This window comes from uncultured Oscillibacter sp., from assembly GCF_900546705.1.
In the GTDB taxonomy this organism is placed as follows: domain Bacteria; phylum Bacillota; class Clostridia; order Oscillospirales; family Oscillospiraceae; genus Oscillibacter.
On sequence record NZ_URDP01000002.1, the window covers coordinates 1 to 53,898 of the forward strand.

63 protein-coding genes, 2 tRNA genes, 1 other RNA gene and 1 pseudogene (1 of these 67 only partly in view) are annotated in these 53,898 nt (G+C 64.7%); 24 read left to right on the forward strand and 43 right to left on the reverse strand.

Annotated features, from left to right (window positions below; all coding sequences use genetic code 11):
• Positions 1-421 (reverse strand): annotated as a pseudogene (locus QZS13_RS00555) (pyridoxal kinase); the annotation flags it as partial.
• A 116-nt stretch (positions 422-537) separates the two neighbouring features.
• Between QZS13_RS00555 and QZS13_RS00560 the strand changes: the two are divergent.
• The 8 genes from QZS13_RS00560 (at position 538) to QZS13_RS00595 (ending at position 6,928) form a co-directional block, all read left to right on the forward strand.
• A tRNA-Leu gene (locus QZS13_RS00560) sits at positions 538-620 on the forward strand.
• Between the two features lie 356 nt (positions 621-976).
• Complete coding sequence (locus QZS13_RS00565; RefSeq protein ID WP_295584192.1) at positions 977-1,267, forward strand: hypothetical protein; 291 nt, start codon at positions 977-979, stop codon at positions 1,265-1,267.
• Between the two features lie 165 nt (positions 1,268-1,432).
• Positions 1,433-2,698 carry a choice-of-anchor A family protein gene (locus QZS13_RS00570; RefSeq protein ID WP_295584194.1) on the forward strand — a complete coding sequence of 422 codons (1,266 nt, stop codon included), beginning with the start codon at positions 1,433-1,435 and terminating at the stop codon, positions 2,696-2,698.
• A gap of 66 nt (positions 2,699-2,764) precedes the next feature.
• Positions 2,765-4,054, forward strand: a complete 1,290-nt coding sequence (locus QZS13_RS00575; protein WP_295584195.1) for a glycosyltransferase — start codon at positions 2,765-2,767, stop codon at positions 4,052-4,054.
• Positions 4,055-4,192: 138 nt separating this feature from the next.
• Positions 4,193-4,882: a DUF6198 family protein gene (locus tag QZS13_RS00580; RefSeq protein ID WP_366557928.1), complete on the forward strand. Its 690-nt coding sequence runs from the start codon at positions 4,193-4,195 to the stop codon at positions 4,880-4,882.
• Positions 4,883-4,988: 106 nt separating this feature from the next.
• Positions 4,989-5,606, forward strand: a complete 618-nt coding sequence (locus QZS13_RS00585; RefSeq protein WP_295584199.1) for a hypothetical protein — start codon at positions 4,989-4,991, stop codon at positions 5,604-5,606.
• 18 nt (positions 5,607-5,624) lie between these two features.
• The gene (locus QZS13_RS00590; protein ID WP_295584201.1) at positions 5,625-6,488 is read left to right on the forward strand and encodes a collagen binding domain-containing protein; all 864 of its coding nucleotides are present in this window, start codon (positions 5,625-5,627) and stop codon (positions 6,486-6,488) included.
• A 68-nt stretch (positions 6,489-6,556) separates the two neighbouring features.
• A complete protein-coding gene (locus tag QZS13_RS00595) occupies positions 6,557-6,928 on the forward strand; it encodes a hypothetical protein (protein WP_295584203.1) in 372 nt (123 codons plus the stop codon).
• Here QZS13_RS00595 and QZS13_RS00600 read toward each other — a convergent pair.
• The 20 genes from QZS13_RS00600 to QZS13_RS00695 form a co-directional block, all read right to left on the reverse strand.
• Positions 6,855-8,228, reverse strand: coding sequence for an MATE family efflux transporter (locus tag QZS13_RS00600; RefSeq protein WP_295584205.1), 1,374 nt, complete (start codon positions 8,226-8,228; stop codon positions 6,855-6,857). The two genes, QZS13_RS00595 and QZS13_RS00600, sit on opposite strands and share 74 nt — an antisense overlap.
• A gap of 187 nt (positions 8,229-8,415) precedes the next feature.
• Entirely contained in the window at positions 8,416-8,994 is a 579-nt protein-coding gene (locus QZS13_RS00605; RefSeq protein WP_295584206.1) for a hypothetical protein, read from the reverse strand.
• A complete protein-coding gene (locus tag QZS13_RS00610; RefSeq protein ID WP_295584207.1) occupies positions 8,995-10,056 on the reverse strand; it encodes a baseplate J/gp47 family protein in 1,062 nt (353 codons plus the stop codon).
• Between the two features lie 13 nt (positions 10,057-10,069).
• Positions 10,070-10,417, reverse strand: a complete 348-nt coding sequence (locus QZS13_RS00615; RefSeq protein WP_295584209.1) for a hypothetical protein — start codon at positions 10,415-10,417, stop codon at positions 10,070-10,072.
• Positions 10,414-10,824: a hypothetical protein gene (locus tag QZS13_RS00620; RefSeq protein ID WP_295584211.1), complete on the reverse strand. Its 411-nt coding sequence runs from the start codon at positions 10,822-10,824 to the stop codon at positions 10,414-10,416. The genes QZS13_RS00615 and QZS13_RS00620 overlap by 4 nt, the downstream gene beginning before the upstream one ends.
• 1 nt (position 10,825) lies before the next feature.
• Positions 10,826-11,770, reverse strand: a complete 945-nt coding sequence (locus tag QZS13_RS00625) for a hypothetical protein (protein ID WP_295584213.1) — start codon at positions 11,768-11,770, stop codon at positions 10,826-10,828.
• Positions 11,767-12,348, reverse strand: coding sequence for a LysM peptidoglycan-binding domain-containing protein (locus QZS13_RS00630; RefSeq protein ID WP_295584214.1), 582 nt, complete (start codon positions 12,346-12,348; stop codon positions 11,767-11,769). The genes QZS13_RS00625 and QZS13_RS00630 overlap by 4 nt, the downstream gene beginning before the upstream one ends.
• A 12-nt stretch (positions 12,349-12,360) precedes the next feature.
• Entirely contained in the window at positions 12,361-12,915 is a 555-nt protein-coding gene (locus tag QZS13_RS00635) for a hypothetical protein (RefSeq protein WP_295584216.1), read from the reverse strand.
• A 2-nt stretch (positions 12,916-12,917) separates the two neighbouring features.
• Entirely contained in the window at positions 12,918-13,217 is a 300-nt protein-coding gene (locus tag QZS13_RS00640; RefSeq protein WP_295584218.1) for a hypothetical protein, read from the reverse strand.
• Positions 13,214-13,603: a hypothetical protein gene (locus QZS13_RS00645; RefSeq protein WP_295584220.1), complete on the reverse strand. Its 390-nt coding sequence runs from the start codon at positions 13,601-13,603 to the stop codon at positions 13,214-13,216. The genes QZS13_RS00640 and QZS13_RS00645 overlap by 4 nt, the downstream gene beginning before the upstream one ends.
• 25 nt (positions 13,604-13,628) lie before the next feature.
• Positions 13,629-14,690, reverse strand: a complete 1,062-nt coding sequence (locus QZS13_RS00650; RefSeq protein ID WP_295584223.1) for a phage tail sheath C-terminal domain-containing protein — start codon at positions 14,688-14,690, stop codon at positions 13,629-13,631.
• Positions 14,687-15,181 carry a hypothetical protein gene (locus QZS13_RS00655; protein WP_295584225.1) on the reverse strand — a complete coding sequence of 165 codons (495 nt, stop codon included), beginning with the start codon at positions 15,179-15,181 and terminating at the stop codon, positions 14,687-14,689. The genes QZS13_RS00650 and QZS13_RS00655 overlap by 4 nt, the downstream gene beginning before the upstream one ends.
• The gene (locus QZS13_RS00660; RefSeq protein ID WP_295584227.1) at positions 15,178-15,498 is read right to left on the reverse strand and encodes a hypothetical protein; all 321 of its coding nucleotides are present in this window, start codon (positions 15,496-15,498) and stop codon (positions 15,178-15,180) included. The genes QZS13_RS00655 and QZS13_RS00660 overlap by 4 nt, the downstream gene beginning before the upstream one ends.
• Positions 15,495-15,860 carry a hypothetical protein gene (locus QZS13_RS00665; RefSeq protein WP_295584229.1) on the reverse strand — a complete coding sequence of 122 codons (366 nt, stop codon included), beginning with the start codon at positions 15,858-15,860 and terminating at the stop codon, positions 15,495-15,497. Before QZS13_RS00665 ends, QZS13_RS00660 begins: the two co-directional genes overlap by 4 nt.
• A 30-nt stretch (positions 15,861-15,890) precedes the next feature.
• Positions 15,891-16,922 carry a phage major capsid protein gene (locus QZS13_RS00670; protein ID WP_295584231.1) on the reverse strand — a complete coding sequence of 344 codons (1,032 nt, stop codon included), beginning with the start codon at positions 16,920-16,922 and terminating at the stop codon, positions 15,891-15,893.
• Positions 16,923-16,935: 13 nt separating this feature from the next.
• Positions 16,936-17,271: a hypothetical protein gene (locus QZS13_RS00675; protein WP_295584233.1), complete on the reverse strand. Its 336-nt coding sequence runs from the start codon at positions 17,269-17,271 to the stop codon at positions 16,936-16,938.
• 27 nt (positions 17,272-17,298) lie between these two features.
• Positions 17,299-18,177 carry a hypothetical protein gene (locus QZS13_RS00680; protein WP_295584235.1) on the reverse strand — a complete coding sequence of 293 codons (879 nt, stop codon included), beginning with the start codon at positions 18,175-18,177 and terminating at the stop codon, positions 17,299-17,301.
• A 10-nt stretch (positions 18,178-18,187) separates the two neighbouring features.
• Entirely contained in the window at positions 18,188-19,351 is a 1,164-nt protein-coding gene (locus QZS13_RS00685) for a serine/threonine protein phosphatase (protein ID WP_295584237.1), read from the reverse strand.
• 17 nt (positions 19,352-19,368) lie between these two features.
• Entirely contained in the window at positions 19,369-20,580 is a 1,212-nt protein-coding gene (locus QZS13_RS00690; protein WP_295584239.1) for a PBSX family phage terminase large subunit, read from the reverse strand.
• 31 nt (positions 20,581-20,611) lie between these two features.
• Positions 20,612-21,088, reverse strand: a complete 477-nt coding sequence (locus tag QZS13_RS00695) for a terminase small subunit (RefSeq protein WP_295584242.1) — start codon at positions 21,086-21,088, stop codon at positions 20,612-20,614.
• Between the two features lie 168 nt (positions 21,089-21,256).
• Between QZS13_RS00695 and QZS13_RS00700 the strand changes: the two genes are divergently transcribed.
• The 3 genes from QZS13_RS00700 (at position 21,257) to QZS13_RS00710 (ending at position 24,750) form a co-directional block, all read left to right on the forward strand.
• Positions 21,257-22,315, forward strand: a complete 1,059-nt coding sequence (locus QZS13_RS00700) for a DUF4118 domain-containing protein (RefSeq protein WP_295584244.1) — start codon at positions 21,257-21,259, stop codon at positions 22,313-22,315.
• 17 nt (positions 22,316-22,332) lie between these two features.
• The gene (locus tag QZS13_RS00705) at positions 22,333-23,040 is read left to right on the forward strand and encodes a response regulator (protein ID WP_295584246.1); all 708 of its coding nucleotides are present in this window, start codon (positions 22,333-22,335) and stop codon (positions 23,038-23,040) included.
• A gap of 201 nt (positions 23,041-23,241) precedes the next feature.
• Complete coding sequence (locus tag QZS13_RS00710; RefSeq protein WP_295584248.1) at positions 23,242-24,750, forward strand: carbon starvation protein A; 1,509 nt, start codon at positions 23,242-23,244, stop codon at positions 24,748-24,750.
• Positions 24,751-24,856: 106 nt separating this feature from the next.
• Here QZS13_RS00710 and QZS13_RS00715 read toward each other — a convergent pair whose 3' ends face one another.
• The 5 genes from QZS13_RS00715 to QZS13_RS00735 all read right to left on the reverse strand — a co-directional run bounded on the left by QZS13_RS00715 (position 24,857) and on the right by QZS13_RS00735 (position 29,159).
• Positions 24,857-25,753 (reverse strand): LysR family transcriptional regulator, encoded by an 897-nt coding sequence (locus tag QZS13_RS00715; protein ID WP_295584250.1) that lies wholly within the window; start codon positions 25,751-25,753, stop codon positions 24,857-24,859.
• A 271-nt stretch (positions 25,754-26,024) separates the two neighbouring features.
• Positions 26,025-27,161 (reverse strand): AAA family ATPase, encoded by a 1,137-nt coding sequence (locus tag QZS13_RS00720; RefSeq protein ID WP_295584253.1) that lies wholly within the window; start codon positions 27,159-27,161, stop codon positions 26,025-26,027.
• The gene (locus QZS13_RS00725; protein ID WP_295584255.1) at positions 27,142-27,681 is read right to left on the reverse strand and encodes a Gx transporter family protein; all 540 of its coding nucleotides are present in this window, start codon (positions 27,679-27,681) and stop codon (positions 27,142-27,144) included. The genes QZS13_RS00720 and QZS13_RS00725 overlap by 20 nt, the downstream gene beginning before the upstream one ends.
• Before the next feature lie 10 nt (positions 27,682-27,691).
• Positions 27,692-28,096, reverse strand: coding sequence for a NusG domain II-containing protein (locus QZS13_RS00730; protein ID WP_295584257.1), 405 nt, complete (start codon positions 28,094-28,096; stop codon positions 27,692-27,694).
• On the reverse strand, positions 28,080-29,159 hold the full coding sequence (locus QZS13_RS00735; protein ID WP_295584259.1) for an FAD:protein FMN transferase: 1,080 nt from the start codon (positions 29,157-29,159) through the stop codon (positions 28,080-28,082). The genes QZS13_RS00730 and QZS13_RS00735 overlap by 17 nt, the downstream gene beginning before the upstream one ends.
• Positions 29,160-29,371: 212 nt before the next feature.
• On the opposite strand from QZS13_RS00735, the gene QZS13_RS00740 reads away from it, so the two are divergent.
• Positions 29,372-30,136: a hypothetical protein gene (locus tag QZS13_RS00740; RefSeq protein ID WP_295584261.1), complete on the forward strand. Its 765-nt coding sequence runs from the start codon at positions 29,372-29,374 to the stop codon at positions 30,134-30,136.
• Between the two features lie 48 nt (positions 30,137-30,184).
• Here QZS13_RS00740 and QZS13_RS00745 read toward each other — a convergent pair whose 3' ends face one another.
• From QZS13_RS00745 to ffs, 4 genes are all read right to left on the reverse strand, one after another.
• Positions 30,185-31,960 (reverse strand): DUF4127 family protein, encoded by a 1,776-nt coding sequence (locus QZS13_RS00745; protein ID WP_295584263.1) that lies wholly within the window; start codon positions 31,958-31,960, stop codon positions 30,185-30,187.
• Positions 31,961-32,028: 68 nt separating this feature from the next.
• Positions 32,029-32,397: a YbaB/EbfC family nucleoid-associated protein gene (locus QZS13_RS00750; RefSeq protein ID WP_295584265.1), complete on the reverse strand. Its 369-nt coding sequence runs from the start codon at positions 32,395-32,397 to the stop codon at positions 32,029-32,031.
• An 18-nt stretch (positions 32,398-32,415) separates the two neighbouring features.
• Entirely contained in the window at positions 32,416-34,242 is a 1,827-nt protein-coding gene (gene dnaX, locus QZS13_RS00755) for a DNA polymerase III subunit gamma/tau (protein WP_295584267.1), read from the reverse strand.
• A 24-nt stretch (positions 34,243-34,266) separates the two neighbouring features.
• Positions 34,267-34,366: signal recognition particle sRNA small type (ffs, locus tag QZS13_RS00760), an RNA gene on the reverse strand.
• A gap of 163 nt (positions 34,367-34,529) precedes the next feature.
• On the opposite strand from ffs, the gene QZS13_RS00765 reads away from it, so the two are divergent.
• Positions 34,530-34,605 (forward strand) — tRNA-Ala (locus QZS13_RS00765).
• A 128-nt stretch (positions 34,606-34,733) separates the two neighbouring features.
• On the opposite strand, the gene QZS13_RS00770 is transcribed toward QZS13_RS00765, so the two are convergent.
• Together QZS13_RS00770 and QZS13_RS00775 are read right to left on the reverse strand one after the other, a co-directional pair.
• Complete coding sequence (locus QZS13_RS00770; RefSeq protein ID WP_295584269.1) at positions 34,734-35,075, reverse strand: cupin domain-containing protein; 342 nt, start codon at positions 35,073-35,075, stop codon at positions 34,734-34,736.
• A gap of 19 nt (positions 35,076-35,094) precedes the next feature.
• A complete protein-coding gene (locus QZS13_RS00775; RefSeq protein WP_295584271.1) occupies positions 35,095-35,424 on the reverse strand; it encodes a cupin domain-containing protein in 330 nt (109 codons plus the stop codon).
• A 378-nt stretch (positions 35,425-35,802) separates the two neighbouring features.
• On the opposite strand from QZS13_RS00775, the gene QZS13_RS00780 reads away from it, so the two are divergent.
• Genes QZS13_RS00780 through QZS13_RS00795 form a run of 4 tightly spaced genes read left to right on the forward strand, consistent with a single transcriptional unit; the run spans position 35,803 to position 39,589 of the window.
• On the forward strand, positions 35,803-36,807 hold the full coding sequence (locus tag QZS13_RS00780; RefSeq protein WP_366557929.1) for an iron chelate uptake ABC transporter family permease subunit: 1,005 nt from the start codon (positions 35,803-35,805) through the stop codon (positions 36,805-36,807).
• A complete protein-coding gene (locus QZS13_RS00785) occupies positions 36,804-37,781 on the forward strand; it encodes an iron chelate uptake ABC transporter family permease subunit (RefSeq protein WP_295584273.1) in 978 nt (325 codons plus the stop codon). The genes QZS13_RS00780 and QZS13_RS00785 overlap by 4 nt, the downstream gene beginning before the upstream one ends.
• A gap of 2 nt (positions 37,782-37,783) precedes the next feature.
• Positions 37,784-38,536, forward strand: coding sequence for an ABC transporter ATP-binding protein (locus QZS13_RS00790; protein ID WP_295584275.1), 753 nt, complete (start codon positions 37,784-37,786; stop codon positions 38,534-38,536).
• Between the two features lie 42 nt (positions 38,537-38,578).
• On the forward strand, positions 38,579-39,589 hold the full coding sequence (locus tag QZS13_RS00795) for a siderophore ABC transporter substrate-binding protein (RefSeq protein ID WP_295584277.1): 1,011 nt from the start codon (positions 38,579-38,581) through the stop codon (positions 39,587-39,589).
• Between the two features lie 187 nt (positions 39,590-39,776).
• On the opposite strand, the gene QZS13_RS00800 is transcribed toward QZS13_RS00795, so the two are convergent.
• The 7 genes from QZS13_RS00800 to QZS13_RS00830 form a co-directional block, all read right to left on the reverse strand.
• Positions 39,777-40,373: a hypothetical protein gene (locus QZS13_RS00800; protein ID WP_295584278.1), complete on the reverse strand. Its 597-nt coding sequence runs from the start codon at positions 40,371-40,373 to the stop codon at positions 39,777-39,779.
• A gap of 38 nt (positions 40,374-40,411) precedes the next feature.
• Positions 40,412-40,807 (reverse strand): hypothetical protein, encoded by a 396-nt coding sequence (locus QZS13_RS00805; protein WP_295584280.1) that lies wholly within the window; start codon positions 40,805-40,807, stop codon positions 40,412-40,414.
• A 20-nt stretch (positions 40,808-40,827) separates the two neighbouring features.
• Positions 40,828-41,202 carry a hypothetical protein gene (locus QZS13_RS00810; protein WP_295584403.1) on the reverse strand — a complete coding sequence of 125 codons (375 nt, stop codon included), beginning with the start codon at positions 41,200-41,202 and terminating at the stop codon, positions 40,828-40,830.
• Entirely contained in the window at positions 41,202-41,471 is a 270-nt protein-coding gene (locus QZS13_RS00815) for a hypothetical protein (protein WP_295584282.1), read from the reverse strand. Before QZS13_RS00815 ends, QZS13_RS00810 begins: the two co-directional genes overlap by 1 nt.
• A 12-nt stretch (positions 41,472-41,483) precedes the next feature.
• A complete protein-coding gene (locus QZS13_RS00820; protein ID WP_295584284.1) occupies positions 41,484-42,122 on the reverse strand; it encodes a hypothetical protein in 639 nt (212 codons plus the stop codon).
• A gap of 162 nt (positions 42,123-42,284) precedes the next feature.
• Positions 42,285-43,172, reverse strand: coding sequence for a DMT family transporter (locus tag QZS13_RS00825; protein ID WP_295584286.1), 888 nt, complete (start codon positions 43,170-43,172; stop codon positions 42,285-42,287).
• A 178-nt stretch (positions 43,173-43,350) separates the two neighbouring features.
• A complete protein-coding gene (locus QZS13_RS00830; protein WP_295584289.1) occupies positions 43,351-43,794 on the reverse strand; it encodes a cupin domain-containing protein in 444 nt (147 codons plus the stop codon).
• Positions 43,795-43,916: 122 nt separating this feature from the next.
• Between QZS13_RS00830 and QZS13_RS00835 the strand changes: the two genes are divergently transcribed.
• Entirely contained in the window at positions 43,917-44,618 is a 702-nt protein-coding gene (locus QZS13_RS00835) for a DUF421 domain-containing protein (RefSeq protein WP_295584291.1), read from the forward strand.
• 78 nt (positions 44,619-44,696) lie between these two features.
• Here the strand turns inward: QZS13_RS00835 and QZS13_RS00840 are convergent, their stop codons facing one another.
• A complete protein-coding gene (locus QZS13_RS00840; RefSeq protein ID WP_295584293.1) occupies positions 44,697-45,635 on the reverse strand; it encodes a diguanylate cyclase domain-containing protein in 939 nt (312 codons plus the stop codon).
• Between the two features lie 197 nt (positions 45,636-45,832).
• Here QZS13_RS00840 and QZS13_RS00845 point away from each other — a divergent pair, with 197 nt between their 5' ends.
• Positions 45,833-46,288: a MarR family winged helix-turn-helix transcriptional regulator gene (locus QZS13_RS00845; protein ID WP_295584295.1), complete on the forward strand. Its 456-nt coding sequence runs from the start codon at positions 45,833-45,835 to the stop codon at positions 46,286-46,288.
• Positions 46,289-46,337: 49 nt separating this feature from the next.
• On the opposite strand, the gene QZS13_RS00850 is transcribed toward QZS13_RS00845, so the two are convergent.
• Positions 46,338-47,063 carry a YcxB family protein gene (locus QZS13_RS00850; protein ID WP_295584297.1) on the reverse strand — a complete coding sequence of 242 codons (726 nt, stop codon included), beginning with the start codon at positions 47,061-47,063 and terminating at the stop codon, positions 46,338-46,340.
• Between the two features lie 171 nt (positions 47,064-47,234).
• On the opposite strand from QZS13_RS00850, the gene QZS13_RS00855 reads away from it, so the two are divergent.
• Positions 47,235-47,909, forward strand: coding sequence for a response regulator transcription factor (locus tag QZS13_RS00855; RefSeq protein ID WP_295584299.1), 675 nt, complete (start codon positions 47,235-47,237; stop codon positions 47,907-47,909).
• A complete protein-coding gene (locus QZS13_RS00860) occupies positions 47,899-49,497 on the forward strand; it encodes a HAMP domain-containing sensor histidine kinase (RefSeq protein WP_295584301.1) in 1,599 nt (532 codons plus the stop codon). The genes QZS13_RS00855 and QZS13_RS00860 overlap by 11 nt, the downstream gene beginning before the upstream one ends.
• Positions 49,498-49,556: 59 nt before the next feature.
• On the opposite strand, the gene QZS13_RS00865 is transcribed toward QZS13_RS00860, so the two are convergent.
• Together QZS13_RS00865 and QZS13_RS00870 are read right to left on the reverse strand one after the other, a co-directional pair.
• Positions 49,557-50,171: a zf-HC2 domain-containing protein gene (locus tag QZS13_RS00865; protein ID WP_295584303.1), complete on the reverse strand. Its 615-nt coding sequence runs from the start codon at positions 50,169-50,171 to the stop codon at positions 49,557-49,559.
• Positions 50,155-50,646 (reverse strand): RNA polymerase sigma factor, encoded by a 492-nt coding sequence (locus QZS13_RS00870; RefSeq protein WP_295584305.1) that lies wholly within the window; start codon positions 50,644-50,646, stop codon positions 50,155-50,157. Before QZS13_RS00870 ends, QZS13_RS00865 begins: the two co-directional genes overlap by 17 nt.
• Positions 50,647-50,864: 218 nt before the next feature.
• Between QZS13_RS00870 and QZS13_RS00875 the strand changes: the two genes are divergently transcribed.
• The 3 genes in view from QZS13_RS00875 to QZS13_RS00885 are tightly spaced (at most 3 nt apart) and all read left to right on the forward strand, a layout consistent with a single transcriptional unit that may run on beyond the window.
• Positions 50,865-51,593, forward strand: a complete 729-nt coding sequence (locus QZS13_RS00875) for an ABC transporter ATP-binding protein (protein ID WP_295584307.1) — start codon at positions 50,865-50,867, stop codon at positions 51,591-51,593.
• Positions 51,590-53,719: a hypothetical protein gene (locus QZS13_RS00880; RefSeq protein ID WP_295584309.1), complete on the forward strand. Its 2,130-nt coding sequence runs from the start codon at positions 51,590-51,592 to the stop codon at positions 53,717-53,719. Before QZS13_RS00875 ends, QZS13_RS00880 begins: the two co-directional genes overlap by 4 nt.
• A gap of 3 nt (positions 53,720-53,722) precedes the next feature.
• Positions 53,723-53,898, forward strand: partial view of an ABC transporter permease gene (locus QZS13_RS00885; RefSeq protein ID WP_295584311.1) — the 5' end (the start) only. 1,159 nt of this gene lie beyond the right edge of the window; the window shows 176 of its 1,335 coding nt (coding positions 1-176); its start codon is at positions 53,723-53,725; the stop codon falls past the right edge of the window.

Sequence of the window (53,898 nt, forward strand, 5' to 3'; positions counted from 1 at the left end):
TGATGACGTCCGCCAGCTCCGCCAGCCGGGCCATGCCGCTGCACATGGCGGCGGTGTAGGTCTGGTAGACCCGGCCGTAGTCCCCCATCACCGGGTCCACCACTACCACGGTGTCCGGTCCCCGGAACCGGTGGATAAAGTCCTCCACCACGCCGATCTGCCGCTCGCTGCCCAGGAAGCCGCTGTATATGGCCTGGAATGTCAGGCCCAAGCTGGCCCAGTGGTCCGCCACCTTGGGCATCTCGTCGGTCATGTCCAGAAAGGTGAACCCCTCGAACCCGCCGGTGTGGGTGGAGAGAAACGCCGTGGGCAGGGGGCAGCACTGGACCCCCATGGCGGAGAGAATGGGAATGGCCACAGTGAGAGAGCACCGGCCGAAGCCGGACATGTCGTGAATGGCAGCAACGCGTGGGGTCATCATGGTACGCTTCCTCTTTTCAATGGTTTTGAACAGACTGTATTTCATTGTATCGTAGATTTTCCTATTGTTCAAGGGGGAGAGATGTGATATACTGCAACTATCCCGGCGCCGTCTCTGCGGGTATGGTGGAATTGGCAGACACGATGGATTTAGGTTCCATTGGGCAACCGTGCAGGTTCGAGTCCTGTTACCCGCACCAGCTCGTCGCAAGCGACATATCGCTTGCGACGAGCTTTTTCATTTCATTGCAAAGCTCATCGTGCGCTCATTCTGCTGCTCCTCGCTTCCAAATCGAACCCGCTGCGCTGGGCTTCGATTTGGTTTCGGGTGCAAACCTGGAACCCCTGGCATCCATACCGCTGCAATATTCCAGCTCGTCGCAGGCGACAGATCGCTTGCGGCGAGCTTTTTCATTTTATCGCAAAGCGCACCGGGCCTCCGCTTTCCCGCCCCGGACGGGCTGTAAAAAGCGCCCGCAGGTGGAACGCCGGCCGCGGGGGGTGCATAGGATGGCGGGAGCAAACGCTCAATCCAACCAAAGGAGTATCTCTTATTATGGGTATGCCTGTTATTACCGCCAGCACCACCACCAGAAGCCAGGCCATCACGGATCTCATTCAGTCGGTGGCGCTGGAGGAGACCGCCCTGTCCCACATCCTCAACGCAGAGGGGGAGAAAATCCAGAAAATGGTGGCGCTGCCCGATGTGACCCCGGAGGTGCTGCTGGCCACCAACAAGTCTGTGGAGTCCATGGTCAACGCGGTATCCCGGCTGGAAATGATTCTCCAGTCCAAGTTGTCCGGCTTCAGCGACTGCCTGTGTCCGTCTGAGATCACTCAGGGATAACGATCAGAAAGAGATAACGATCAGAAAGGGTGGGGCTTCCGGCAGGAGGCCCCACCTGTTTTGCACAGCCGCCCCACCGGCCTCATATCATAAGGATGGAGCGGTTCCGCTCCGACTTGAAAGACGCCGATTGCGGCCAGTATCATTCCTGTGGGAGGATCAACCATGGCATTTAATTTTGGCCTTGCCAATGACTATAACGTATTCGTTTTTGGCGACATGACCCTGAGCAACACCGACGCCGAAGGGCGCGTGGCCGTAGGCGGCAACGCCACCCTCAGCAACTACGGCATCGGCGCCGGCATTACCGCGCTGCCCCCCGCCAACACGGACCCATCCTTTGTGGTGGGCGGGGACGTGAACGTCACCGGAGGCTCCAATGCCAGCGGCAACACGGTGGTCAACCCCGGCAGTACCATCATCAGCTATACCATGGGCAACCCCAACGGTCTTTTGATCTCGGGGACGCCCATTGACTTTGCGGAGGCGGAACGGTACCTCAAGTGCGCCTCCAATTTCTGGGGCGCCCTGTCGCCCAACGGCACCGGCGAGGTAGTCTTCAACCAGCTGAACCTGATCGGAACCGATGAGATTTTGAACATCTTCTCCCTGGACAGCGGCAATCTCTACGGTACCGGCATCTCCCTGGCTCAGCTCAACGGCATCAATATCATCGCTCCCCTGGGCGCTACCATTCTCATCAACGTGGACGGCACCGCCATCCAGTACGGCAGTTACCAGATCTTCCGCAACGGCACGGCGGCCACCCGGGAACATGCACGGCGAATCCTGTGGAACTTTCCCCAGGCGCTGACCTGGTCCAACAGCACCACCGCCATTTACGGCTCGGTGCTGGCCCCCTTCGCCGCTGCCAACACCACTTACAGCCAGATCAACGGCAACATCATCTTCGATCGCTTTTCCGGCAATTCCGAAAGCCACAACGAATTGTTCATCGGTGTGCTGCCGGAGGCCGACGTCTGCCGGCTGACCACCACCAGCACCACCACATCCACCAGCACCACTACGTCCACCAGCACCACTACGTCTACCAGCACCACCACGTCCACCAGCACCACCACGTCCACCAGCACCACTACGTCCACCAGCACCACTACGTCCACCAGCACCACTACGTCTACCACGACCGCGTCCACCACGACCACCCAGGTCCCGGTTCCCCGCAGTCAGGCAATTACGGATCTGCTGGTGTCCGTGGCCCTGCAGCAGGCGGCCCTCTCCCACATTCTCAATGCGGAAGGAGAGAAGGTGCAGAAAATCCTTTCCCTGGATCAGCTGACGCCGGAGACGATTTTGCAGACCAACCGCTCTGTGGAGGCCATGGTCAACAGCATCTCCAACCTGGAGGCCATTCTCGCCGACAAAATCGCGCTTTTTAAAGGGTGCGGCTGCAGTCATACGGGAGAATAAACTGAGGATGGCGCAGCAGAAATCTGCTGCGCCATCCAGTCTATGAAGAAAGTGAGCAGATCGGGTATGAAAGTTGCGGTTTTGACGATGTTCGCAGGTCTGTCCACCACCTACTCCCTGGTCAACGTGGTGGCGGATCAGATCAAGATGTTGCTGGAGGCCCAGGTGGAGCTGAAGATCCTGGTCAGCGAGACGTGCCCCGATGCCGAACGCTGGGGCGTATTTCTGGACCCCCGGCTGGAGTGGGTGAAGATTACCAACACCCGGGACGGCGCGCCCATTGTGTGGCACGACTACTCCGCCCCCACAGGTACGGTCCACGAGACCTTTTTCGAGGAGGCGGCGCGGATTGCCGAAGACTACGTCCGGCATCTTCAGGACGTGGATGTGTGCATCATGCACGACATCCTCTACCAGGGCTGGCATCTGGTGCACAATGTGGCGATCCGCCAGGCGCAAAAGTCCCTGCCGAACGTGAGATTTTTGGCCTTTACCCACTCCCTGCCGGTCAACCGCCCCCAGAAGACGGAGTGGCCCTTTTCCGCGCGGTTTACCCCCATGCCCAACACCCGCTTCGTCTACCCCACCCACTCGGGAATCGACGCCCTGGCCCGCCAGTACGACGTGCCCCAGGGCAGCTGCGCGGTGGTGTACAACACGCTGCCCCTGCTGGAGCTGCTGAGCCGGGACGTGCGGCAGGTGGCGGACCGGATCGACCTGCTGAGCGCGGAGATTCTGGTGACCTATCCCGGGCGGCTCACCACCGGCAAGCGATTTGAGAAGGTCGCCGCCCTGGCCGGAGCCATCCAGCGAAAAACGGAGCAGCGCACCAAGGTGGTCTTCTGCGACTTTCCCAGCGCCGACACGCCCGGCCCCATCTACAAGCGGACCATTCAGACCGAGGGGATGAAGTTCGGCCTGGAAAAGGAGGACCTGGTCTTTACCTCCGACCTGGGGTATGCGCAGGGCTTCCCCCGCCGCGGGGTATTTGAGCTGTTTGGATTGTCCAACCTGTTCATCTGCCCCTCCTTCTCCGAGTCCTTCGGGCTGACGGTGCTGGAGGCGGCCAGCCGGGGAAATTTCCTGGTGCTCAATGAGGCGGTGCCTGCCCTGAAAGAGCTGGGGGACAGCCTGGGCGCCTATTTTTTGCGGTGGGACGGACGGAATTTCGGCTACGACACCCACGAAAAATACCTTCCCTCGGAGCAGGCATATTACGAAGAGCACGGAGAGCGGATCGTCAATCTCATGCGGGAGGACCCCAGCCTGCGGGCCAAAACCAGGGCGCGGACCAGATACAACGGGGCCTGGATCTGCCGCAATCAGCTGATGCCTCTGCTGCGCGGAACCGTGTGACCGGCAGTCCCCGCCGGGCCGTCGCTGTCCCGAAAACAATAGATATTTTCTATTGAATTATTGATAATATGAATTTAACACCGGCGCCTTCCGGGACTATAATAGCGTGGATTTCCAATGAGACCGGGAGGCAGTCCTGTGAAAGACGAAAAACAAACCCTGCCGCTGTTCCGCGGCGAACTGGCACTGGCCGTGGCGGTGGTCATCAACTCTCTGGGCGTGGTGCTGATGCTGTACTCGGGGGCGGGCATCTCCGCCATCTCCAGCGTACCCTACGCCTTTTCCGAGGTGCTCAGCTTCTTCTCCCTGGGCACCTGGACCTATCTTTTTCAGGCGGCGCTGATTTTGTCGCTGATGGTGCTGCGGCGGCGGTTCGTGGTGTCCTACCTCTTCAGCTTCGCCGTGGGCTTCGTGTTCAGCGAGCTGCTGGACGTCCACGAGCTGTGGATCAACGCGCTGCCCACGGGCCTCGGGTGGGACGTGGTCTACTTTGTGGTCAGCTACCTGCTCATCTGCGTGGGCATCGCCCTGTCCAACCGCTGCAAGCTGCCCATCGTGCCCACGGACCTGTTCCCCCGGGAGCTGTCCGCCATCACCGGCGTCGGCTACCCGAAGATCAAGATCTCCTTCGACGCCATCTGCCTGGCGGTGACGGCGGGCATGACCGCGCTGTTTTTGGGTCATCTGGAGGGGCTGGGCATCGGCACGGTGCTGGCGGCGCTGACCATGGGCAAGGTCATCGGCCTGGTGGGCACCTGGCTGGACCGGCACTTTGTCTTCGACATCCACCACCGCCCCGGCAGGCCCAACGTGTGCAGCGCCTCCTGAGGCCCCGGCCCATGAAAAAAGACACGCCTTTCGGGGCGTGTCTTTTTTTGTGTCACCGGGCGGCGCCGGCGCATAGTCTGGAGAAAACGCCAAAGGGGGGCTTCTCTTGAACCGCCGATCCCATCGCCGCAGCGCCCTGGCCGGGCAGCTGCGCCGCGTCCACCTGGTGGACAAATGTCTCATGGTCTTTCTGGCCGTGCTGCTGGTCCAGTCCGCCGTCAACCTGCTCTGCCCCGCCGGCGCCGGCCTGGCCGGGGACATCGACGTCATCGTCCGCACCTCCGCCGCCGCCATCTTCGGCTACCTGCTCAGTGCCAACTTCACCCGGCTCTCCCTGCCGGGACAGGCGCGCGAGGCCGCGCCGGCGCATACGCTGGAAGCGGAGGCCGGCGCACCGGTGTCCGGTGCACCGGTGGGGCGCATCGGCTTTGACGCCGGGGAGGCGGGTACCCCGCTGTCCCAGACGGAAGTGCCCGTCCCGCCGGAGAGCACGCCCGACCCGGAGGAGACGGTGAGTTCCGTTCAGATCGCCTGTGCCGCCGCCGTGGGGCTTTTCTGCCTGGCGGCGCTGCTGGCGCTGCGGAACCTGTCGGCCCTGGGCCTGCTCCCGCTGTCCGACGGTGCCGCCGACACGGTGGTCCAGTTCCGGGACTTCGTCTCCGGCTGCGTGGGGTTCCTCATCGGCTGCCCCACCCGCACCGGCGCTTCCACATCTTCTTCATGATTCATCAGGAGGTTTTCCATGGCCGACATCAAGCAGGATCTGCTCAGTCTGCAATACAGCCAGAGTTTTGAAATCCAGGGCATGCAGGAGTCCAGCGTGGACCTGGTGCTGCCCCCCGCCCCCACGGCGCTGTCCACGGTCTACGGCGTGGTCACCGACGGCACGGCCCCTCTGGCCGACGCCACCGTCAAGCTCTTCGACAGCGCGGGCCAGCCCTACCAGCACACCATGACGGACGCCGCCGGCGCCTTCACCCTCACCGGGGTGGAGCCGGGCACCTACACCCTGGGCGCCGTCCTCGACGGCTACCGGCTCAGCGACGCGGCGGGCGTGGTGCTCGCCGCAGGGGCCACGGTCCAGGCCAACCTGACCTGCGTGCCGGACGCCACCCTCTCCCTGGGGGCCATTGCCGGCGTGCTGACCGTCACCGACCCGGCGGGGGCCGCGGTGCCCCTGGGCGGGGCCAAGGTAGTGCTCCGGGACGCCCAGGGCGCGGACGTGGCCGCCACCTACACCGCCGCCGACGGGGAGTTTGCCTTCTACGACCTGGCCGACGGCACCTACACCCTCTCCTCCTACGCCGAGGGCTACCAGTCCGCCGCCTCCATGACGGCGGTCATCGCCGGCGGCTCCATCGCCAACGTGACCATGTCCATGACCGTGGACAGCCGCACCTACAACGGCACGGTCAGCGGCGTCATCCGGGACAGCGGAGGCCGGGCGGTGGCCGGGTGCTTTGTGGGACTGTACCAGGTGGTCACAGTCGCCGGCGTGACCCGGGAAGTGCTGACGGCGGTCACCAAGACCAACGACGCGGGAAAGTACCTCTTCGGCGGCGTGGGTGCCGGTGCGTATCTGGTCAAGGCAAAGCTGGAGCAGTAAGGCCGGACGGAGGCATCGGCGCCGCGTGCCGGGTGTGCCTGGAGCCGGGCGGGGAGGCGGACGCCTCCATGTGCCTGGCGCCGGGCCCCGCCCGGTGCGGCATCCGCCTTTGCATCCGGGACTTCCGCCCCCTGGACCGGGCGGTGCTGGAGGCGGCAGGCAGGCCGGATCGCTGGGAGCGGACGCTGTGGTGCCAGGGGCAGGTCTGCTTTGCCCCCCTGGCGCCGGGGACGTACCGGCTGACGCTGGAGCGGGGCCGCAGGTCCATGGCGCTGGTCATCGGCCTGCCGCCGGGAGGCGGCACGGCGGTCTGCTGCGCCCTGGACCGGGGACAGTTTTGCTGGTGCCCCGACCCCGCCTGCCGCTTCAGCGGCGGCTGGTGTCCGGAGGATGTTTTCCCTCCGCCCGTCTGCCCCGGCGGAGGGCACGGCGGTAGATGACGGCGGCGCAGGCGGCGGTGACGGCCTCCGTGATCCAGAAGGCGTGCCAGACCCCCGCGGGCCCCATGGCCCAGTCCAGCACCAGAGCCGCGGGGATCAGAATGACGCCGCAGCGCAGGGCGGAGATGGCAAAGGAGGGGCCGCCCATGCCCAGTCCCTCCAGGGCGCCGCAGGAGATGACGGACACGGCCGAGACCAGAAAGCCCAGACTGATGATCCGCAGGGCCCGGGCCCCGGCGGCCACGGTGGCGGGATTGCGGGAAAAGAGCCCCGCCAGCTCCCCGGGCACGGCCCAGCACACCACGGTGCCCGCCGCCATGATGGCCCCTGCCATAGCCAGGGCCACCCGGTAGATGCGCCGCACCCGGCCGGACTCCCCGGCGCCGTAGTTGTAGCCGATCAGGGGCCGCATGCCCTGGACGATGCCGTTGGCGGGCAGATAGAGGAAGGTCTGGAGCTTGTAGTACACCCCCAGCGCCAGTACATACACCTGCCCGTCGGCGGCAAGGATCACGTTGAGGGCGGCCACCAGGGCAGAGGGCAGCGCCATGTTCAGCGCGGCGGGGACGCCCACCCCGTAGAGGGTACGGGCCATGTCCCGGTCCGGGCGGAAGGCGGCCCGGTCCACACGCATGGGCAGCGGCCGCACCCGGCACAGGCCCAGGAAGAAGGCAAAGCCCAGGGTCTGGCCGATGCCGGTGGCCAGGGCGGCCCCCTCGATGCCCATGGCCGGGAAGGGCCTCAGGCCGAAGATGAGCACCGGGTCCAGCACGATGTTGGACACGCACCCGCACAGCATGCCCAGCATGGTGCCCACCATCCGCCCGGCGGCCTGGTGCATCTTCTCCAGGGCCATGGACCAGGCCACCACCGGCGCGAAGGCAAAGGCGATGCGGCCGTAGCGCACCCCCAGCTCCGCCACGGCGGCGTCCCGGGTGAAAAGGCCCAGAAACGCCGGCAGGACGGCGATGCACCCCACGGCCAGCACCACGCCGTGGACGGTGCTGAACCACAGCCCCCCGCCGGCGGCCCGGGCGGCCCGGTCCGTCTCCCCGGCCCCCAGGAAGTAGGCGATGGCGGCGTTGATGCCCACGGAAAAGCCGATGGTAACGGCGGTAATCAGGTTCTGGAGGGGGTAGACCAGCGACAGCGCCGTCAAGGCGTCCTCGCTGAGAGCGGCCACATAGTAGCTGTCCACAATGTTGTATAGAGACGACACGGTCATGGAGAGCATCATGGGCAGGGACATGGCCAGCACCAGCCCCACCACGGGCCGCTCCTTCATATACGTCTGCTCCATGTGCTCCCCTCCCACGCAAAAAAGCCGCACAGCGATCTTCCGATCCCTGCGCGGCGAAAAAACAGCGGCGGCGCCGTCGTTCCATCCGCCCCCGGCGGACGGCTGATACATCCAGCATACACGCCCCGGCATGAAACGTCAAGCCCCGGGACATAAGGAGGGCGCCGCCTTCGGGCGGCGCCCTTTCTTATGCGTCTTTCCCCGGCAGCATGAGCTCAAAGCTCTCCCAGGTGTGCCCGGCCGCCTCCACCGACGCCCAGGTGTACCCGGCCGTCTCGCACTCACTCCAGGTCATGTAGCGGAAGTAGAACTCCACCTCCAGATGACAGGGCAGGATGTCCAGCACGATCTGCCGGATCTCCTCAAAGGCGGGGGGCACGCCGGCCACGCCGGGAAAGACCACCCGCAGGTGGCCGGTGTCCACCTCCATGGCCCGGGCGCTGACGCCGCAGCCGCTGATGGTGCGGTTGATGGCCTCCGGGGTCAGGCTGTCGGCGTCGATCTGCATGAGGGCGGTGATGGCGGCGCGGCGGTCCTCCGCCGTGGAGGCGGCGGGACGCCGGGCAAAGAGGGCCTCCCGCCGGACAAGGCCCTCTCCTTCGGCGGTGGCCAGCAGCCCCTCCCGCTGGGCATGGTCGATCTCCGCCTCCGCCCCGTCCAGGGCCCGTCCCACGGCGTACACCATGGCCTCGCTGACGGAGCCCTCCTGCAAGTCGTAGATGCCCAGGGGCGCGAGCAGGTTTTTCAGATACGCTGCATATGCCATTTACGCGCCCTCCCAGGGCGAGACGGTCAGCCCGCCCAGCGCCGGCAGTCCCCCCTGCCGGGCCTCCACGTCCGCCGCCGGCGCGGTGATGCGCACGTTGGACACGCGCTCCAGACCGAACACCAGACTGCTCAGCTCCGCAAGACGCACGCCCTTCCCCAGCAGCTGCCCGCTGAAAAAGGCGGTGACGGCCTGCTCCGCGGCGGCCTTGGCCTCCTCGTCGGTATAGCCGTCGGCGGGCCGGACCTGCAGGGCAAGGTCCACCTGCTGGATCTGGGGAGCGAGCACCTGAGCGTCCACGGCGATCTCCCGGTTTTCCTGGATGTCCGACTGCACCTGCTGCAAAAGCGCCTCCTCCGGCGTGCCGGACTGGGCGGCGATGTAGATGTCCACCGTGCCGGTGCCCCGGGCCCGGCCCACCGCCTGGGCCGCCGCCACCCCCGCGTGGGACAGGGCGGTCTTTTCGTACCAGGCGGCGTTGGCGCCGTTGGGCAGCCGCCGGTAGCTCTCCAGTACCCGCGCCCGCAAACTCTCGTCGCTCTCCGGGTCGCTGCCGCCGGAAAAGGCCCGCTCATTGGTGCAGCGGGTGATGCCGATGGGGCAGGCAGTCAGGATGGTGACGGTGCCGGGGGCCACGTTTCCGCCGCTGCCGGGCTCCACCGCCCGGGCCGGGGCGTCCACAAACAGCTCCCCGGCACGGAGCACGGCGTCCTCCGTGGTGAGGAAGGACACCTCCCCGGCCGTCATGCACACGGTGCCCTCCGGCACGGTCAGATCCGACGCCGGGGCCAGCTCCACGGAAAAGTGCAGCGTCCCCACGGCCCGGGTGCCCTCCATGCGGGTGATGCCCCGCATGGCCGCGTGCTGGTCCAGATAGGTTCCCTGGGCCGTCTGGGGAAAGCTCTGGTCCAGCACCCACCCGGCCTGGATTTCCAGGGCCTGGACCTGGGCCGCCGCCGCGTACAGCCGCACGGCCAGGTCGCAGGACTCCTCCGGCCGGAAGCCGCACCGGGCCTCCATGTCGTCGCACATCTGCCCATAAATCTCGTCTACGCTTCTCACGATTTCTCTCCTCTCATTGCACCGTCAGCTCCACCGCCGCCGTCCCGTCCGCGAGAGCCAGCGTCACCGTCAATGCCCAGGCAGGGCCGGGGCGCTCCTCCAGCTCCACTTTCTCCACCCGGACGGGCTCGTCGGCCAGGGCCTCGGCCACGTACTGCTCGGCGGCGGTGCGGCGCTGGCCGGGGCTGACGGCGCCCAGCTGATAAAGGCGGCTGCCAAGATCGGGCAAAAAGGGAAAGCGTCCCCGCCGGGCCCGCAGGCGGAACCCCACCCGCTCCAGCACCGCCTCATTGCCTCCGGCACGGCGGATGCCTGCGCCGGAGAGCACGTAATCCCCATTCCGCAAAACCGGTTCGCTCACAGGCTTCCGCCTCCTTCCTCACAGGTACAGGGCCGGTAGGGCTCGCCGTTGATGGTCAGCGACCCCTCCACGGCCACGTTCCCCCGCAGCACCAGCGACCCGTCGGCGCGCAGGTAGACGCTGGCGCCGCCGCTGCGGATACACACCTCGCCGGGCTGCATCCCCGCCTCCGGGGCGGCCTGCCGGGTGCCGGCCACGCACTGCTCCTGGCCCCCGGGGCCGCCCTTGATGACCAGCACCGCGTCCCCGTTGCCGGGCATCCACACATAGCCCCCGGGGCCATAGACGGGCAGGGAGCGCACCTCGCCCCGGGTGAGCACGCCGGCCTGTCCGCCGGCGATGGTGGTCACGCCCAGGTCCGTGTCGGCCCCGGGGGGCACGGCGCGCATTTTCTGGGAAATCCACATATCAAATCCTCTCCTCCAACGTCAGCAGCACGGCGGCGCCGTCGCTGCGGGAAAACGTATTTTCCGACTGGGCCACCCGGTACACGCCCGCAAGACCCAGCCGGGGCAGCGCCAGCTCCGCCTCGTCGCCGGGGAAGGCCAGGAAGCTGCCGGGCAGTCCCACCTCAATGCGGACCTCCTGCCGACGGGACTGGTCGATCTGGTAGGCGCCGGTGTAGCGCATGGCCTCCCAGGTGCTCTGGCCCGGGGTGTAGACCACCCGGCGGCACTGGCCGCCCCGGCTGAGCATATCCTGGTTTTTCACGCTGTAAAAGGCGTTGCGGGTCTTGTCGATGACCAGCACCTCCGTCAGCACGCCGTAGTGGTCCTCCCGCAGGCGGCAGGAGAGCACCGGGTCGCTCTCCCCGATCTTCACCCGCCGTCCCGCCTGGGGCGGAGCGGCCACCAGACGGCCGTCGGGCAAAAACGTGGGGGCAAAGCCCCCGTAGGCCCGGCAGAACCCCTCCAGGGCCTTCCACTGGCTGGTGCCGGAGGCCACGGTGTAGACCCCGGAGGCCCGGACGGCGGCGGTGCGGGCGGCGGAGATGCCGTAGGGGGTCACGTGGTTGCGCACAATGTCCTCCAGGGTGGCCGTCTGATAGGTCATGGGCCGGGACTCGTTGTCCAGCAGCCGGGCGGCGTACCCCCGGCCGGAGACGGTGGCGGTCAGGCCGCCGCTGTCCAGCTCCACGGTGTACTCGTCCACCACGCCCCGCAGCATCACCTCCCCGCCCTCCCAGGCGGCAAAGCCCGCCGCCAGGTGGAGGGCGTCGGCCATGGAGGCATCGTACAAAAACGTCACGGAGAAGCTGTCGCAGGGGACGCCGCCGGTGTGGGTGATGTTCCACGCCAGCAGGGCGGGCAGCTCCAGGGTCCGGTGGTCGCTGGTGATGAGATAGGTCCTCACGGGATCACCACCGTTTCTCCCGGGTAAATGAGGTTGGGGTTTTTGATCTGGGGGTTGGCGGCGATCAGCGCCGTCAGCGACACACCGCAGCGCCCGGCGATGCCCCACAGGGTGTCCCCCTTGCACACCCGGTAGGTCTTTTGGGACGCTGCGGAGGCGGCACTCTGGGACGGGGCGGTGTCGGCGGACGTGCCGCCCGCCACCTCCGTCAGCCCCCCGGTATAGCCCCCCAGGTCCTCCCAGAAGGCAAACCGGTAGCGCACCAGGTCCGGCACCGGCTCCTCCGTCAGCTCCAACGTGACAAAGTAGGCGCTCTCCGCCGGCCACACCGGGTGGACCAGCAGCCCGGGCCCGGACTGGGCAAAGACCTGCTCCAGCGCCCGGTACGTCTCATAGGCGTCCCCTCCGGCGAAGGTGCCCTCCCCCTCCAGCACCCGGCACCCGGGCCCCAGATCCTGGAGCACGTAGCCTCCGAAGGGGATCTTGTGGACGGCCACCTCCCGGCGGCACTGACTGCGGTAGATCTCCGGATTGTGGGGCCAGGTGAAATCCTTATAGCGCATAGGCGTCAAACGCATGGCTCTCCTCCTTTAATATAGGGAAAATCCCCCGTCGTACCGGCGGGCGTCCCGCTCAAAGGCCCGGGACAGCGCCCGGGCGGATACGTCCGCCCCGGTACCGGCGGCGGCAGTGTCCCACACCCCCGCCCCGGCCCGTCCGGGGACGGCGGCGGCAGAGGGCAGCACATAGGAAACCGGCCGGCTCTCTCTGGCCGCGGTATCGCCGCCGTAGGCCGCCGCCTCCCCCACCGGTGCCTGCCCTCCGGGGACGGCTCCGGCCGCGGCGGTGCCTCCGGACAACGCGCCGCCGGGAAACTCCACGGCCCGTCCGCCGGAGAAAAGGGCCGCCCCCCACGCCGCGGGGTACCCGTCCGATGCCGGGGCCCCCTGGGCCGGGAGCGCGCCCGATGCCCGGGAAGCCCCCGCCCCACCCACAGTGGAAGCGGGGTTCGTTCCATCCCCCGCCGTCCATGCCCGCACAGTTTCGGCAGAGGCGGCGTCCTCCGCCGCCTCCCGTTCTCCGCCCAACAGCAGCAGCGATAAAAGCTGCCGCTGCCGGGTCAGTACACTTTGGATATAGTCCACGCTCATCCCTCCCGCAAGGCCTCGAACCGCTCCATGTCAAAGGCCGGGTTCTCCCCGCCGGGCCGCCCGGCGGAGGACAATCGCTCCAAAAGGCGCTCCATCTGCCCGGCCGTCAGCGTCTCCAGCACGTCCTCCCGGTCACGGAAGGCCGCCTCTCCCTGGAAAAAGCAGCACTCGGCGAGCACCTGGGCGTTGGAGAGGAGGCTGCGCTCCAACGGGTCCTCCGCCTCCCGGCGGCTCTCCCGCCAGATGGCCAGCAGCCGCCCCGCCGTCAGCGGCCGGAGCGCATCGATGTCTCTCACGCCTGGGTCTCGATGCGGCGGGAGGCCACCACGGTGATCTTCTCGGCCACCATGGCGTTGAGCTGGCCCTCCTCGTGGATGGCGCTCCACTCGCAGCCGCTGTAAATGACCTTGCGGTCAGGCTTGCAGATCACCAGGGAGAAGTCCTGCAAGTCGTGGAAGTTGATGCCGTCGGCCACCGCGTCGTCGGTGGCGTAGAGGCGGGTGAGCTCCAGGGTGTACTTTTTCTGTCCTTCGATGGTGGCCACCGGCTCGCTCTCGCCGAAGGCCTCCACGCTCTGGGAGGACTTGGTGGCCTTGGCGGTGTAGCTCTGCACCACCGCCACCTTCTTCCCGTCCAGCTCCAGATAGATGTCCGCGCTGGTGGGGAATCCCTTTGTATCCATGTTTTCTCTCTCCTCTCAAACGCCGTCAGACGGTGATGTGTACGGTCAGATAGATCTGGTTGAGGCCGTGGGCCACGGAAAAGCCGAACTCCACCAGGCACACGGTGGGGTCGTCGGCGGAGGCGGTGACCGTCACGTCCCCGTAGCTTTCGATGATCTCCGCGGCCACCTTCTTCTCCAGCTCCACGATGACCTGGGAGCGGATGGCGCTGCGGTTGCGGACGGTGTTCTTCGTGCGGGAGAACTTGCTGCGCAGGGCGCTGCGCACGGTGGGGATGATGTCGTCGACGATGAGGACGGTGGTCAGCTCCCGCCAGGTGGCGTCGGCGGCACCGCCGGAGGTAGTGCGGGTGGTGATGCCCCGCACGGGGGAGAGGATGCCGCCCTCGTATTCCAGGGGCGTCACGCCGCCCCGGACCAGCAGATCCACGTCGTTGTCGCCGTAGGCCTCGCTCAGGCCCCCCAGGCCGCTGATCTGGGCGCCGTTGAGGGGCACGGCGGGGTCGGCGGAGGCGGCAATGACCCCCGCCAGGGCCGCGGCGGCAAACACGCCGGGCAGCGTCTTTCCGTCCTCATCCAGGGGATCGGGGCCCACCAGCACCATTCGCTCGCTGTTGATGGCCTCGGCGTGGGTCACCAGCTCGGCGGCGGACTCGCCGTCGCCGCCCACCACGCCGATGCGCTCTTTGCGCAGCCCGGAGTCCTGCTCCACCGAGGTCCGCAGGGCCTGGTGGACCGCCTGGTCGGCGCTGTCGCACACCACAATCTGCACGTTCTGGCCGCTCAGCACGTCAAAGGCCGCCTGGTAGTCGGCGGTCTGGCCCGCCTCGGCCACCCGCACCGCCACCACGGTGGACGCGCCGTTTTGGTAGAGCAGCTTCAAGATGGTGCTCATGCCCGGCGTCTCGTCCTGGCCGAATATGGCGGTGCCGGCGGCGTAGCCGGTGAGGGTCACCGCCTCCCCCACCGTACCCTGGACGGCCTTGGCCGCCACGCCGATGACCCGGGTGGCCCGGCCGGCGGTGATAACGGCAGAGGTGTCGTAGGCCGAGTAGACACCCGGCCGCTCATGTTTGATCTCGCTCAAGTCTGTACAGCTCCCTTCAGTTGAAAGTCCAAAAATTCCTCCGCGTCCTCATGGGCCGCGGCCTGGAACACGGCCCGGCACCGGAGTCTCCCCCGCCGCCGGAACATCTGGGTGGCCGACTCCCACTCCAGTCCCTCCCAGGCAAGTTCCCCGGGCCGGATGCCGCCGGGCAGTCCCCCCAGCAGCACCTCGGCGGCCAGGGTACAGCCCTCCCGGCACTGCTGAGCGGTGCCGCCCCGGACGTCCACCCAGATCTCCGCGTCCAGCTGCTTGCCGTAGAGCTCCAGCACCGTGCCCGCCTCCGGGTCGTAAGCCTCCCCCAGATAGCTGCAAAAGCCCATGGGGCCGCTCTCGGCGGTGCCCACGTCCACGGTGGCCACGGCGCCGCCGTAGTCCCCGGCCCATCGGTCGGGGTAGGCCGTCAGGGCCGTGAGCCCCGCACCGGTGAGGGCGCCGCACACCGCCTGCTGGATCTTTTCGATCTCCTTCATGTCACCGCCTCCTTTTCCGCCTCCGCCAAGGCCCACCAGAAAAGGGCCGTATTCCCCGGCCCGTAAGGCCGGGCGGAGCGCACCCGGAAGCGCTGGCCGTTCCAGGCCAGGCGGTCCCCGGGGGACACCTTCGTGCCCCCCAGGTACAGCCACAGCCGCTCGTCCACCCATCCAAGGGCCGTGACGGCGGAGGGCACCCGCTCGCTCCTTTGGGCCAGGGGCTGGAAAAACGCCCGGACCTCACCGGTGAAGTCCGCCGTCTCTACCCGGACGGACTGTCCCCAGCGGTCCATGACGCGCTTGACCCACGCCCTCATCCCCTCACCCCCAAAAAGGCGAAGTCGCCGGTGGAGGCGTAGGGGGCCATCAGCTCCCCGGCAGCGGCGGAGAGGGCCGCGGCCAGGGCCGCCCGGTCACTTGCCGACCGGCCCGTGACGGACAGCTCCCCGGCGGCAAAGGCGGCAACACCGCCCGCGTCCCCGCCCCATACCGCCTGGGCGGCGGCGGAGAAAGCGGCGGCACAGGGCAGCGCCTGTCCGCACGATTCCTCCGTCACGCCGTCCCGCAGCCGCGACTGCCAGCGCTGCAAGGCCGCCTGACACAGCGGCTCCAGCAGCGCCGTGTCCGTCTCCTCCAGACCGGCCAGCCGGGCGGCCAGCGCCACGATGGTCTCATCCATGCCGGTCACCTTCCTCTCTCCGTGCGCTTCTCAGACGGTCAGAATCTTGGACGCGTCGGGGAAGAGCTTGGCAAAGCCGGAGATGGAGGTGATGGCGGCCCGCTCCAGCTGGCGGTCGATGAGCTTGTCGTACTCCACGGTGATCTCGCTGGAGCAGATCTGCTCCAGGGCATAGCGCTTGTCCAGGCCCACCAGGGTTCCCTCGGGCAGGGCGCTGCACCGCAGGAGCTTGGCGCCAAGGGGCGTGGTGAGGGTGCCGGTACCCTGGAAGTTCAATCCCGTCAGGGGGTTCTGGAACTCGGGGAGCTTGAGCATGGCGAGCATCATGTCGCCGCTTACCAGCAGGGTATTCATGGTGTAGGGGTCAAACTGGCTCCAGAAGTCCACCAGGGCCTCGTAGCTCAGGGTGCCGCCGGAGCCGGAGATGGTGCCGTCGCCCACAGAAAAGCGCTGGGCGGCGTTATCGTTGCCGTCGCCCTTGTCGATGACCTCCACGGCGTCCTTGAGGTGCATCTTGCCGATGTAGGCGCCGATCTGGCGCAGCGTCACGGAGAAGAGGTCCAGCCGCTGGAAGCGGATGGCCTCGTAGGAGGCCACCAGCATTCTGCCCCGCTTGTGGAGGCGCACCAGGTTCTCCTGGGTGCGGATGGTGGTCTCGGGGATGCGGGCGCCCTCCTCCACCCGGCGCAGCGCCTTGTCCTCCTCGCTGGGGACGGAGGCGATGGAGCGGTAGTCCATGCCGTCAAAGCGGGTGACGGTGGCGGTGATGTCGGGCAGGATGCTGCCCTCCTCCAGGCCCTGGCGCACCACCCGGGAGACGAACTCGGGGAAGAGCACGGCGGAGTCGGTGGTGTGGAAGAACTTCTCCACGCAGTCGCTGCCGGCGCCCTTGACCTTGATGTCGAATCGCTTGAGCTGGCGCTGGAAAGCGTCCATGCCCTCCAGGGGCGTGCCCTTGTAGTGCTCGCTGGGGTCCAGCTCCTCCAGGGTCTGGGTGAAGCTGGTGCCGCTGCGGCCGTACATGCCCTTTTCCAGGCGGATGTTTTCGTAGTGATAAGCCATTGTCTTGTCCTCCTTACAGTACAAAGGTCACGGTGTCATCTCCGGCGCGCACCACCCGGTACTCCCGGCCGGACGTGTCGGCCTTGACGCCGCCGCTGCCGTCGGCGCTGAGCTTGGCCCAGCCCAGGGCGGGGGCGCTGGTGCAGGGCACGGTGACCATGCCGCCCAAAGCCACGGTGCAGGCGCCGCCGTCTCTTGCCACGCTCAGCACCACGCCGCAAAAGCCGTCGCCCGCGCCGCAGGCGGCCACGGTGTCGTCCGCGCTGATCTTGACCACCTCACCCTCCTTGACCTCGCCGCAGGCGAAGGTGGCGGCCCACTGGCCAATTCCCTCATACGAAAGATTCATTGTGCTTCTCCTTTCTATTGATCGTCCTCAGACGAGAAATACGGTTTCATCCTCCCGCCCGGCGGCAGGTGCCGCGGGCAGCTGGGGCGCAGGCGGGAAGCGGCGGGCGACCTGCTTTTCATAGGACTTCTTCAGTCCCAGCAGCTCCGGCTCGTCCAGCTTGGCCGCGGCGGCGGCGAAGGCCTCCCCGTCCAGGGCGTCATCGGCGAGCATGGCCAGGCGCACCACCTCACGGCGCAGCCCGTCCAGATACTTCGCCCCCAGCGCCGCCTGCTTGCGCAGCACCGCCGTGTCCCCGCGCTCTTGATAAAAGCGCTTGAGCACGCCGGCCTCCCGCTGGGCGGGCACCGCCACAAAGGACCACTCATAGGCGTCCCGGGGGTCTTGCAGCTCCCGGAAGCACAGCTTGCCGTCGTAGCGCTGTCCCTTTTCGTGACCGCACTGGCCCTCGGCGCCGCAGATGGAGCAAACGCTTTTGGCCATGCTGCACCCCACGCTGACCTCCTTTTTGATGCCGCCTTCGATCTCGGCGATGAGCTCGGCGTTTTTCTCCGTCCGCAGCAGGTATGCCCAGCCCTTGAGCCAGCGGTACCCGTCCCCTGCCGCCGTGGTGACGGCGGGCTCCGCCACCACCTCCGTGCGGTAGATGCGGGCGGTCTGGCCCTGGGCGGACCACTGGTGGTCGAACACGCCGCTCTTGCCCACGAAGAGCCGTCCCAGCTCTTCCAGGGCGTCCGGGTCGAACCGCTCCAGATCCCGGTCCACCTCGTTGTCGCAAAGCCGCAGGGTAAAGGTGTACACCTGCTCCGGCGTCAGAGGCGTCTTTGCCAGGCGGTTGATTCTCTCCAGGTCCTGCGCATCCGGCGTCCCCGGCTCCACGGCCGATTGTTCCTTACGAATGTCCATTGCTCCCTCCTCACTCCGTTGCTGCGGCGGAACCTGCCTGCGCCGCGTCGTTTGCAAGCTGCAATTTCCGGGCCTCCTCCCGGTAGAGGGCGGCCTTGGCCTCCTCCACCTCGTCCTGGAGGTTGATGTCGTCCCAGACCACCTCAAAGCCGCAGGCGTAGCCGTGCATTCTCAGCCACAGCCGGCAGATCCGCTCCACTGTAGGCGTCAGGGACCGGCGGATGGCGGTGATCTCCGTGGTCAGAAGGTCCGCCTGCTGGCTGCTCATGCGCTCGGTGGAGCTCCAGCTCAGCCCCAGCATGAACGGCGGGATGCCGGTCTTGGCCACGATCTGCTCCAGGATCTGCCGCACGGGCACCTCGCTGTCGAGAATGGGGGCGTCGCCGCCGATCACCTTGATGTCCACATCCCCCACAGCCACGAAGTCCCGTACCCGGCCGCCCCGGGTATCCTCCATGGCGGCGGACCACTCCCGGGCCAGCTGACGGCTGCGCTCGGCGGCCTGTCCCTCTCCGCTGCGGCAGGTGACGGCAAAGCGCACGTTGCCGCAGCGCTCCCAGTTGACGCCGATGGTGTGGTAGATCTTCATGAGGATGTCCGCCAGAAACGGCATGGACCGCAGCAGCGACACGCCGTAGGGGTTCACCGCCTCCGGGTGGAAGGGGGTGAACAGCAGCAGCCCCTGATAGGGCAGCGGGCGCATGTGCCCGGCCTCGTCGGGCCCGCAGATGACAAAGTCCAGCGGGTGCTCTCCCTCCCGAATCTCCAGAAGGTCGGTCCTGCCGCACAAGAGGGCGGCGATGTCGGCTCCGCCGGGCCGGACCACCATCTCCCCCACGGCCCGGCCGTAGGTCAAAAGGGAATCCAGGTAGCAGTCCAGAAAGGCGTTGACGCCGAACTGCCCCCGGCCGGTGGGCACCGTGCGCAAAAACTCCCGCAGCTGCCGCTGGGCAGCCGGGTCGGCGCACTCCGCGTCCACGCCGCCGCACATGCGCACCAGCTTGTAAATGGCGGCGTCCACCAATGGCACGGCCTCCCGCACGGCCCGGTAGAGCCGGTCCTCCCCGCTGCGCAGGGGCACGTAGTCCCCCAGCATGCCGAAGGGGTGCTGCTCACCGCTGCGCAGCTGCACCGGCGCGGCTTCCACAGGGGGCTGCTTTTTGAACCATCTCAAATCCTCTCCTCCTCTTCTCACGTGCGCCGCTCCACCCAGGTGGCCGCAAAGCCCCCGCCGGACTCTCCGGCCAGGTCCATGGCGAAGTAGCGCATCTCATCCATGGCGTGATCGTTCTCCTTTTTCGGAGCGTCGCTGCCGTGCTTTTCGTCCCAGCAGTAGAGCTCCATCTCCCTGAGGCAGTCCTCACACTCCCGGCACAAAACAATCCTGCCCTGCTTGAGTAGGTCCGCCGTCACCCGGATGCCGTCGGTCACGTCGTTGACGGCCCGGACCACGGTGAACCCCTCCCGGCGCAGCGTCTCGATAAAGCTGGCGGCGGAGGGGTCCACAATGACCCGCTCCACCGGCAGATTTCCCGCCAGGGCCCGCAGGTCGGCGGCGTACTCCGCGTCGGTTTTCTGATGGCCCGCCCGGCGGGAGTCGAAGTACATCTCCCGCACCCGGTACCAAACGCCCTCCATCCGCCCCCACAGCCCGAAAGACGCGGGGTTGGCGGTGCCGTAGTCCACGGAGATCCGCCAGCGGTCGAAGGGACCGGCGGGGGCGGGGACGGCGTCCCGGCCCCGGTCGAAAAAGTCGTAGACCAGCCCCTGGGCCGCGGTCCACTCCCCCAGCACGAACCGCCGGTAAAAGACGCCGGAGTAGGCCCGGCGGTACCGCTGGCGGATGCGGGGGGAGAGGGCGGGGTTATCCTCCATGGTAAAGTGGAGGTACAGCGCCCGCCGCTCCCGGGCCTTGAGGATCCACTCCCGGTAGAACCAGTGCTGGGGCCCCTCGGGGTTGCAGTTGAACCACAGCCGGCTGCCGGAGACGGAGCACCGGGCGCAGGCCTGCTCCACGAAGGAGCGGGGCATCAGGGCCGCCTCGTCCAGCAGCACACCGGCCAGGGTGCTGCCCTGGATGAGGGCGGCGCTGGACTCATCCCGCCCCCCGAAGAGCAAAAAGCGGTTTTCGTGTCCGGCGAAGCGGACCACCAGCAAATTTTCCGACCGCTTTTCCCGGCAGGCGAATCCCAGACGGCGCAGGCAGGGAATCAGGTCCGTCAAAAGGTTGCGCCGCAGGGAGGAGATGGTCTTGCCGCAAAGGCCGAACTGGCGGCCGTCGAAGCGGGCCTGGGCCCACAGGAAGAAGGAAAGGCCCATGGAAAAGGTCTTTCCGCTGCGGACGGCCCCGTCGCAGATGATGGCCTCCCAGGGGTCGTCCTGCCGGCACCACCAGGTGAGCACCTTCCGCTGCTTGGGGGAAAACGTCAGTACCTCAGCCGTGCTCCCAGCTCCCTTCCTCCCCTGCCTCCGCGGTCAGGGCCTGATAGAGCTCCCGGGCGCCGCCGTGGGCGTCGCCGCTCTCCAGCAGGGCGCACAGCGCCTCCAGGGCCCGGACCCGGTCGGCAAACTTCACTTCCACGCCGCCCTTGTCCGTCACCCGGATCTCCGCTACGGCGGCCAGATCCATGTCCGTCAGATCCGCCTGCCGGCCCTCCAGGGCCAGCCGCACGCCGTCCCGGGACTCTCCGAAGGCCAGCCGGGCCAGGCAGCGAAGCACGTCCTCCCGCCGCAGCTGGCCGGCGGCGGCCTCCCGCATCTGCTCCAGTCGGCGCTGGACCAGCTCCGAGGCCAGCAGGCCGAACCCGTCCTCCTCTCCGCACGCCGCGGCGGCCAGCTCCGGGTTCATGGTGCGCAGGTACGCCCGGCAAAACCTCTCCCGGCGGGCGGCAGCGGCCGATTTTTCCGCCATGTTCTCTCCTCCTTTCCCGTTCAACCGCTCGCTCCCGCCGGGGAAAACGTGCACGCCGGCGTGCACGGCGGGAAAATTTTCCCGCTGGATTTTTTCAGTTTTTTAGCGGAATCTTAACGGACCGTCTGGTATAATTAGGCTGTAATATTTTGCAAAGGAGCCCTTGTATTGCGTCAAAAGAAAACGCTCGCCCAGCTGTTTCCCTTCTCGCTGCGGGATCTTCTGCTCTCTCTGGCCATTTTCTTCTGCGCCGTGGAGTGCTGCTCGTTTTTCCGTCTGGCGGAGAGCAGCGACGGCTTTGCCACGCCGGTGTTCATTCTGGCGGTGCTGCTGATCTCCCGCTTCACCTCGGGGTACCTGTTCGGGCTGGTGGCCTCGCTGCTGGGGGTCATCTGCGTCAACTACATCTTCACCTACCCCTATTTGTCATTGAACTTCACCCTCTCAGGGTATCCCCTGAGCTTCCTGGCCTTTTTCATGGTCTCCATCATCACCAGCACCCTGACCACCCAGGCCAAGGAGCAGGAGCGGCTGCGGACGGAGAACGAAAAGGAGAAAATGCGGGCCAACCTGCTGCGGTCCGTCTCCCACGACATCCGCACGCCGCTGACGTCCATTGTGGGGGCCACCTCCACCATTCTGGAAAACCCCACCCTGGCGCCCTCGGAGCAGCGGGAGCTGCTCTCGGATGTGCGCAGCGACGCTCAGTGGCTCATTCAGGTGGTGGAAAACCTGCTCTCCATCACCCGCATCGGCAACGACCAGGCCAAGCTCCAGAAGGAGCCGGAGGCGGCGGAAGAGGTTCTGGGGGAGGCGGTGCGGAAGTTTCGCAAGCGCTACCCGGACATCAAGGTGGAAGTGCAGGCGCCCCAGGAGCTGCTGCTGGTGCCCATGGACCCCATTCTCATCGAGCAGGTGCTCTCCAACCTGCTGGAAAATGCGGTGCTCCACGGGGAGACCACGGAGCGCATCTGCCTGGCGGTGCGCCGGGAGGGAGACAAGGCCTGCTTTTCCGTGACGGACGACGGCCAGGGCATTGCGCCGGAGGTGCTGCCCCGCCTGTTTGACGGCACCCTCAAGCACAGTGAGACGCCCACGGGAGACGGGAAGCGGAACATGGGGCTGGGGCTTTCGGTGTGCATGGCCATCGTCCGGGCCCACGGCGGTACACTGGACGCGCGGAACCTGGCCAGGGGCGCAGAGTTTACGTTCCGGCTGCCCCTGTAAAGAAGGAGGAACCCACGATGAATATTCGGGAAAAGATTTTGGTGGTGGAGGACGAGAAGAACATTGCCCACTTCATCTCCGCCGTACTCAATACCAACGGCTACGAGGCCATGCAGGCCCGGACCGGAGAGGAGGCGCTGTCCATGATCTCCTCCCACTGCCCCGATCTGATCATTCTGGACCTGGGACTGCCGGATATGGACGGCATGGAGATTCTCCGCAGCCTGCGCAGCTGGTCGAGCCTGCCGGTGGTGGTGGTGTCGGCCCGGTCCCACGAGCGGGACAAGGTGGCCGCCCTGGACCTGGGGGCGGACGACTATCTCACCAAGCCCTTCGGCACGGACGAGCTGCTGGCCCGGGTGCGCACGGCCATCCGCCACACCCGCACCTCCTCCGGCAACGACGAGATCGCCCAGCGGGGGACGTATACGGTGGGCGATCTGGTGGTGGACTTCAACAAGCACCAGGCGCTGGTGCGGGGTCAGAACGTGCGGCTGACCCTCAGCGAGTTCCGGATTGTGGCGCTGCTGGCCAAGTACGCCGGCAAGGTGCTCACCTACGACTTCATCATCAAGGAGCTCTGGGGCCCCCGTGCCAGCGGGGACAATCAGATTCTCCGGGTGAATATGGCCAACATCCGCCGCAAGATCGAAGAGAACCCGGCGGAGCCCCGCTACCTCTTTACGGAGGTGGGCGTGGGCTACCGGATGGCCGAAGGCGACTAATCGTTTACCTAAAAAGCGTCCGTCTCCGCAGGGAGACGGACGCTTCTTCATGGAAATTAACGGTTTCTTTATGAGAGATCGGTTATTTTTATCAAAGTTGAAACTTATATGAAGGATTCTTTAACAGCCGCGCCGCATAAAATCTGCTATCTTATGATACAGAGATTGACCTGCCAGGTCAAAAAAGGAGTGTGTGTGTTAATGGCAACCTTTATCCTGGGTCTTGTGATCCTCTTCGTGGGCGCCGCCATCTACGGCAAGTTCTGCGAAAAGGTCTTCGGACCCGACGACCGGGAGACTCCCGCCTACTCCAAGCAGGACGGCGTGGACTACGTTCCCATGAGAGGCTGGAAGAACAGCCTCATCAACCTGCTGAACATCGCAGGCACCGGCCCCATCTTCGGGCCCATCCAGGGCATCCTCTTCGGGCCCATCGCGTTTATCACCATCCCCATCGGCAACGTCATCGGCGGCGCCATGCACGACTATTTTTCCGGCATGATCTGCCTGCGTGACGGCGGCACCCAGATGTCCTCCATGATCCGCAAGTACTCCAACGGCGTGATCTACAAGGTGTACAACGTGTTTGTGTGCCTGCTGCTGCTGTTGGTGGGCGCCGTGTTCATCTACACCCCCGGCGACATTGCCGCCACCCAGGTGTTCCACTTCTCCGGCCTCGCCACCGATCCCACCACCTGGATCATCTACGGTGCCATCTTTGTCTACTACCTGATCGCCACCGTGTTCCCCATCGACGCCATCATCGGCAAGATCTACCCCATCTTCGGCGCCATTTTGATGTTCTCCGCCATCGGCGTGTTCATCGGCCTGTTTGTCCACGGCTATCCCCTGCTGAACGTGTGGGATGACTGGCAGGGCGTTGCCTTCCAGGCCTTCCAGACGGTGGACGGCGAGAACGTCCCCTTCAGCTACGGTGAGTACTTCGCCTCCGGCCACTTCCTGCCCGTGTTCTTCGTGACCGTGGCCTGCGGCATCCTCTCCGGCTTCCACTCCACCCAGACGGCCATCATCTCCCGCACCATGAAGAGCGAGCGTCAGGGCCGCATGACCTTCTACAACATGATGATCCTGGAGGGCTTCATCGCCATGGTCTGGGCCGCTGCCGCCATGGGCATCTACAACCTGGGCCTGCAGGCCGCCAATGCCAGCGCCACCGCTACCGTGGGCGCTGTCTGCCGGGACATCCTGGGCAACGTGGGCGGCGTCATCGCTCTGGTGGGCATCATCGTGCTGCCCATCACCTCCGGTGATACGGCGCTGCGTGGCCTGCGTCTGACCATCTCCGAGTCTTTGCACATCGACCAGAGCACCAACAGCAAGCGTCTGACCCTGTCCGCCATCATCTTCGCCCTGGTGGCCGTGATCCTGGTGTACGCCAAGATGGACGCCAACGGCTTCAATGTTCTGTGGCGCTACTTCGCCTGGTCCAACCAGACCCTGTCCCTGTTCGCGTTCCTGGCCATCACGGTGTGGATGTTTGAAAACGGCAAGAGCAAGTTCGCCTGGGTTCCCCTGATCCCCGGTGCCTTCTATGCCTTCATCACCGTCACCTACATCATGAACGCCAAGATCGGCTTCAACCTTCCCTGGGGCGCTGCGTACGGCATCGGCATTGCCGCCGCCGTGGCGTATGTCGCTGTGATCGTCTGGTACGGCAACAGCCGTTCCAAGCGCCTGGCCAGAAAGTAACTTGCTTGCAATTCCCCTTTCTCTTTTTCGGCCCGCCGCACCTGCGGCGGGCCACCCTCATTTCAGGCAAAAAAACGGGAGAAGGCAGATGCCTTCTCCCGTTTCTTTATTTTTGACACGCCCCGGCCCGGTCCAGCCCCTCCACATACTCCTGCACGTAGCGCATGAAATTGCGGGTCATGGGGGAGGCGGATTTCATCTGGGGCACGCCCATGCCCAGCATCCGGTACTGAGCCGGCTCCATGGGCAGCGCCACGGCGTCGTTGGGGTAGTTGCGCAGCAGCAGCTCCGAGAGGATGGACACGCCCAGCCCCTTGGCCACCAGCGAGATGATGGCGTAGTCGCTGCACGCGGAAAACCGGATTTCCGGCTGGCGGGGCAGCTGCTCGAGGATGTCGTGAACCTCGCCGTCATAGCCCGGCATGGGCATGATGAAGGGCTCGTCCAAAAACGCCGCCAGGGGCATCCTCTCCCCCTGGGCCAGAGGGTGCTCCGGGGGCACCAGGGCCAGCATCCGGTCCCGGCACAGGGGCAGCCACTCGTAGTTGCGGCCCTCGCCGCCGGCGTAGAGGCACAGATCCGCCTCCCGGCGGTCCATGGCGCCCTCGATGATGTCGGTGCCGCCCTCGATGATCTGGATTTCCACATTGGGATAGTCCTTCTGGAACAGGGCGATGATGCCCGGCAGCCAGTAGGTGGCCACGCTGGGGTAGGCGGCGATGCGGATGCAGCCGATGTCGGCGCCCTTGATCTTGGCGATGTTCTGCTCCAGCGACTCATTGGTCCGCAGCAGCTGGCGGATGATGGGCAGAAGCATCTCCCCCTCCGTGTTGGGCAGGATGCCTGCGGAGGTGCGCACCATCAGGGGAAAGCCCACCTCGTCCTCCAGGGACTGCATCATGTGGCTGATGCCGGACTGGGTGTAGCCCAGCTCCTCTGCGGCCTTGGACAAGCTGCCCAGCTCCACGGCCCGCACAAACGCCTCGTATTTACGAATATTCATGTTCAAGCCTCCTCCGCCGCCGCAGGTGTCCGGGCGCCTGCATGTGATTATTGCATGGCCGTCATGAAAAACCGGACATTCTCGAATATCTGATTTTATGGTACAGTATTCGTAAAGAAAAGGCAAGGAAATTCTCTTCCACACAGCGGAATTTTGGGAAACCGCCCCCGCTCCGCCGCCTTTTGGACACTTCCCGGGATTTGACAGGGTCCCGGGGCAACGGTTGTCCGCCCTGAAAAAAACGCGCCGCTGCATGCAGCGGCGCATTTTTTTATTCTCCCGGGGGCTCCGGCAGCGGCTCCTCCCCGGCGGCAGCGCGCACATCCTGGGGCAGGATCTCCGTCAGGGCCTGCCAGTCCACATCCTGCGCCGACGCAAGCCGGTTGGCCTGGCAGACCAGGATTTTTTCAAACAGGTTCCGCACGCCCCGGGCGTTGCCGAAGGACACGCCGTCCCGGTTCTCCCGCTCGATCAGCTGCCGCACCAGGGCCTCCGCGTCGCCGCAGAGGGTGTAGCACCCCTTGCGGCACAGTCCCCGGAAGATGGCGGTCAGCTCGTCGGCGGAGTAGTCGTCAAAGTGCAAAAAGCGGTTGAAGCGGGACTCCAGGCCCGGGTTGGAGCGGATGAACTCCCCCATCAGGTCGTCGTAGCCGGCCACGATGACCACCAGGTCGTCCCGGTGGTCCTCCATGGCCTTGAGGATGGTGTCGATGGCCTCCTGGCCGAAGTCGTTTTCGCCGCTTCCCCGGAGGGCGTAGGCCTCGTCCACGAACAGCACGCCGCCCAGGGCCTTTTCAATGACCTTGGCGGTTTTCAGGGCCGTCTGGCCCACGTACCCGGCCACCAGGCCGCTGCGGTCCACCTCCACCAGCTGTCCCTTGGACAAAATGCCCAGGCTCCGGTAAATGCGGGCCATGAGCCGGGCCACGGTGGTCTTGCCAGTGCCCGGGTTGCCGGAGAACACCATGTGCAGGCTCAGCTCCGTCACCGGCAGCTGGTTCTGCCGGCGCAGCTGGTGCACCCGCACCAGGTTCACAAGGTCCCTTACCTCCCGTTTCACCGCCGCAAGGCCGATATAGCCGTCCAGCTCCGCCAGAAGGTCGTCCATGGACTCCGGGGGCGCCTGTTCCGCCCGGGATGTGTCCTGCTCTCCGGACGCATCCTTTGCCGGTTCTTTCTTCTCCGGCCCGGTCTGGCCCCCGGACGGGGCCTTCTTCCCGGACGCCTCTCCGGCGCCGGAATCCTCCCCGGTCCCGGGCTTTCTCTCCCCGGTGCCGGACGGCGCGGCCGCCCCGTCGCCCCAGAAGTCCGTTCCCATGCGCCGCAGATCCCGCTCCGTCATGGAGCGGATCAGCTCCATCTGCCGCAGGATGATGGCATCCTTGGCCTCACGTTCCCGTCTGTCCATGGTTGACCTCCCTCATCAGGTTTGTGTGGCCCAGCGCCCGGAACAAACACGCGGCCACCAGTCCCGTCAGCGCCCCGGTAATCAGCGATACGCCCAGCAAAATGGGCAGATAGTAAAGGGGCGCGGTGTTGCCCAGCGTCAGTACTGCCGCGGCCACCTGCCCGCCGTTGTGGGCAGCGGCGCCGCCCACGGACACCCCGTACACCGACAGTCCCCGCAGCCGGGAGAGCAAAATCATCACGGTCATGGCCGCTACACCGCCCATCAGGGAAAACAGCAGCGCGTTCATGTTGCCGGCAAAGAGGGCGCCCAGAGTGCACCGGGCCAGCAGAATCAAAAAGGCCTGTCCGGGCCCCAGGGCGTAGAGGGCGAACACCGTCACGATGTTGGCAAGGCCCAGCTTGATGCCGGGGATGGACACGGCCAGCGTCAGCGGCAGCTGGTTTTCCGCCACGGACAGCGCCAGGGCCAGCGTGGTCAGCACGCCGCACAGCGTCAGCTGCTTGGTAGTCAGTTTCATGGCGTGCCTCCTATCCGATCATCGCGTCCAGGCCCTGGTCCTGGGCGCCGCCCACCAGCCGGACCACCACCCGGGCGGGCAGGCAGACAATGCTCTGGCCGCTGCGGGAGATGTGCCCTGTGTGGACGCAGTCCTGGGTGGGACAGTCGGAGGACTCCACCCACACCTCGCTGTCCGTGAACAGGATGGTCAGGGTGTAGCCGTTGGACTGGACGGTGTGCTCTGTGGGGCTCAGCCCCGCCAGGGGCACCGTCAGCTCCGTGACGCCGTCCACGGACACCACGGCCTCCAGAGCGCCGCCTGCTGCGCCGGCGGGCCGCCACACGAGCCACGCGCACGCCACCGCCAGCACCACCACGGCGGCGGCCACCACGCCGTCCAGGGGGCGGGGCCGCAATTCAGGAAACCGTCTCATAGGTGTAGTTTCCCTCCGCGGCGGCGGTAAAGCGGTCGGCCAGCCCCGCCGTCACGCTCACATGGCCGTCCTGGTCCACCAGCACCATTTCAAAGTCGCACACGCCGGAGCGCCAGAACTCCAACGCCTTGTCCCGGCCCATGACGAACAGGGCGGTGGACAGGGCGTCGCACATGGTGCCGTTGCCCGCCTCGTCGTCGGCCACCACCGTCACGCTCACAAGGCCGCTTTCGGCGGGGTACCCGGTGGCGGGGTCGATGATGTGGTGGTAGATCTTGCCGTCCTGCTCAAAGTAGCGCTCATAGCTGCCGGAGGTGACGGCAAAGGAATCGGTCAGCTCCAGGAGGCCCACGGTGGCGTCGGCATTATCGGGGTCGGCGGGGTCCTGGATGCCCACCCGCCAGGCCGAGCCGTCGGCCTTGCTGCCCCAGGCCAGCACGTTGCCGCCCAGCGACACGATGCCCCGGGGGACCTCCTGCTCCCGGAAGATGCCGGCCACCCGGTCGGCGGCGTAGCCCTTGGCGATGCCGCCCAGATCGATGGCCGTGCCCGGGTCCAGGCTGGCGTTTTCGTAGCCGGAGGAGGCGCTGGACTTTCCGGAAAGATGTACGTGCTCCATGCCCACGCACGAGAGCAGCCCGTCCAGCTGGGATTGGTCGGGCACCTGGTAGTGGTCGGTGGTAAAGCCCCAGGCGGTGACCACCGGTGCGATGGTGATGTCGAAGGCGCCGCCGGTGAGGTTGGTATAGGTACCGGCGGTCTGGATCAGGTTGCAGATCTCCTCGCCCACGGGCACCATCTTCCCCTCGGCACTGTTGAGGAGGCTCACTTTGCTGGCCTCGTTGGTGCGGGAGAGAAGGCTGTCCAGCCGATAGATCTCCTCCTCGGCATCGCCGGCGGCCTTGTCCGCGTTCTCGCCGTAGACACTGAGCACCATGGCGGTGTCCATGGCAAACACCTCCCGCCGGACCGGCTGGTCCTCAGCGGAGGGCTGGTCGGTGGAAGCGCAGCCGGCGGCAAAGAGCATGCAGGCAGCCAGACAAAATACGGCAATCCGTTTCATAGAACATTTCCTCGTATTTCTTCAGGAATTTGACACAATAAATATAGTATAGCACGCCTGCGGCGCCACCACAACAAAAATCCGCGGAATCCGTGGAAGCAGGTTTTCCTTGCAAAGCGGGCGAAAATCTGCTATACTATATAAGAATGTCGGCAAAAGTGTACTTTTGTCTGGCGAAATCATGAAATGAACCCTTGGAGGTCGTCATTGAAATGCCGAAGAATTCAAACAATCAGCCCAAGCCGGTGAAGGGAACGCAGACCATGAACGGAGCCATGAAGCTGTTCCTGGCCGGTCTGGTAGCGGAGCTGTACCTTCTGGCAATCCGCCGCTTCTATGTCACCGGCACGGCAGTGCAGATGATTGCCTGGTTTGACTATTTGCTCTATTTTGCCGCAGCGGGCGGCGTGATCTTCCTGGTGGGCGCAGCTTTGGGCCTTGCCTGGCGGAAGGACCGGAAAAAGCGGACGCCGGCGTGGTACGTGGCCGGTGCAGGCGCGTTTTTGGGCATCGCCTCGGGACTGATCCGCCTGTTCAATGCCCCGGCCGTCTCTCTTTTGACGGTGGTGGTGTTCGTGGTGATGCTGCTGGGCATCCTCTGGCAGCTCTACGACCGGGAGTGCGCCTACGCATTGACCATTCTGGGTCTGAGCCTGGTGGTACTGTGGGTGTGCCGCCGGGAGATGGCCAGCATGTACCTGGGCACCTACGTGCGGGTGATCGCCGTGGTGTATATCCTGCTGCTGGCCGTGGTGGCGCTGCTGGCCCGCCGGGCCGACCGGAAGAACGGCATGCTGGGCTCGGTGCAGGTGCTGCCCGAGACGGCGGACATTCTGCCGGTATACGTGGCCTGCGGTCTGTCCGCGGTGGCCATGGTCATCGCCCTCATCAGCGCCACCGCCGCCTACTACGCCATGTGGGGCCTGGGACTGGTGGTGTTCGCCCTGGCTGTGTACTACACAGTCAAGCAGCTTTGATTTTGCTCCGGCAGACATAAAAAGAGACCGCTTACGCGGTCTCTTTTTTTATCCGGTGTAGTGCTGGTAGATGCTCCGGTGGGCGGAGGTGAACTCTCCCAGCTCGATGTCCATGCCGATCTCGAAGGCCCGGTCCCAGGGGAAGCGGTAGTTGCCCAGCAGCACGCTGCCCCAGCCCACGCGGCCGTCACCGGAGGACGGGTGGGCCGTCACGATCATATTGCTGGACTCCAGGTTCCGGATCACCGGCTGCGTGCACGCCTCCATCTCCCGCTCCAACATCTGGCGGATGGCGTCGCGGTCCGTGTCCGGCTGCCAGAAGTTGTCGGGGTTGGCGCCCAGGTCGCTGCGGATATAGGTGAGCAGCTTGTCCCGGACGATGTTCTTGTAGCAAAAATCCTTGAGGATGCTGTCGGCCAGGGTCCTGGCAAAGGCCCGGTTCTCCGCGTCCGAGGGCGTCCCCGCCTCCAGCCGGGCATAGCGGGCCACACCGTGGCTGAGCGCAGTGCCGGTGACGATGGCCATGTCCAGAAAGCCTGCATAGCTCAAAAGACCGCCCAGCTCCGTCTGCTCCGTGAGCATCTCATGAAACGCCGTGCCGTAGCGGCCGTTGCCTGCGTCGATCACGATCACCGGCTGTCCCTGGAGCTGGCACCGGCGCAGATCCGCCGTCAGCCCATTGCAGTAGTTCTGGGCCGCGGCCTCGTCCTGGGGCTGGGTCAGCACCAGGATCTGCAATTGGCCGTCGGGGGACTCCTGCAAATCGAAAAAGTCGAAGTGCTCGGCCATGATCTCCGTCAGGGGCTTGTAGTCGTACTCGCAGGCGGGCTGGTCCTCCGTGCCGCCGTAGTAGCGGACGGCGGCGGTGGCCCCCTGCCAGTCCTGCTCGTCCAGGTAGAGCCGGGTGACGGCCTTGAAGGCCAGATCGTCCACGCCGGAGAGCACCGCGTCCCCCTGGCGCAGCAGGCTTTGCAGATAGGCGATCTCGTTTTTCTGGATGCTGTCCTCCTGAGAGGAGTCGTCGATGCCGATGAGCACGTGGAAGTTCCCGTAGCCCTCGCCGGACACTGTCTCCATCATCTGGCCGGTGAGCTCCAGCTTCCGGGACCGGGCGCTCAGGTACTCCTCCACTTCCCACTCCTGCAAATCAAACTCCGCCAGGGGCAGCTCCACGCCGTCGCTGCCCAGCCGGTAGTCGGACTCGATGTTCTCCACCGTCAGCGCATCCCCCTCCAGCACGGGCCTGCCGGCCATGCCGTAGGACCGCAGGGCGTTGTAGCCGTCCAGGTCCCAGTGGTCGTAGCCTACGGTGGGGGCCAGGCGCATAACGCTGTCCAGCAGCCACACCTGGTTGTTCTCGTCCCGGGCCAGAACCTCCAGCAGCGACGAGAGCAGCTCCGGCTCGGTGAGGGAGGTCCCGTCGGAGAGGGTGACGGCCTCATGGGTCCACATGGACCGGGAGTTGACCAGTCCGCCGGAGAGCAGCTGATCCATGGACAGGATATACCGGTCGCAGCCGGATTCCTCCTGGGAGAGCACCCACTCGTAGAGGGCGGCCCGGTCGCCGTACTGGGTGCCGTTTTCGTTGGTGGGCTGACCCTGGAGGCATGTGCGGTAGTCGTCCGCCGGGGGCATCTGCAAATCGTAGCCCAGGGAACGGGCCAGATACTCCACCCGCTCCACGTTGTCCGGCCGGTCGTCCAGGGGCACGTAGGCCACCTGGGGGCCGCTGACGGGCTCCTCCCCGGTGTAGACGGTCCGGGACTGGGCGCAGCCGGTCAGCAGCGCACCGGCCAGGGCCGCGGCCAGGATTCTCTTTTTCATGAAGCCTCCTTTCAAAAAAAGCGGAGCCGGCGGCTCCGCTTTTTTCCTGCCGGATCACCGGCTGTTTTTCAAAGTCCGAAAGCGCCCAGATTCAGTCCTCCGGTGATGCCGGACATGCTCTTTTCCATGGCCTCGTCCGCCTGGCGTAGTGCCTCGTTGACGGCGGAGACTACCAGATCCTGGAGCATCTCCACATCCTCGGGGTCCACGGCCTCGGGCTTGATGGTGACGGACTGGACTTCCTTCTTGCCGTTGACCTTGGCCTCCACCACGCCGCCGCCGACGCTGGCGGAGAAGGTCTGAGCCTCGACGGCCTCCTGAGCCGCCGTCATCTGCTCTTGCATCTGCTGAATTTTCTGCTGCATCTCCGCCTGACGCTGGGCGCCGGTGGGACGCATGCTGCCGTTGCTGAAACCGCGGCGTGCGCTGTATCCCATAGTGCATTCTCCTTTTGCTTACTTGATCTTGATTTTATCATACTGACTGCTGAATTTCAGCAGGTTCTGCAAATTTTCCCGGGGGGACGCCTGAGGCGGCGTACCCACGTGGAACATGAGCCGCACGGGGCATCCCGCGGCGGCGGAGGCCTCCTCGGCCAGTACGCCCCGGACCCGGTCGTTGTCCAGCCGGCCCAGGGTGATGTCGTCGGAGGCGTAGACGGTCAGGGTGTCCCCCTCCAGCACGCCGGTGCACATGTCCAAAAACGCCCGGTACATGGGCGAGAGCCGTCCCTTGCAGGTCTCGGACAGGGCCCGCCACCAGGCGCCGTCCGTGGCGTGACCGCCGGACCGGGCCGGTGCCTCCGGCTGTGCCGCAGGCTGTACGGCGGCCTTGGGCGGCTGGGACGGGGCGCTCTGCCGGGCCGGGGGCGCTTCCTCCTCCGGCACGTCAAAGACCCGGGCGCCCGGTTCTTCGGGCAGCGGGGGTTCCTCGGGAAGGGGAGGCCGCTCTTCCTCCCAGGGCGGCGCGTCGGAACGGGGCGTCTCCTGCCGGGGCTGTGCCGCCTCCGACTGCGGATGCGCCGGTTGGGACTGTACCGGCTGGGGCTGTGCCGCCTCCGATTGGGGCTCCTCCGTCCGGACCGCAGCCCGGGCGGCGCCGCTGCGCAGCACGTTGCCCCGCTTTTCCGCCTCCTCCAGCCGCAGCACCCGGGCCTCCAGGGCCGTCAGGTCACCGCAGAGCGTCTCATCGCAAAGGCGCAGCAGGCAAAGCTCCGCGTCGGTGCGGCGGTTGGCGCTGTAATAGAGATCGGCGGCGGCCTTCTGCACGGTGGACGCCAGATAGATGAGCCGTCCGGCGCTCACGTCCCGGCCCAGCCGGTCCAGTGTGGCGGAGTCGAATCCGCCGGAGAGCAGCGCCGCGCCGCCCTCGGGGGCCGTCCGCCGCAGCAGCAGATCCCGGATCAGGGTGGAAAGCTCGGAGAGGATGGCGCCCACGTCCTTGCCGCCGGCATAGAGCTGATTCAAAAGCACCAGCGCCCCCTGGGCGTCCCGCCGCAGCACACACTCCATCAGTTGGGCGGTCTGCAAGTTGCCCGCCAGGCCCAGCACCTCCAGCACGGCGGCGCTGTCCACCTTCCCGCCGGCGGCGGCGCACTGATCCAGCAGGGAAAGGCCGTCCCGCAGCGCGCCGTCGGCCAGCCGGCTGAGCAGCTCGGCGCCGTCGGCCGTCAGATCAATGCCCTCCTGGGACGCCACGTAGGAAAGGCGGGCGGCGATGTCCTGGGGGGTAATGCGCTTGAAGGAAAACCGCTGGCACCGGGAGAGAATGGTGGCGGGCACCTTGTGCAGCTCCGTGGTGGCCAGAATGAACATCAGATGCTCGGGGGGCTCTTCCAGGATCTTCAGCAGGGCGTTGAAGGCGGCCGTGGAGAGCATGTGGACCTCGTCGACGATGTAGACCCGCTTTTTCACGTTGGCGGGAGAGTAGATGGCCTCGTCCCGCAGCGCCCGCACCTGATCGACGCCGTTGTTGGAGGCGGCGTCCAGCTCCAGCACGTCCAGAAAGCTGCCGTTTTCGATGCCCAGGCAGCTGGCGCACTGGTTGCAGGGGTCACCGTTGACCGGATGCTCGCAGTTGACGGCCTTGGCCAGGATCTTGGCGCAGGTGGTCTTGCCGGTGCCCCGGGTGCCGGTGAAGAGGTAGGCGTGGGAGGTGCGTCCCTCCGCCACCTGCTTTTGCAGGGTCTGGGTGATGTGCTGCTGGCCGATCACGTCGGAAAACGTCTTGGGCCGCCACTTTCTGTACAGCGCCTGATACACGGGGAGCACCTCCAATCGCAAAAAGAAAGTCCTCCGTACGCAGCTGCGGAACCGGCACCCTCGCGGCACATGGAACATCCCGCTTAATGCTGCTCGGTTCCCCGCCTGACATGGTTCACGGGCATCCATTGCGCGAGACCGGCTCCGCAGCTGCTTGCGGAGGACTGTTATTAGCCTGTCTATTTTACTATATCCTTTCCCAATTGGCAACTGAAAATTTTTGTTTTTCTGAAAAAATCAGGCTTTACAATCCCGGATTTTATGGTATAATGTTTTTTGCCGTTGAGCAGACGGCAAGAACTTTATATGGGCTCGTAGCTCAGCTGGGAGAGCGCTGCGTTCGCATCGCAGAGGTCGAGGGTTCGATCCCCTTCGAGTCCACCAAAAAGAAAGACACGCTGGAAAGCGTGTCTTTCTTTTTGGGTTCCGCCGCCCGGAGGGCGGCTCCACCCTTCGGTGATTCAAATGCCCGGGCGGAAGTGAGTTCTGCCTGCGCCAGCCGCGGGCCCGTCTCAAGCCGGAGCCTTCACCAGCACCAGGCACATCTTGAAGGCGGTCACCGCCTGTACCGCGTGAGGAATGCCGGCCGGCATGATGATGGCTTCTCCCGCGCCCAGGGTGTGGGGAACGCCGTCAATGGTGATCCGGGCGGTTCCCTCCAAAATCATAGCCATGGCGTCGCCCTGGGCGGCGTGGGTACTGATGGCCTCGCCTGCGTCAAAGGCAAACAGGGTAATCCCCGCGCCGGGCTGCTGGGCCAGGGTCAGGCTGACAACCTTGCCCGGCTCGCAGTCCACCTGGCCGGACAGGGTAAAGGGCTGTGCATGCGGGACATTTTTAATAAGTGCATCCATGTGTCATTCCTCCTGATGGTTATAAAAGGGTGATCTGCAGCAGCTTGCAGCCCTCCGGCGCAGCCACCGCATGGGAAGTGCGGGCAGGGACAGCCAGACAGTCGCCGGACTGAAGGCGGCAGCTGCCGTCTCCCATGGAGACCTGAAGGGCTCCTTCCAGAACGCAGTAGAGGGTATCGCCGAAGTAGCACTCCTCACTGACGCTCTCCCCGTCGCCGAAGGCCAGCAGCGTCATCTGGCAGTGTTCCTGCCTGCTCATGGCCATGCTGACCACGCGGCCGGGCTGAATCTCAATCAGCCCGGCAAGCTGCCGGGGCTGCTGCGTGGGCAGATTGCGCAAAAAGTCCATCGCTCTTACCTCCTTGTGTGGTTTTGTCCCCAGCATACACCATTGTGCGCAGTCATTCCATTGCTATCGCAACAGCGGCCGAATTATACGTCCCTCTCCCTTGCGCCCGCGCAGAGTGAGACTGCCGCCTCCGGAGGCTGAAAATTTGCACAATGCCCAAAATACTTTGGAAATTCACCAGATAAGTTGTACTTTTTGCGTGGTTGTGCATGACTAACTCGGTGTGTTATAATGATCCGGCAATGCGCAGTGCACGGTGTATGGCAAATCTGACCGCCGCTGCGCAGTATTTTATGCGTATGAGTTAGTTTAATCTAACTATATTGGAAAGGAGAGAATTTTATCAGACCCCATCGATCTACCCTGATTCTTTCTGCCGTGCTGCTTGTATTGTCCTGCTGTTCGCTGTTTGTGGGCGTCATCGACCTGACGCCCGGCGATCTTCTGGCAGGGAATTTTGCGCAGCTGGAGATTTTCCTGATCTCCCGTCTGCCCCGCCTGCTGGCCATTTTGTGCACCGGCATCGGCATGAGCGTGGCAGGACTCATCATGCAGCAGCTTTGCAGCAACAAATTCGTGTCCCCCACCACCGGCGCCACCATCTCCTCGGCGCAGCTGGGCATATTGCTGGCACTGCTGTTCATGCCGTCTTCCACCCTGTGGAGCCGGGCCATCTTCGCCTTTGCCGCGGCGATCCTGGGCACCTGGATCTTTGTCTGGTTCATTCAGCGCATCCAGTTCAAGGACGTGGTGATGGTCCCGCTGGTGGGCATCATGTTCGGCAACGTCATCGGCGGCGTCACCAACTATCTGGCCTATAAGTACGAGATGACCCAGGCGCTGTCCTCCTGGCTGGTGGGCCACTTCTCCCTGGTGCTGAAAGGCCGGTACGAGATCGTCTGGCTGACGGTGCCGCTGGTGGTGCTGGCCTTCCTGTTCGCCAACCACTTCAACATCGTGGGTCTGGGCAGGGATTTCTCCAGGAATCTGGGTGTGCCGTATAATCTGGTGCTGTTTGCCGGACTCACCATTGCCGCCATGATCACCGCCAGCATCGTGGTGGTGGTCGGCTCCATCTCCTACATCGGACTGATCGTACCCAATGTGGTGGCCATGTACAAGGGGGATAAGATCCGTGGCACGCTGGTGGATACCGCCCTGTTCGGCGCCGTCTTCGTGTTGGTGTGCGATATGATCGGCCGGGTGGTGCTCTTCCCCTACGAGCTGCCCATTGAGCTGATCGTAGGCATTTTGGGGAGCCTGATCTTCATTGCCCTGCTGTTTTACCGGCTCAGGCACGGCCGGAAGGCCATCCGTCTGGGCAGCACTGGAGCAAACTGCTGCTCCGCCGTGCCCAGCCTGAAAGGAGGTGCAGACTCATGAACTCTGCCGCCATGCGCGCCAACCGGCGCAAGCTGCTGATCCTGGCAGCGCTGGTCCTTCTCTGCGCGGCCGGATACATGCTGGCGGAGGTGAACTTCTCCAACCCAAAGCTGTTTGCCTACGCCATGAAGCTCCGCACCCCCAAGCTCATGGTCATGCTCATCACCGCCTTTTCCATCGGCGGGGCCTCGCTGGTGTTCCAGTCTATTATCAACAGCACCATCGTAACCCCCTGCCTGCTGGGCATGAACTCCCTGTATACCCTCATCCACACGGCGGTGGTGTTCTTTCTGGGCTCTGCCAGCGTGGTGGCCTCCAACGCCAACTTGTCCTTTGCGGTGGATGTGGTGCTCATGGGCATTGCCGCCACGGTGATCTACGGCTGGATTTTCAGGAAGACCAGGCACAATGTGCTGTATGTGCTGCTGGTGGGCACGGTGCTGACCTCTCTTTTCGGCAGCATCCAGACCACCCTGACCCGGGTTATGGACCCCAACGAATATGACGCCCTGCTGAGCACCCTGGTGGCCAGCTTTAATAACATCAATTCCGAGATCATCGCCGTTTCCCTGATTCTTCTGGCAGCCGTCATCTTCGCCCTGCGAAAGGAACTGGCCCTGCTGGATGTGCTGACGCTGGGCAAGGCGCAGGCCGTCAACCTGGGCGTGGACTACGACCGCTGCATCCGCCGCCTGCTGCTGGGCGTGACGTTCTGCATTGCCGTGGCCACCGCCATGGTGGGGCCCGTCTCCTTTTTGGGGCTTATCATCGCCAATTTGTCCCGCCAGCTGCTGAAAACCTTCCGACACACCCAGCTGGTGCTGGGCTCGGCCCTGTTCGGCATGATCGTGCTGGTGGGCGGGCAGCTCATTGTGGAGCATGTGTATTCCTACTCCGTGCCGGTGAGCGTGTTCATCACCGTGGGCGGCGGACTCTATTTCCTCTATCTCCTGTTGACCAGAAAGAAGGTGTGACCATGCGTGTACAGCAATTGACCAAACAGTACGACGGAAAAACCGTGGTGGACGGCGTGTCCTTTACCATCCCCAGGGGGAAGGTGATCTCCCTGATCGGCCCCAACGGCGCGGGCAAATCCACCGTCATGGGCATGATCTCCCGGCTCATCGCCCACGACAGCGGGCTGGTGGACTTCGAGGGCAGGGACCTCGGCAAATGGAAGAGCAAGGAGCTGTCCAAGCGCCTTGCCATCCTGACTCAGTCCAACAACATTCAGATGAAGCTGACCGTGCGGGAGCTGGTGACCTTCGGACGCTTTCCCTATTCGGGCAGCCGGGTCACGGCGGAGGATGAGAAGATCATCGACCGGGCCATTTCCTACATGGAGCTGGAGGACTTCCAGGATCGCTTCATCGACGAGCTCTCCGGCGGCCAGCGGCAGCGGGCGCTGATCGCCATGGTCATCGCCCAGGATACCGACTATGTGCTGCTGGATGAGCCCACCAACAACCTGGATATCTACCACGCCACCAACATGATGAAAACCGTCCGGCGCCTTTGTGACGAGCTGGGCAAGACGGTGATTCTGGTGCTGCATGAGATCAATTACGCGGCATTCTATTCCGATTACATCTGTGCCTTCAAGGACGGAAAAATCGCCAAATTCGGCACGGTGGAAGAGGTGATGACCAAAGAGAACCTGTCCCGGATCTACCAGGTGGACTTCGAGATTCTGACCATTGCGGGCAAGCCCCTGTCCATCTACTATTGAACCCCCTGTTTTCAGTACTTTTCAGAAAAGGAGCAACCCAACATGAACCTGAAGAAGATGCTTTCTCTCGCCCTGGCCGGCGTGATGGCCCTGAGCCTCATGGCCTGCTCCGCCCAAAACAGCGGCAGCACCGGAGACTCCGGCAATGCGGGCAGCCAGACGGGCGGCGAAACGCAGAATACGTCCGTGACCATCACCGGCCTCAACGCCGGCAAGGAGCCGGTGGAAGTGGAGGTGCCGTACGATCCTCAGCGCATCGCCGTTTTGGACATGGCCGCGCTGGACATTCTGGACGCGCTGGGCGTCGGCGGCCGGGTGGTGGGCACCGCCGATACCAGCCTGGAGTATCTTCAGGATTACCTCCATGACGGCATCGCCGACCTGGGCACCATCAAGGAGGCGGATCTGGAGGCCGTCATGGCCTGCGAGCCGGATGTGATCTTCATCGGGGGGCGGCTGGCCTCCAGCTACGACGCCCTCAGCGAGATCGCGCCGGTGGTCTATCTTTCCACCGACACCGAGATCGGCGTGGTGGAGAGCGTACGCCGAAATGCCGCCGCCATTGCCTCCCTGTTTGGCCTGGAGGACAAGGTGGACCAACGGATGGCCGATTTTGACGCGCGGATTGCCGCCTTGCAGGCCGTCTCCGCCGGCAAGACCGCCATCGTGGGCATGTGCACCAGCGGCAGCTTCAATGTACTGGGCAATGACAGCCGCTGCTCCATGATCGGCCGGGAGATCGGCTTTACCAACATCGGTGTGAACACCGACATGGATACCTCCACCCACGGCAACGAGGCCTCCTTTGAATTCCTTGTGCAAAAGGCTCCGGACTACATCTTCGTGATGGACCGTGACGCGGCCATCGGCACGGACGGGGCGCAGCTGGCCCGGGACATCATGGAAAACCAGCTGGTCATGGGCACCGACGCCTACAAAAATGGCCACCTCGTCTACCTGGCCCACCCCGCCGTATGGTACACCGCCGAGGGCGGAATCACCGCTCTGGACATGATGCTGTCCGACCTGGAAAGCGTGCTGCTGCCTTCTTGATGCAAACCGGTCCCTTTCATCCGCCACAAACAAAACCGAATCAGCTCAAAGGACGGAGAATCCGCTTTGGATTCTCCGTCCCTGTCTGTGTTCAGCTGATAAAATTTTCACGGCTGAAAGAACCGCCTGCCGGGAGCGTATGGCCCCGTGCCGGATCGCACCGTTCCTGCGGAGGCCGGTTTTCCTGTCAGTCCCAGGTGTGAAATATGATCTCGCCAACCGTTTGCGGGTTCCAATAACGGATTTGTTCCAATTCTTCCGGGTTCAGCTCCCCGCACAGGCTGTGCCAGTCCTGATTCAGCTGGGCAGGGCTCAGGAAACGCACCGGCCCCTCCGGCGGTGGGAGCCACTTGGGCGGGCCGGCCGGAACGAATCCGCCGGAAGCGTCCTGCCGGGCAAAGGCCGCATAGGGATAGTGGATGTTCTGCAGGATGAAAACGGACTCATCCCATCTGCGCAGATTTGCAAACCAGAAGTTTCTCCCGGCGGTGTCCGTATCCACCTTCGTTACCGTCCCGCCGTTTTCCCCGGCCAGTGCATGGCACATCCGGCGGAACGCCTTCTCGTCCAGAAACGGAGGCGGCAGTGTGTTCGCGCTCCAAAATCCTGTAATTCCTCGGGGAAGCAGTGTCTGCCCGTCCGGACAGCTCTTGTGTTCCGGGCCAAGGATCTGTACAAATCCCTCTTCCCCCTCAAATCCGATCTTCTCCACATCACAGACTTCGTCCGCTTCCCGGTGCAGCGCCCGCTTTCTGAAATGTTCCCGGAAAGGATGTCCCGGCATAGCTCTGCGCTCCTTTCGCCGCATCTCCTCGGGCCCATTCAATCCCCGATGCCGATCAGCCCATACCCATGTTCCATGGCGGCATCACATACATGACCCAAGTCGGCCGCAAAGCTTCTGATCCTTTTGAAAGACACGCCATATCGTTGGATCACGCTGTTTTCTTCTGCGCCATGCTCCCCAAGCCATGTTACGACGGAATCCGAAAAAGCCCTGATTGCCGGAACCCGGTCCAGTTCGAGACAGGTGTCCCCGTATGGATCAAACCGGTAATAGCATGCATAGTGTTGGAACGCAGCCCGGAAGTCGTATAAGAATCTGCCTACCTCTTCCGGTTCTTCTGCCAGGCGATCTTTCGCGGCTTTTTCAGGCCCGGCCGACAGGAGCTCAAAGGCCTGCGCAATATCTTTGGCGGCAACAATGGAAAGGGACATGGTTTCGCCGTCTCCCCTCTTTATGATTCCTCAAACGGCAGCCTGATCGGATAAAAGTCCAGCACAAAGTGCTCCTCATCAATTTTTGTATTGGGATGACAGTCCGAGCGTCCAAAGGTCACATCCCCGATCTGGTGGGTGAAGTCCTCCGGGCAGCTGCCAAAGACGACATACTGACAGACGCAGTATTCCAGGTATCCGTTCTCGTCCGGCTCCAGCGGAGAGGTCTCGAAGGGCTTTTCAATATCCACTCCCAAGGAGTCCAGATACCGGTCCACCTCCGGATAGGCCGCCTTGACCCTGGCACAGTAGTTTTGGCAGTAGGCGCAATCACAGATGTTCTCCGGGCCGAGATTGCAGTAATAGGCCCTTGTTTTTTCAATATTAGGCTTCATCACGGCTTCTTCTCTCCCTTTTTTCCGCCCAAGAAATTCTTCAAAAATTGCACATAGTAGCCAAGGATGCCAAGCCCCAGCAGGAGAAAACCAACTCTTCTGAGCAGGCTTTGGCCCTCTATGACAAAGGACAGCAGAAAGAGACCGGCAATGGCGATGAGAAACACGAGGGATATGAGGGCGATGCAGAGGATTCGGGCGGGTCTGGAAAGTCGCTGCGACTGCGCCGCATCCAAGCAGCCCTGAAATAAAACGTCAAGCCACATCAATCCCCCGCCTCCTCACACCAAAAGCCAGTTCTGGCCATCCGGCATGGAGCGGAGACTCCCCGGTATCCGCTCCAGCACTTCCCCGGTATCAAAATCCCGCACCAGGACCTCCTCCCGGTAGTCCGGGTCCTCGTACCAGACTGTGGTGTACAGCCTGTTTCCGTCCAGAAACGCGAAATACTCATTCTCCTCCACCGCAAAATCCCGGCGTTCCGGCCAGAGAAGTTGAATCCTGTTATTATGCCCTGACCGTATCAGCATGAGGGGCGGAGTTTCCAGCATCAGATTGCAGCAGTCATCTGCAATGGAGAGAGGCAACACCGCCAGTTGCTCAGTAGTACCGTTCGTCTCGTGGAAGGCAAGGATATGGATTTCTCCTTTCGGGAAGTCCACCAGCAGCAGTACCACTTGACCATCGTGGTACGCCGGTCTGCCCAGGTACTGCCCAGGCTTTGCGCACACCGGCTCATAGACCGTGCCCTCCGGGCGGCGGGCCAGGACAAGCCGGTTTCTCCGGATGGGATGACCACTGTGAAAAGTATCCTCCGCCTCGTGCAGATCACCGCTGGCATAGTCAGTGCCCCAGTACCATTCGCTGCTGCCAGCCAGCGGCTCTAGATTGGTGATCCCGTTTGTGACGATGCGTTTCATGTTCTGCCCTCCCCGGCCGTGTCTTGATTTGGTGCTGAGATTATAGCACAGCGAAGGAAGGAAGCCCATAAATATTCTCTTAAGTTTTCTTAATCTTCAGAAGCAAAACTGCCTCTTTTTGTTTCCGGTCCCCCAATTCCTGCGCCGCGGAGGGAGCGCCGCTCACCGGGCCCCGGCGGGCTTCGGCGCCGGGCGGATGAAGAACACCGCCATGCCGGAGAGGATGAGGACGATCCCCGCCAGCTGCTCCGGCGCCACGGTCTCCCGGAGGAGCAGCCGGGCCAGAATACACGTGCCGATGGGCTCGCCCAGGATGCTCATGGTCACGGCGGAGGCGGGCACGCTCCGCAGCAGCAGGTTGAACACGAACTGCCCGCCGATGGTGGAGATGACGGCCAGGCCCGCAAAGGCCAGCCACGTTCCGGCGGCGTAGCCCCGGAGGGCCTCCCCCCGCAGCAGGATGTAAGCAAGAAGGAGCCCCGCGCTGAACAGGTAGCTGAGGGCGGAGTAGGTGACGGCACTCAGCTCTTTCCGTGCCCGCTCCCCCACGAAGAAGTAGAGGGAGATGACCCCGGCGGCCACGAAGGCCAGCACGTCCCCCAGCAGGCTCTCCCCGCTGATGCGCAGGTCGCCGGAGCCGATGACCACGCTGCCGCACAGGGCGATGCCGCAGCCGGCCAGGGCGGCAGGCCGGACCCGCCTGCCGCCGGCGAACCGGTCCAGGGCCAGGGAGAACAGAGGCTGCATGGACACCAGCACCGTGGAGCTGGCCACGGAGGTAAAGCGCAGGGACTCGAACCAGAGCATGTAGTGCAGCGCCAAAAACGCCCCTGCCAGGAGGATTTTCCCCCACTGGTCTGGGCGGATGGTCCGCAGCTCCCGGCGGCTTTCATCCCGCAGCACCAGGGCCGGCACAAGCACCGCGCCGGCCAGAAGCAGCCGGTAAAAGGCGGTGACGGAGGACGGAGCGTCCGCCGCCTTGACAAAAATAGCGGATGTGGACAGCGCAAAGACGCCGCCGAACAAAATCAGACAGGTTCTGGAATTCATAGAGGCCTCCGGCATTCACGGTTGGAATCGGTTTGTACGCTGTCTATCATACCGTCTCCGCCCCATGCAGGCAAGTCCCATCTTTGCTTTTGCCCCGCCCTCCGGGACTTTTTCTCCCGCCCGGGGCCCCGGGTCCGGCATCCCGGACCCGGGCGTTTTTTCCGGAAGTCTCCGCCCTTCAGCACTCCGGTGTGGCGGCGTCCTCCCTTGTGCACTGGACGGTGCCGTGGGGATGGCGGGGCGGCGCGTAGACGGAGGAGAGCTTCAGCGGGCACGGGCCGGTATTGCAGATGTTGTGCCAGGTACCCGCCGGCACAAAGACGGCGTCCCCCTCACACAGGCAGCACCGGATGTCCAGGTTGTCCCGGCACGAGCCCATGCAGACCTTCGCCTGTCCGCTCTCCACCCGGATCACCTGCTCCGTGTCGGGATGCATCTCCAGTCCGATCTCGCCCCGGGGCGGAATGCACATGAGGGTCATCTGCAAATGACACCCCGTCCAAAGCGCGGTGCGGAAGTTCCGGTTCTGCCGGGCCGCGCAGGGAATGTTGGCGGAAAAGGGATCGGCGCCGTGGTCGGACGTGCAGGCGCCGCCCCACGCTCCGCAGGGATGAGAGTCCATATCGTTCGCTCCTTTTCATGGTGGATACTCCATTGTATGCCCGCTGGCGCCGGGGGTGCGCCGCGGCCGCGGCGCATATTTTCCGCCGCTTGGGTCAGGCTATGGGAAAAGGAGGGAGCCGCATGCAGTTTCTGACACTGTGCCTTACGACTCTGGGGTCATTCGGGGCGCTTTTTCTGGCAGCCAAGCTGATCGGCCACAAACAGCTGGCGCAGCTGGATTTCTTCGACTATATCACCGGCATCACCATCGGCTCTATCGCCGCGGAGATGGCCACGGAGCCGGAGGAGCCCTGGCGGCCGCTGACCGCCATGCTGCTCTACGGCGGCATCACCCTGGCGCTGAGCGTCATCACCAACAAGTTTCCGCGGACCCGCCGTTACTTCTACGGCACGTCCACCGTGCTGCTGGATCGGGGGAAGCTGTACCGGGAGAACCTGAAAAAGGCCAAGCTGGACCTGAACGAATTTCTCGTCATGTGCCGCCAGCAGGGGTACTTCGATCTGACCGCCATCGAAACCGCGGTCTTTGAGTACAACGGCCATCTGACCATTCTTCCGGTCAGCGGCCGGCGGCCCGCCACGCCCGAGGACCTGAATCTTGCGCCAAAGCAGGAACAGCGGTTTGCCGAGGTCATCCTGGACGGGCAGGTCCAGGCGCGGCACCTGCGGGAGCTGGGCGTGGACCAGACTTGGCTGGAACGGCAGCTCCAGTCCCGGGGCATCTCCTCTCCCCGGGACGTGTTCCTGGCGGTGTGTGACCGGGACAAGCACCTGGTGGTCTATAAAAACAGCCCCAAGGGCACGGCGGGACCGGGAAAATAGAGCAAAGCAAAACCATCCGCGCGAATGTTGCGCGGATGGTTTTTTCACAGTTCTTCTTTTCGGGCAGCCCCAGGGTCATCAGACGGTTCCGTGCCGGATGTGCTTTTCCCTGTACAGGGCGCTGTCCGCCCGGGCCAGGGCCGACTCCAAAGACTCCCCGGTCCCCACATGGGCCATGCCCACGGAGATCCCCGTCCAGGCCGGCTCTCCGGTGCCGGCTTCCTCCACCCGCCGCCCCAGGCGGTGCATGAACTCCCCGGCCTTTCCCTCCGTGTCAAAGCCGCTGCAAAGGATCAAAAACTCATCGCCGCCCATGCGGCAGACCAGGTCGGACGAGCGCACCGTGGACTCCAGTACGCCGGCGATCTTCTCCAGCACATGGTTCCCCGCCACATGGCCGTGCACGTCGTTGATCTGCTTGAAGCGATCCACGTCCACGATGAACAGCCACGCGTTGTCCCGGTCCCACCGCTGGTAATACCGGCGGAAGGTGCGCAGGTTGATCAGGCCCGTCAGGCTGTCCCTCTCCGCCAGAACCGTCAGCTCCTCGATTTTCTCCCGGGACTCCTTCACCTGCTCGGACAGGGTCTTGGGATAGTACTCCCCGTCCATCTGGTCCAGGTTGGGGATGGACTGGTGGATGTGTACCGCCCGCCATCGGTCCCCCGTCCGGCGGTAGACAATGGAAAAGCGGCTGTCCATGTCGATTTTCACCTTGCGGTCCTCGCTCTCCCACCAGATGCACAGCCCGCCGTAAACCAAGCTCACATCCGGGGAGATCTCCGACTGATCGCACCAGAAGTCCCGGAACTGGAACTGGATGTTCTGGCGCTCCGCCACCTCCTGGCACAGTGCGGCGGCAAAGTCGGAGCGTTTTCTGTAAAATTCATGCCGGCCCGTGCCGATGATGACGCACGACGGGTCCAGGAGTTCCTCCATGGCCCGGAGGCCGGTTTCCTCCTCGCCGGTAAAATAAATATTCCAAAGCTCTCTTGTCAGCTTGCAAAGATCGTCCATTGCCCGTATCCCCGTCAACCGTTCTGGATTTTCTCCGGCGCACGCCGGGCGCCCCGGGCCAGACGGCCCGCAGGTTCTTCCAGTCTACAGGACAAACGCCCCCCTGTCAACGCCGCCGCGAAATTTCTCCCTTGCGCTTTTCCCAAACTATGATATACTGTCCACAGTTTAAAAATAAACCATCCGGCGGTGACACTATGCAAGACAACCCCCAAGCCATCGGGCGCATCACCCGGTGCTTCGCCCAATTTGCCGTACTCCACAGAACCTATCTGGAATTTTGCCGCAAGGCCCTCTCCGACGACGGTCTCTCCCGCACGGAGATCGGGCTGCTGCTGGCACTGACGGAAAACTGCAACGCCGCCAACGACCTGTGCCGGGCGCTGCCCCTGAGCAAGGGCATGGTCAGCCAGGCCCTGGCCGCCCTGCAGAAAAAGGAGCTGCTGGTCATCGACCGCTCCCCGGAGGACCGGCGGGTCCATCCCATCTCCCTCACCCCCCGGGGCGAGGCGGTGGTGCAGCGGCTGGAGCGGGCGGCTTCCGCCTTTCTCGCGCGCATGATGCAGGGCGTGGAGGAGTCGGAGATGGCCCGGGCGGAGGACACCATGAAAAAGATCCAGCAGAACATGGAGCAGATCAAGGGCACCCTGTGAGCCGTTCCGGACCGGGGTACGCAAAAGGCACGGCCAGGCCGTGCCTTTTTTATCGCTCCTCCCCGGCGCGGGTCAGACGCACCCGGGAGGACAGAAAGTCCCCCAGCTCCTCCGGCCGTCCCCGGGCCAGATCGGACTTGAGGAGCACCTCCTCCGTCTCCCTGCCCACCAGCAAAAAGAGCGTCCGGGTCTCCACCACCTCCATCAGGGCGTCGTAGCCCAGGCGCGTCACGGATTCGCCGGACTGCCACACGATTCCCCGACTCTCCAGCATCACCCGGACGCCCACGTCCCGCTCTGCCCGCCACGCCGCGGCCAGACGCCGGGCCTGCCGCTGGGCCGGATGCTTCGCCCGGGCCGCTGCCGCCGCGCCCACGGCCAGACCTGCCATCCCCAGCGGCGCCAGAGCGCCCATGGTCTGGGGCCGGATCAGGGCTCCGGCGCACAGCAGCGCCCCCAGCCACAGACTCAGCAGCCCCAAAAGACGCCTGCGGCACACCCACAGCCCCATGACGCCCATGCCCAGGGGGAACAGCCCCCCGATGGCCGCCCAGAACATCTGCCCCGGCCGCAGCAGCGCCGGCAGCACCAGTGCAAGCCCCACCAGGAAATCCAGCAAAGACAGCGCCGTCCACCGTCTCCGCCCCGGCAGGCCGGAGCGGTGCCGGACGGTGCGCGCGGCATCCAGGGCCGCCCGTACCTGATGCACCGCCGGCTGCCCTCCGCCGCTGCCCGGCCGGAATTCATACCGCGGCGCGGCCGTTTCCCAATCCATCGGCCCACCTCCTCCCCCTTCCAGACGGCTCCGCCGCCCCGAAGCTCTCTTAAGTTTTCTAAAGATTTTCCCGGATGGGCCCGGCGGGGTTTGACGGCGCGGGGGAATTTGTTATAATGGTGCCCACCAGCGGCCGCCGGACGGCGGAACGCATACAAAGGAGGGCTTTTTATGAACGCTTCCATTCTCATCGCCGAGGACGACGCGGATATCCGGGGCCTTTTGAAGCTCTACCTGGAGGGGGAGGGCTTTTCCGTGCTGGAGGCATCCGACGGGGCCGAGGCTCTGCGCCTGGCCCGGGAGCACACGCCGGACATGGCGGTGCTGGACGTGATGATGCCCCAGATGGACGGCTTCACCCTGACCCGCACTCTGCGCAAGTACAGCGACATCCCCATTTTGATCCTCTCGGCCAAGAGCCAGGACAACGACAAGATTCTGGGACTGAACCTGGGGGCCGACGACTACATCGCAAAGCCCTTCAACCCGGTGGAGATCGTGGCCCGGGTGAAGGCCCAGCTGCGGCGGGCGGAGCGGACGGGCAGCAGCGTCCTCACCGTGCGGGATCTGACGCTGGACACGGCCAGCTTCCAGCTGACCAAGGACGGCCGCCCCATCCTGCTCACGCCCATGGAGTACAAGATCCTGGCCATGCTCATGCGCTCCCCCGGACGGATCTTCACCAAGATCCAGCTCTACGAGGGGGCCATCGGCACCTACTTCGAAGGGGACGACAACACCATGATGGTGCACATCTCCAAGCTGCGGGAGAAGATCGAGGACGACCCCAAGAACCCCCGGCACATCATCACCGTGAGAGGACTGGGCTACAAAATTGAAAAATAAGCCGCTGCGCGGGAGCCTGTTCGGGCTTCTGGCCAAAAACTACCTGCTCTTCACACTGACGCTGCTGGCCATTGTGGGCAGCGTGTTTGCCCTGTGGAACATGTGGCTGACGGGGCTTTACCGCCCGGCGGACTGGGCGGCGCTGCTGGCGGACGACGCCCTGGTCCAGGGGTACTACGACCACCTCACCCGGTACCTGGGCCGCACGGGCAGTGCCTTTGCGGTCTACGACGCCCAGGGAGCGCTGGTGTACGCCTCCACCGGGGACTTCGACCCAGCCTATACCCTCCAGGAGCTGGACTGCGTGGGCGTCTACAGCGCCGACACCATGATCAGCGAATACGACATCCGGGAGGACGACGGCACGGTGCGCCACCTGTTCATCCGCCACCGGTACGACGATTACGGCGCCGCCCTGGAGGACATCATGGTGCTCAGCCAGGACTACCGGGTGGTGTTCGGCGGCTTCGGCGACGGGCGGCGGGCCTACACGCCCCGGGAGTTCCAGCTGCTCTCCGGCACCCGCTATCCCGCCTCCCGCCTGTTCCGCAGCGACTTCACCTCCTCGTCGGGCCAGGCGCTGACGCTGCTGCTGCGGGACGCGGTGGTGGACGAGGACGCCTACTTCCGCCGCTACAACGCCTCCTGGCGCATCTGGCTTTTGGTGATTCCCCTGTACCTGGCGGACGCGGGCGTGTTTATCTGGTGGCTGAAAAACAAGATCGGCCGCCCGCTGCGGCGGCTCAACGACGCGGTGGCCGCCCAGTCGGCGGGCCGGATCAGCCGGGTGGGGGACTGCGGCGGCACCTGGGAGATCCGGCGGATCGGCGAGAGCTTCGACCGCTTTTCCGACCGTCTGGCCCAGAGCGAGGCGGAGCGGCGGCGGCTGGACGAGGGCCGTCAGAAGCTCATCGCGGACATCTCCCACGACCTCAAGACCCCCATCACCGTCATCGCCGGCTACATTGACGCCATCTGCGACGGCAAGGTGCCTCCCCAGGAGACGGAGCGGTACCTGCGGGCCATCCAGGGCAAGGCCCGGACCCTGACGGCCCTGGTGGACGCGTTCCACGAGTACAGCAAGGTAGAGCACCCGGAGTACGTGCTCCACCCCCGCCCCACGGACCTGGCGGAGTTTCTGCGGGAATACCTGGCGGCCAAGTACGACGAGATCGACCTGGCCGGCTTTTCCCTCAGCATCTCCATTCCGGACCAGCCCGTCTTCTGCGCTCTGGACGCCCTGCAGTTTGGCCGGGTGCTGGACAACCTGCTCTCCAACGCCCTGCGCCACAACCGGCTGGGCACCGTGCTCTACTTCGACCTGGAGACCGGCGGCGGCACGGCGCTGGTGCGCATAGGCGACAACGGCGCCGGCATCCCGCCCGACCGGGCCAAACGGATCTTCGAGCCTTTCGTGGTGGGCAGCGACGCCCGCACCGGCGGCGGCAGCGGCCTGGGCCTGGCCATCACCCGGCGCATCATGGAAAAGCACGGAGGCACCATCGCCCTGGCCGCCCGGCCGGCGCCGGGCCGGAGCACGGAGTTTCTCCTGCGCCTGCCCCTGTGCCCCCGTCCGGAGGGCCCGTAACAGGCAAAAAAGGGACGGCATGGCCAAGCCATGCCGTCCCTTTCCCCGTTCACGCTCCGTCAGCCCTCGATCAGCGCACCGCTCCAGTCGTAGGTGTCGGTCCAGGTCCGCTCCCCGATAAAGTGCACCCGCTCCGTGACGGTTCCCCGGGTCCGGTGCTCATAGCGGATCTCAAATTGCAGGAAAATGGTCTTCCCCTCCCACTGGGCGCTCTGGGTGCCCCGGACGGCCTCAATGGACGTGATGTCGTCTTTTTCGGCAGAGCCGTCCAGATAGCGCTGCACCAGCTCCTCGCGGTACTTGTCAAAGATGAAGGTGGCGTATCCGCCGGCACAGGCCGCCGCGTCCCAATCCACCGGCAGGCTGCGGATGCACAGATACCCGGCAGTGATCCCTCCCAGCAGGAGCATGGCCGCCGCGAAGGCAATGACAAAGCCCTTGCGGAAGGCGCTTTTCCTGCCCCGTTTCCAGGCGGACGACGCCGCCCGGGCAATGGTTTCGTCCCGGACCTGGGGATGCGCGGTGTCCAGGGCCTCCTCCATGAGCCGCAGCTCCCGCCGGCACCCGTCGCACACCCGCAGGTGGTCTTCCACCACGCGCCGGCTCTCCTGGCTGCACACGCCGTCATGGTACAGGGGAAGCAGGTCCCGGACCACTTCACAGTCCGCTTTCATCCAAATCCCTCCTCAGCTTTGTTTTCGCACGGTAGAAGATCACCCGGGCCCAGCCCTCCGTTTTCCCGAACAGCTCTCCGATCTGGGAAAAGGGCAGCTCCCCGAACACCCGCAGGGAGAACACCTCTTTATAAGGCTCGCTGAGCCCGTGGAGCAGCACATGGAGCTTCCGGGCGGTCTCCCGGTCCGCCAGTGCGCTCTCCAGCTCCGGCGCCGTCCGGTCCGGCAGATCGGCGTCCGCCTCCGGGGCCCGGCGGCGCTGCTTTTTCACCGCAGTGAAATAGGTGTTTTTCGCGATCTGACAAAGCCAGACGTACATCTGGCAGGTTCCGTCAAACCGGTCCATGTGCATCATGGCCTTGTAAAAAGCCTCCTGGGTCACTTCCTCCGCCACGGCCCCGTTCCGGCACAGGGAGAACACATACTTGTACACAGTTTGGAAGTGCTCCGTGTAGATGGCCTCAAAGTCCGCCATGGCATCACCCCCCGCACCTGTAAGACTGCGCCGGCGGAAAAACGTTTCAGCTTCTTTTCAAAAACATACCATATTTTTCTCCCGCCGCACAGCCCCCGCGCCCCCGGAAAGTCTCCGGGGGCGCTTTTCTGTACGTTTCCTTTCCAAATCTTAAACCGGCCTATATGGCGTTTAAAGCCTGGGCCGCTATGATAGCCCACAGAAAGGAGGCGCGAGGCATGAACGAAACGGATCTTCGCAGCCGGCCCATTATCGAGGTGAAAAACATCCGCAAGGAGTATCCCATCGGCGACGAGACGGTGGTGGCCCTCAAGCGCATCAACCTGAACGTCATGCGGGGAGAGATCTGCTGCATCTTCGGCACCTCCGGCTCCGGCAAGAGCACGCTGCTCAACCAGCTGGCCGGCATGGAAAAGCCCACCCGGGGCGAGGTGCGCATCGGCGGGGTACCCATCTCCCGGCTGAGCGAAAACCAGCTGGCGTCCTTCCGGCAAAAGCACCTGGGCTTCGTGTTCCAGTCCTACAACCTGCTGCCGGGCCTGACCGCCACGGAGAACGTGGCTCTGCCCCTGCTGTTCCGGGGGGTGTCCCGGCCGGAGCGGGAGGCGGCGGCCCGGAAGCTGCTGGCCCGGGTGGGCCTTTCCCACCGGCTGGACCACTTCCCCCGGCAGATGTCCGGCGGACAGCAGCAGCGGGCGGGCATCGCCCGGGCCTTCATTGCCCGGCCGGACGTGGTGTTCGCCGACGAGCCCACCGGCAACCTGGACTCGAAAACCACCGTGGAGATCATGGAGATGATCTGCACCTTTGCCCGGGACTACCACCAGACCATCATTCTCGTCACCCACGACCCGGAGATGGCCTCCTACGCCGACCGGATCGTCACGCTCATTGACGGCGAGATCGTCTCAAACAAAGTCAACAAAAAGGAGAGAACCCACCCATGAACAAGCGACTCATTCACAGCGCCTGCGCGCTCTTCGCGATCCTGGCACTGCTCACCGCCGCCCTGCCCGCCGCCCGGGCCGAGGGTGGAACCCTGTTTGTCACCGGCTACACGGTCACCGTGGGGGACAAGCCCGCCTCCCGGCTGGAAAAGGGCGCCACGGCCACCATCACCGTCTCCGTCAAGGACACCAGCGACGGCAGCGGCACCTCCAGCCCAGGCACCCTGGACATCACCAAGCTGGACGACAGCTTCTCCGGCGGCACCATCTCCGTCGCCAAGACCTCCCCGGACGGGGCACCGCTGGTCTATGCGGTCACCGTCTCCGGCGTCCAGTACAAGGGCACGGGCCAGGTCCTGCGGCTCCAGGTGGGCCGCGCCGGTGAGCCGGAGACCTACCAGACCCTGGACGTGACCATTACGGAGGCCCAGCCCTACGACCCGTCGGCCACGCCCAAGCGGGACTACGACGAGCCCAAGGAGCCCGCCCCCGCCCCCATGGTGCTGGTGTCCCGCAGCGAGATGGCCAAGCCCATCGAGGCCGGTCAGGAGATCGAGCTGGACGTGACCTTCCGCAATCTCAGCCCCATCCGGCTCAAGTCCCCGGTGGTGACCTTCACCCCCTCGGACGCCCTCACCATCTCCGGCGGCACCACGTCCTTCGTCTTGGGGGACATCGCCGCCAAGCAGAGCGCCACGCTGACCATCCACGTCAAGGCCGCCAGCGCCATTCCCTCCCCCGCCCAGTCCCTGGGGGTGGAGATGAAGTTCAACTACAACAACAACGTCTCCACGGTCCAGGGCAGCATCACCGACAAGATCGCCATTCCCGCCCTGGGCCGGGAGAACACCCCCCAGCCGGTGGTGGTGGTCACCCGCTCGCCCATGGAAAAGCCCATCAGTCCCGACGAGACCCGGGAGGTGACCATCACTTTCAAGAATACCAGCACCTCCCGTCTGGTGTCCCCGGTGGCCACGGTGGCCCCCTCGGACTCCCTGCTCATTCTCAACGACACCTCCACCTTCGTCCTGGGGGACATCGCCCCCGGCGGCAGCCGGAGCATCAGCGTGCAGGTGAAGGCCCTCAAGGAGATCGCCTCCACCAACCAGTCCCTCAGCGCCGAGCTCAAGTACAGCTACGAAAGCGGCGGCATGCTCACCCAGGCCACCGCCTCCGACCGGGTCAACCTCTCCGCCGTGGTGCCCTCCAAGGCGGACACCCCGGTGCCCAACATCGTCATCCGCAGCTTCACCTACGGCGACGGCTCCGTGGCGGCGGGCAGCAGCTTCCCCCTGCGCTTTTCCTTTGAAAATACCGGCACCGTGAAAATCGAGAACATCGTGGTCACCGTGGACGGCGGCGAGAACTTCACCGTGGACGGCGGCACCAACACCTTCTATTATAAGTCCCTCTCCGCCGGCGGCGCTCAGACCCAGGAGGTGCCCATGCGGGCGGTGCCCAGCGGCAAAAGCGGCGCCCAGAGCATGGGGGTGGGATTCAAATATGAGTACCTGGACGGGGACAAGCGCACCGCCGCCAGCTCCGATATCCGCATCTCCGTCCCCATCTACCAGCCCGACCGGTTCCAGATCAACGCCCCGGTGGTCCCGGAGACCGTGAACGTGGGCGAGGAGGCGGAGGTCACCATGGCCTACGTGAACAAGGGCAAGGACGACATCTCCAACGTGGAGGCCACGGTGGAGGGCGACGGGGTGGAGACTCCCGCCCGCACCCAGTACCTGGGCAACATCACCGCCGGCACCAGCGGCTCCATCGGCTTCGCTCTCTCCCCCACCCAGGCAGGGCCTGTGGACGTGGTGCTGAAGATCTCCTACGAAAACGCGGACCAGCAGATCCAGGTCAAGACGTTCCCCGTCACCCTCCGGGCCGAGGAGCTGCCGCCCCCCGACGACTTCGGCGGCGAGGAGATGATGGCCGAGGAGAGCGGCCTGCCCTGGCTGTGGATCGGCCTTGGCGCCGCGGCGGTGATCGCCATCGTGGTCGTTGTGGTGATCCGGCGGAAAAAGCGGGCCGGGACCGACGACGAGGGCTGGACGGACTGGGCAGACGAAACGCCCGACGGCGCGGCGGACAGTGCGGAAAACGAGGCCGGGAAAGAGAGCTGACCCATGAGCAAAAACGACATCTTCCGCATGTGCGTGCAAAACCTCCTGCGCCGCAAGTCCCGCACCTTTTTGACGGTGCTGGGCGTTCTGATCGGCTGCTGTTCCATCGTCATCATGGTATCCCTGGGCATCGGCATGAAGGAGTCCCAGGACCGGCTCCTGGCCCAGATGGGCGATCT

Excerpts from the sequence above, each read along its gene's own strand:
- QZS13_RS00565 (WP_295584192.1), top strand. The coding sequence starts at position 977 with ATGGGTATGCCTGTTATTACCGCCAGCACCACCACCAGAAGCCAGGCC.
- QZS13_RS00570 (WP_295584194.1), top strand. The coding sequence starts at position 1,433 with ATGGCATTTAATTTTGGCCTTGCCAATGACTATAACGTATTCGTTTTT.
- QZS13_RS00575 (WP_295584195.1), top strand. The coding sequence starts at position 2,765 with ATGAAAGTTGCGGTTTTGACGATGTTCGCAGGTCTGTCCACCACCTAC.
- QZS13_RS00590 (WP_295584201.1), top strand. The coding sequence starts at position 5,625 with ATGGCCGACATCAAGCAGGATCTGCTCAGTCTGCAATACAGCCAGAGT.
- QZS13_RS00595 (WP_295584203.1), top strand. The coding sequence starts at position 6,557 with ATGTGCCTGGCGCCGGGCCCCGCCCGGTGCGGCATCCGCCTTTGCATC.
- QZS13_RS00600 (WP_295584205.1), bottom strand. The coding sequence starts at position 8,228 with ATGGAGCAGACGTATATGAAGGAGCGGCCCGTGGTGGGGCTGGTGCTG.
- QZS13_RS00605 (WP_295584206.1), bottom strand. The coding sequence starts at position 8,994 with ATGGCATATGCAGCGTATCTGAAAAACCTGCTCGCGCCCCTGGGCATC.
- QZS13_RS00620 (WP_295584211.1), bottom strand. The coding sequence starts at position 10,824 with ATGTGGATTTCCCAGAAAATGCGCGCCGTGCCCCCCGGGGCCGACACG.
- QZS13_RS00630 (WP_295584214.1), bottom strand. The coding sequence starts at position 12,348 with ATGCGTTTGACGCCTATGCGCTATAAGGATTTCACCTGGCCCCACAAT.
- QZS13_RS00645 (WP_295584220.1), bottom strand. The coding sequence starts at position 13,603 with ATGGATACAAAGGGATTCCCCACCAGCGCGGACATCTATCTGGAGCTG.
- QZS13_RS00655 (WP_295584225.1), bottom strand. The coding sequence starts at position 15,181 with ATGAAGGAGATCGAAAAGATCCAGCAGGCGGTGTGCGGCGCCCTCACC.
- QZS13_RS00660 (WP_295584227.1), bottom strand. The coding sequence starts at position 15,498 with ATGAGGGCGTGGGTCAAGCGCGTCATGGACCGCTGGGGACAGTCCGTC.
- QZS13_RS00665 (WP_295584229.1), bottom strand. The coding sequence starts at position 15,860 with ATGGATGAGACCATCGTGGCGCTGGCCGCCCGGCTGGCCGGTCTGGAG.
- QZS13_RS00670 (WP_295584231.1), bottom strand. The coding sequence starts at position 16,922 with ATGGCTTATCACTACGAAAACATCCGCCTGGAAAAGGGCATGTACGGC.
- QZS13_RS00675 (WP_295584233.1), bottom strand. The coding sequence starts at position 17,271 with ATGAATCTTTCGTATGAGGGAATTGGCCAGTGGGCCGCCACCTTCGCC.
- QZS13_RS00680 (WP_295584235.1), bottom strand. The coding sequence starts at position 18,177 with ATGGACATTCGTAAGGAACAATCGGCCGTGGAGCCGGGGACGCCGGAT.
- QZS13_RS00695 (WP_295584242.1), bottom strand. The coding sequence starts at position 21,088 with ATGGCGGAAAAATCGGCCGCTGCCGCCCGCCGGGAGAGGTTTTGCCGG.
- QZS13_RS00705 (WP_295584246.1), top strand. The coding sequence starts at position 22,333 with ATGAATATTCGGGAAAAGATTTTGGTGGTGGAGGACGAGAAGAACATT.
- QZS13_RS00710 (WP_295584248.1), top strand. The coding sequence starts at position 23,242 with ATGGCAACCTTTATCCTGGGTCTTGTGATCCTCTTCGTGGGCGCCGCC.
- QZS13_RS00715 (WP_295584250.1), bottom strand. The coding sequence starts at position 25,753 with ATGAATATTCGTAAATACGAGGCGTTTGTGCGGGCCGTGGAGCTGGGC.
- QZS13_RS00720 (WP_295584253.1), bottom strand. The coding sequence starts at position 27,161 with ATGGACAGACGGGAACGTGAGGCCAAGGATGCCATCATCCTGCGGCAG.
- QZS13_RS00725 (WP_295584255.1), bottom strand. The coding sequence starts at position 27,681 with ATGAAACTGACTACCAAGCAGCTGACGCTGTGCGGCGTGCTGACCACG.
- QZS13_RS00730 (WP_295584257.1), bottom strand. The coding sequence starts at position 28,096 with ATGAGACGGTTTCCTGAATTGCGGCCCCGCCCCCTGGACGGCGTGGTG.
- QZS13_RS00735 (WP_295584259.1), bottom strand. The coding sequence starts at position 29,159 with ATGAAACGGATTGCCGTATTTTGTCTGGCTGCCTGCATGCTCTTTGCC.
- QZS13_RS00740 (WP_295584261.1), top strand. The coding sequence starts at position 29,372 with ATGCCGAAGAATTCAAACAATCAGCCCAAGCCGGTGAAGGGAACGCAG.
- QZS13_RS00745 (WP_295584263.1), bottom strand. The coding sequence starts at position 31,960 with ATGAAAAAGAGAATCCTGGCCGCGGCCCTGGCCGGTGCGCTGCTGACC.
- QZS13_RS00750 (WP_295584265.1), bottom strand. The coding sequence starts at position 32,397 with ATGGGATACAGCGCACGCCGCGGTTTCAGCAACGGCAGCATGCGTCCC.
- QZS13_RS00770 (WP_295584269.1), bottom strand. The coding sequence starts at position 35,075 with ATGGATGCACTTATTAAAAATGTCCCGCATGCACAGCCCTTTACCCTG.
- QZS13_RS00775 (WP_295584271.1), bottom strand. The coding sequence starts at position 35,424 with ATGGACTTTTTGCGCAATCTGCCCACGCAGCAGCCCCGGCAGCTTGCC.
- QZS13_RS00785 (WP_295584273.1), top strand. The coding sequence starts at position 36,804 with ATGAACTCTGCCGCCATGCGCGCCAACCGGCGCAAGCTGCTGATCCTG.
- QZS13_RS00790 (WP_295584275.1), top strand. The coding sequence starts at position 37,784 with ATGCGTGTACAGCAATTGACCAAACAGTACGACGGAAAAACCGTGGTG.
- QZS13_RS00795 (WP_295584277.1), top strand. The coding sequence starts at position 38,579 with ATGAACCTGAAGAAGATGCTTTCTCTCGCCCTGGCCGGCGTGATGGCC.
- QZS13_RS00800 (WP_295584278.1), bottom strand. The coding sequence starts at position 40,373 with ATGCCGGGACATCCTTTCCGGGAACATTTCAGAAAGCGGGCGCTGCAC.
- QZS13_RS00805 (WP_295584280.1), bottom strand. The coding sequence starts at position 40,807 with ATGTCCCTTTCCATTGTTGCCGCCAAAGATATTGCGCAGGCCTTTGAG.
- QZS13_RS00810 (WP_295584403.1), bottom strand. The coding sequence starts at position 41,202 with ATGAAGCCTAATATTGAAAAAACAAGGGCCTATTACTGCAATCTCGGC.
- QZS13_RS00820 (WP_295584284.1), bottom strand. The coding sequence starts at position 42,122 with ATGAAACGCATCGTCACAAACGGGATCACCAATCTAGAGCCGCTGGCT.
- QZS13_RS00825 (WP_295584286.1), bottom strand. The coding sequence starts at position 43,172 with ATGAATTCCAGAACCTGTCTGATTTTGTTCGGCGGCGTCTTTGCGCTG.
- QZS13_RS00830 (WP_295584289.1), bottom strand. The coding sequence starts at position 43,794 with ATGGACTCTCATCCCTGCGGAGCGTGGGGCGGCGCCTGCACGTCCGAC.
- QZS13_RS00835 (WP_295584291.1), top strand. The coding sequence starts at position 43,917 with ATGCAGTTTCTGACACTGTGCCTTACGACTCTGGGGTCATTCGGGGCG.
- QZS13_RS00840 (WP_295584293.1), bottom strand. The coding sequence starts at position 45,635 with ATGGACGATCTTTGCAAGCTGACAAGAGAGCTTTGGAATATTTATTTT.
- QZS13_RS00845 (WP_295584295.1), top strand. The coding sequence starts at position 45,833 with ATGCAAGACAACCCCCAAGCCATCGGGCGCATCACCCGGTGCTTCGCC.
- QZS13_RS00850 (WP_295584297.1), bottom strand. The coding sequence starts at position 47,063 with ATGGATTGGGAAACGGCCGCGCCGCGGTATGAATTCCGGCCGGGCAGC.
- QZS13_RS00855 (WP_295584299.1), top strand. The coding sequence starts at position 47,235 with ATGAACGCTTCCATTCTCATCGCCGAGGACGACGCGGATATCCGGGGC.
- QZS13_RS00865 (WP_295584303.1), bottom strand. The coding sequence starts at position 50,171 with ATGAAAGCGGACTGTGAAGTGGTCCGGGACCTGCTTCCCCTGTACCAT.
- QZS13_RS00870 (WP_295584305.1), bottom strand. The coding sequence starts at position 50,646 with ATGGCGGACTTTGAGGCCATCTACACGGAGCACTTCCAAACTGTGTAC.
- QZS13_RS00875 (WP_295584307.1), top strand. The coding sequence starts at position 50,865 with ATGAACGAAACGGATCTTCGCAGCCGGCCCATTATCGAGGTGAAAAAC.
- QZS13_RS00880 (WP_295584309.1), top strand. The coding sequence starts at position 51,590 with ATGAACAAGCGACTCATTCACAGCGCCTGCGCGCTCTTCGCGATCCTG.